The sequence below is a fragment of the Phycisphaeraceae bacterium genome (genome assembly GCA_015709595.1).
Classification (GTDB): Bacteria; Planctomycetota; Phycisphaerae; order Phycisphaerales; family SM1A02; genus CAADGA01.
In genome coordinates, this window is sequence record CP054178.1 from 460,356 (window position 1) to 518,026 (window position 57,671).

A 57,671-nucleotide genomic window follows, 5' to 3' on the forward strand; every position below is an offset into this window, starting at 1 on the left:
ACCCTGGGCATGACCAACTACCGGGTGCGGGTAGGTCTGCGCGATCCCGATTCAAGCAAGTACGTGGGCGATCCCGCCAACTGGGACAAGGCGGAGGCCGCCTGCCGCGCCGCCGCCAAGACCCTGGGCGTGCCCTTCTCCGAGGAACCGGGCGAAGCGGCCTTCTACGGTCCCAAGATCGACTTCATCGTCAAGGACTCGATCGGGCGTGACTGGCAACTGGGCACCGTGCAGGTGGACTACAACCTGCCCATCCGATTCGACCTGTCGTACGTGGGGCCGGACAACAAGCCCCACCGTCCGGTGATGATTCACCGTGCTCCCTTCGGCTCGATGGAGCGGTTCTTCGGCGTGCTGATCGAGCACTTCGAGGGGGCCTTCCCCACCTGGCTGGCCCCGGAGCAGGCGCGGGTGCTGCCCATCAGCGAGAAGTTCAACGACTACGCGGGCCGGGTGCTGGCGGCACTGTCCGAGCGGGGCATCCGGGCGACCCTCGACAGCGGCAACGACCGGCTCCAGGCCAAGATCAAGGCCGCCTCGGAGATGAAGGTGCCCTACCTGGTGGTGGTGGGCGGGCGCGATCAGGAGATGGGAACCGTCTCAATTCGGCTGCGCGGCGCGGGTGACGTGGGCGCCGTGCCGCTGGATGAGTTCATCGACCGGCTTGCCGAGGAGATCGCCGCCCGCTCGCTGACCCATCCGTGGGGGGCTTCCCAGCCGGTCGGCGGTTAGGAAAGAAAAAGTTGCTCCGTCGCGTCCGGGAAGATAGTCTAGGGACATCGGAAGCAGCCCCGGCGTGGCCCGCAGGCGGCTTCCCGATGGAGTTGGATCGTCCGATGCATCATCTCTCCTTGAAGCGGCGCGGGACGTGTTGACGCATGCGCCCCGCCCTTCGCACCGGATCCAAGTGAGTTTCCACCCGTGGGCGCGGCCCGTGCGCCGCGCTGTGTCTTCGTGCCGCCACACCTGAAAGGACATGCCCATCAGTCGCCGACCATACTACTCGAGAGACGATCGCCACTTCCGCGGTCCGCGGATGAATGAGCAGATCCGCATCAGCCCCATCCGGCTGATCGACGAAAACGAACAGAACGTGGGAGAAGTCCCCACGTATGAGGCCCTGCAGCGCGCCCGCGAACTCGGGCTGGACCTGGTCGAGGTGGCCGCCGACGTGCGCCCCCCCGTCTGCCGCATCATGGATTACGGCAAGTTCAAGTACGAACAGGCCAAGAAGGACAAGGCGAACAAGAGCAAGTCCAAGGGCGGGGAACTGAAGGAAGTCCGGCTGGGCCGGTCCATGAAGATCGACCCCCACGACGTGGCCATCCGCCTGCGCAAGGCCCGCGAGTTCCTGCTCGAGGGCCACAAGGTGCAGATCGTCCAGAACTTCCGCGGACGCGAGCTCCAGCACAAGGGACGCGGCGACCAGCGCATGCAGGAGATCATCCAGGAACTCGGCGACGTGGCCAAGGTGGAAGTGCCGCCGCGCCTCTTCGGCAAGCGCATGTCGATGATCCTGGCGCCAGACAAGACCAAGGTCGAGCAGTACAAGCGCAAGCTCCAGGCGGAGGGCAAGACCCTCCCGGCCTCCACCCCCGACCTGCCGCCCATCGACGATGATGACGATGATGATGATCTGATCGACGAGACGCAGGAGGAAACGGCGGCTTCCGACGCCTGACGTCCCGTTCGTCCCCGGCGTGATCCCAAGGCGGCCCCGTGCCGCCTTGTTTGTTGGACGATCACTGGACAAGGACCCTTCCGCGTCGGCTCATGGGCAGGATTCCACCGGCGCGCCGCATACACTTGGGCGTCGCCCGTTCAGCCACGGAACCAACGCCCCATGACCCAGCACGCCGACCCGTTCAAGGCCCGGACCACGCTCTCCACGCCGCTCGGTCCCCGGCAGATCTTCCAGTTGAATGCCCTGGGCGATCTGCCCACCATGCCCTACTCGATCCGCGTGCTCCTCGAGGCGGTGCTGCGCAACCTGGACGGCTTCATCGTCACGGAAGACGACGTACGCGCCGTGGCCCGCTACGACGCCCGCAACGTGGGCGAGATCGAGATTCCCTTCATGCCCGGCCGCGTGGTGCTTCAGGACTTCACCGGCGTGCCCTGCGTGGTGGACCTGGCCGCCATGCGCAACGCCATGCAGCGGATGGGACGCGACCCGATGAAGGTCAATCCCCTGGTGCCCTGCGACCTGGTGATCGACCACTCGGTGCAGGTGGACGCCTTCGGCACCGGGGCCGCGCTCACCATCAACAGCCGTCACGAGTTCGAGCGCAACAGCGAGCGTTACGCCCTGCTCAAGTGGGCGCAGCAGAAGTTCGAGAACTTCCGCGTGGTGCCGCCCGCCACCGGCATCGTTCACCAGGTGAACCTCGAATACCTCGCCAGGGTCGTGTGGGAACGTGAGAACACGAGCGGCCCGCCCGTGCTCTACCCCGACTCCTGCGTGGGCACCGACAGCCACACCACCATGATCAACGGGCTGGGCGTGGTGGGCTGGGGCGTGGGCGGCATCGAGGCCGAGGCCGTGATGCTCGGCCAGCCCATCTACATGCTCCTGCCCGAAGTGGTCGGCTTCCGCCTCACAGGAACACTGCGCCAGGGCGTCACCGCCACCGACCTGGTGCTCACCGTCACGCAGATGCTCCGCGCCCACGGCGTGGTCAACAAGTTCGTCGAGTTCATCGGCGATGGACTGGCCTCCATGCCCGTCGCCACCCGCGCCACCATCGCCAACATGGCGCCGGAGTACGGCGCCACCATCGGCTTCTTCCCCATCGACGGGCAGACGCTCGCGTACCTGCGCCAGACGAACCGCTCGGAGGCGCATGTCGGCGCCGTCGAGCAGTACTGCCGCCATCAGGGGCTGTGGCGCGATTCGGCGCGGGAGAACCGCTTCGTCTACTCCTCGATGCTCGAGCTGGACATGTCCACCGTCGAGCCCTCGCTGGCCGGTCCGCGCCGCCCGCAGGATCGCGTGGCCCTTTCCGACATGCGAAACGCGTGGCGCACCGAGCTGCCCGGCTTCCTGGCCACGGCGAAGAAGTCCGCCGCCGCCGCCGCGGGAACGATGACCGCCCCCACCGCGACCGCCGTCGCCGCCGCGGGAGACGAAGGCGTGCCCGTGATGATGGACGGCGAGGAGTTCGCCCTGCGCCATGGCGCGGTGGTCATCGCCGCCATCACCTCCTGCACCAACACCAGCAACCCGGATGTCATGGTCGCCGCCGGACTGGTGGCGAAGAAGGCCCGCGAGAAGGGCCTGATGCGCAAGCCGTGGGTCAAGACCTCGCTCGCGCCCGGCAGCAAGGTCGTCACCGAATACCTCAACCAGGCGGGGCTGACCGAGTACCTCGACGAACTCGGCTTCAACACCGTCGGCTACGGCTGCACCACCTGCATCGGCAACTCCGGCCCGCTGCCCGACGCCATCAGCGCCGCCATCAACGACAACAACCTCGTCGTCGCCTCCGTCCTTTCCGGCAACCGCAACTTCGAGGGCCGCATTCATGCCGACGTGAAGGCCAACTACCTCGCCAGCCCGCCGCTGGTGGTGGTGTACGCCCTGACGGGCACGGTGGACATCGACGTGACGAAAGACCCCATCGGCGTCGATCCCCTGGGCAAGCATGTCTACCTGCGCGACATCTGGCCCACGCCCGAGGAAGTCCGGGACATCGTCAGCCGCAACGTGACGCGACAGCAGTTCCAGGCGCAGTACGCCCACGTGTTCGACGGCTCGTCCGAATGGCGCGCCATCGCCGCCCCCACCGGCCACCTCTACGAGTGGGACGCCAGGTCCACCTACATCCAGGAGCCGCCCTTCTTCCGCGACATGGCGGCCGGGCCCAGGCCGGTCGCCTCGATCCGCGCCGCCCGATGCCTGCTGCTGCTGGGCGACTCCGTCACCACCGACCACATCTCCCCCGCCGGGTCGATCAAGAAGGACTCGCCCGCCGGCGCCTATCTCATCGCGCACGGCGTGCCGCCCGCGATGTTCAACTCCTACGGCTCGCGCCGCGGCAACGACCGCGTCATGGTGCGCGGCACCTTCGCCAACACCCGCATCAGGAACAAGCTCGCCGACGGACGCGAGGGCGGCTTCACGAAGTACCTCGGCAAGGATAACAACGCCGCCGCGGACGCGCCCACCGTGCCCGTCTTCGACGCCGCCGTGTCCTACGGCGCCTGCCAGACCTCCGACCCGGACATCAACCGCGCCCCCGACGGCACGCCGCTCATCATCCTCGCCGGCAAGGACTACGGCATGGGCTCCTCGCGCGACTGGGCGGCCAAGGGCACCTTCCTGCTGGGCGTGAAGGCCGTCATCGCCGAGAGCTTCGAGCGCATCCACCGCAGCAATCTCGTCGGCATGGGCGTGCTGCCGCTCACCTTCAAGCCGGGTCAGAACGCGGGCTCTCTGGGCCTGGATGGCGCCGAACTCTTCGACATCGACGTGCCCGACCCGCTGCTGCCACGGCAGGACATCACCGTCCGCGCCCGCAAGCCGGGCGGCGCCGGCGTCATCACCTTCACCACCACCTGCCGCGTTGATACGCCGGTGGAAGTGGAGTACATGCGGAACGGCGGCATCCTGCAGACCGTGCTGCGCAAGATGGCGGCCCACGCCTGACGCATCGACACCCGCGCCGCAGTCCACCCGCCTTCAGCCATGCCGAGATGGGGCGCCCGCCAGCGCCCACCACTCAGCACGCCGCGTCCACCATCGCCAGCGCGCGCTCGATTGAGATCACGTCCCCCGCAGTGATCCGCTCCGGCAGCGCCTCCAGCCCGACCGCCATGGATTCATCGAACGGCCCCACCGCCGTGCGCCGCAGCGACGCGCAGAAGCCCCCCGTCCCCAGCGCCTTCCCCAGGTCGCGCGCCAGCGAGCGCACGTAGAACCCCTTGCCGCAGTGCAGCTCCACTTCCGCAATCGGCCAGTCGTAGCGCGACAGCGCGATCGAATGCACCACCACCGCCCGCGCCGCCAGGTGCGGCGGCTGACCCTGACGCGACAGCCGGTACGCCCGCCGCCCGCCCACCTTCATCGCGCTGTAGCTCGGCGGCTGCTGCATGATCCGCCCCGCGAACCCCGCCAGCGCCCGTTCAACATCTTCCCGCGTCGGCGGCCCCCCCACACATCCCACGCCACCCACCCCCCCCGCGCGCTCCACGTCCAGCCGCTCGCCCTCGGCGTCATCCGTCGTGGTGAACGCGCTCAGGTCGATCGCCGTGCGGTAGCGCTTGCTGGTGTTCATCAGCCGCTCGATGATTTTTGTGGCCTTGCCCAGCGCGATCACCAGCACGCCCGTGGCCAGCGGGTCGAGCGTGCCCGCGTGACCCGTGCGCACGCCCCCCGCCCGGCGCTTCACGATCGCCACCGCCCGCGCGCTGGACAGACCCACCGGCTTGTCCACCACCAGCACGCCCGACACGGGTTCACGCGACTCGCTCACGGGGCAGGATACGTCGCCCGCCCCGCGGTACCATGTCGCGTCCCGCTTCCCTCACGCCCCACGTTCACCGCTCAGGAACACCACATGACCGCCATCCGCGTTCTCGTCGGCACCAAGAAGGGCGCCTTCATCATCACCTCCGACGCCGCCCGCAGAAAGTGGACCGTCAACGGCCCGCACTTCGCCGGCTGGGAGATCTACCACATGAAGGGCTCGCCTGCCGACCCCAGCCGCATCTACGTCTCCCAGTCCAGCGGCTGGTTCGGCCAGATCATCCAGCGCTCCGACGACGGCGGCCAGACCTGGCACACCCCCGGCTCCAGGCCCGAAGACCTTGTCGGCGACTACGGCATGCCCAAGGGCGAATCCAACAAGTTCCTCTACAACGAAGACCCCGCCTGCGGCGGAGCCCCCCTCACCACCCATCAGTACTACGACGGCACCCAGAAACCCTGGGTGTTCAAGCGCGTCTGGCACATCGAACCCTCCCTCGACAACCCCGACATGGCCTACGCCGGCGTCGAGGACGCCGCCCTCTTCCGCACCACCGACGGCGGACGCTCCTGGCACGAACTGGCCGGTCTCCGCGGCCACCCTTCCGGGGGGCAGTGGCAGCCCGGCGCGGGCGGCTTGGGACTCCACACCATCCTCATCGACCCCACTTCCGGCGGCAGGCGGCTCTACATCGCCATCTCCGCCGCCGGGTGCTTCCGAAGCGATGACGCCGGCCAGACCTGGAAGCCCATCAACAAGGGACTGCGATCCCAGTTCATCCCCGACCCCGACGCCGAAGTCGGCCACTGCGTCCACCGCATCGCCCTGCACCCTTCCCGCCCCGACACCGTCTTCATGCAGAAGCACTGGGACATCATGCGCTCCGACAACGCCGGCGAACACTGGACCGAAGTCTCCGGCGACCTGCCCAGCGACTTCGGCTTCCCCATCGATGTCCACGCCCACAACCCCGACACCATCTACGTCGTGCCCATCACCAGCGACTCGCTCCACTACCCGCCCGAAGGCAGACTCCGCGTCTACCGCAGCACGTGTGGGGGGGGCGACTGGGAGCCCCTCACCAACGGCCTGCCGCAGAAGGATTGCTACGTGAACGTGCTGCGCGACGCCATGGCCGTGGACACGCTCGACCCCTGCGGCATCTACTTCGGAACCACCGGCGGCCAGGTCTACTGCTCACCCAACGGCGGCGACTCCTGGCAGCCCATCGCGGAGCATCTGCCGGGGGTGCTGTCAGTCGAGGTGCAGGTGGTGACCTGACGCCCCCGTGCCACGGTTCGGTGAGCCGTGCGATCCCCGTGCCACGGCTCTGTGAGCCATGCGATCCCCGTGCCACGGCTCGGTGAGCCGTGCGATCCGCGTGCCACGGCTCGGTAAGCCGTGCGATCCCCGTGCCACGGCTGTCTCAGCCGTGCGAGCGGGCAGCGATGTTCGATCGCGCCGGTGCCTCGGTTCGGACAGTCCCCCTCACGACTCGGTCCTTCATCCCGCCGCACCGCTCTCGCGCGACCGCACGGCCGTCACGGCCGTGGCACACCAAGCCGCATCTGACCCCCACGCTCGCGTGCCACGGCTGTCTCAGCCGTGCGAGCGGCCCACGACGTTCGATCGCGCCGGTGTCCCGTTGATGGAGGATGGGATGACGCTCCGGGAATCCCACCGATCCGTGAGCGGGGGTCGCGGCGGGAACGGTGGGGTTCGAGGACTCACCCCACCCTACTATCTTCATCCCCTCCATCCGTGTTCATCCGTGGACACCACCCCACTATGCTTTCTCTTCGTGTCCCTCTGTGGCCCTCTGTGTTGATCCCTCCTCCCCGACCCTACACCGGCAGCCGGTCCAGCTCGCCCTGCACTTCCTCCATCAGCGCCTTCATCATCGCCGGGCCGAAGTCGAAAGCCAGCCCCGCCGCGTTGAAGAGGTCGGGCAGCGGTCGTGAGCCGCCGAGGGCGAGGGCCTGGGTGTAGTGTTCGATGGCGGTGCGGGGGTCGCGGCGGTACTGCGACCAGAGCTGCAGCGCGCCGAGCTGGGCGATGCCGTACTCGATGTAGTAGAACGGCGCGCCGAAGAGGTGGCCCTGCCGCTGCCAGCCCACCGCGCGGTACTGCTCCAGCCCGGACCAGTCATCCGCCGGGCCGAAGCGTTCCTGGAGGAGCAGCCACTGTTTCGTGCGGTCCTCGCGCGAGTGGCCGGGGTGGGTGTAGATCCAGTGCTGGAACGCATCGATCGTCGCGATCCACGGCAGGAGCGTGGCGAGCTGCTCCAGGTGGCGGCGGCGGGCGCGATGGGCGTCTCCCTCACTCCCGTAGAACTCTCCCAGGAACGGGTGGGCGGTGAGCTCCATGCTCATCGAGGCCACCTCGCAGAACTCCAGCGGGGCGTGGCGATACGCCAGCAGCGGCTGGTGCTGGCTGAGCAGGGCGTGGAAGGCGTGTCCCGCCTCGTGCACCATCGTTTCGACATCGCGCTGCAGCCCGGCGGCGTTCATGAAGATGAAGGGCTTGCGGGAGCGGTCGCGCTGGTACTGGTAGCCGCCGGGCGCCTTGCCCTTGCGGGATTCCAGGTCGAGCATTCCCGGCCCCCGGAGTTGATCGAACAACTCGCCCAGCCGGCCGTCCATGCGGTGGAACAGCCCGGCGGTTTTTTCGATGAGGTCCGCCGCCCCATCGAAGGGTTTGAGCGGCCCGCGGCCCTTGATGTCCACGGACAGGTCCCAGGGGCGCAGCGTGTCGATGCTCAGTTCCCTGCGGCGCTGGGCGTTGAGTTTCCGCAGCAGGGGCACGCAGCATTCCTCCGCCGCCTGGTGGAACTGCTCGCAGTGGGCGGGCGTGTAGTCGAAGCGGTGCTTGCGCTTGAAGGCGTAGTCGCGGTAGTTCTCAAAGCCGGCGTTGCGGGCCATCTGGTGGCGCAGGGTGACCAGCCGGTCGAAGATGCCGCTGATTCGTTCGTGGTCGGCGAAGCGGCGTTCGGCCACGCCGCGCCACGCCTCCTCGCGGGTGGCGCGGTCGGTTTCTTCGAGGAACCGGCCCATCTGCGGCAGGGTCTTCTCCTCGCCGCGGAAGGTGACGGTCATCGCGCCGCAGATCTGGTCGTACTGCTGGTCGAGTTTGGTCTCCTCGGTCTGGAGTGGGATGTTCTCCTCGCGGAAGAGTTCGACATCGGCCTTGAGGTCGCGCAGGAGGACGCCGTAGGCGGCGGGGTCGAGTTTCGCCACGTGGGGGGAGGAGACGATCTTGCGGTCCAGCTCGAAGGAGACCTGCTTGACCTTGGGGTCCACGTGTTCGACGAAGTGCAGGTAGGCCGCTCGGCGGTTCTCATCATCCGTGTGGCAGGTCATCTGGATGTACAGGTTGGCCTGGGCCTCGCTGACGGCGCTGTCGAGTTCGCTGCGGTCGAGCAGGAGCTGGCGGAGACAGCCGTCGCATCGCAGCGTGCGATTGAGCAGGGCTCGGTAGAGCGGCTCGATGGCCGTCCAGTCGGCGGCGTTGAGATCGGCGGGAACAAACGGCGATGCGGCTGTCGCGACAGTCATGAATCACTCCCGTGAGGGCTTGGAACCACGAAGAACTGGAACCACAGATAAGCACGGATGAGGTTGAGAAAAAGTTCCTCGACGTGGATTCACCGCAGAGGCGCGGAGTTCGCAGAGAGAGAAGTCGGGGTTCCTGATCCTGTCTTCTCTGCACACTCTGCGACTCTGCGGTGAATCTCTCTTTGGCGGTTCGGGAATCGCGTTGGTGTTCGTTGGAACCGCAGAAGCGGGGCTTGGGACATCTGGGCCACAACCGTAGCGCTCTTCTCCCTATCCGTGTTCATTCGTGTTCATCTGTGGTTGCACCCGACTCACAGCGTGCGCACGGGGACGGCGGGCAGTTCGAGCCGCTGCTCGATCGCCGCGGCGAGGGCTTCGGCGTGCAGGGCGTCGTCACAGAGCACGAAGACGGTGGAACCGCTGCCGGTGACGTGGGCCGGTCGCTCGGCGAGGGCGCCGACGGCGTCGAGCAGCGGGCGCAGTCCCGGGGCCACGCGCATCGCGGCGGCGGCCAGGTCGTTGAATGGCGCCGCGGGGTCGAGCCGGGGCGCCGTCGCCAGCGCCCGCACCGCCTGCGACCGCAGGGGCGGCGCGGGAGTCTCATCAAACGCGCCGTACACGCGGCCCGTGGGACAGGCGAAGTCGGGAAACGCCGCCACCGCGTGGAGCGGCGGGCGCGGCGGGAGCGGGTCGATCACGTCGCCCAGCCCTTCGACGATGGCGTGTCCGCCGCGCACGAAGAAAGGCACGTCGGAGCCAAGCCCGCCGCCGATCCGTGCCAGCTCGCCCGGCGGCAGGTTCAGTTCGAACAGCTGGTTGACGGCGTGGAGCATGGCGGCGGCGTTGGATGATCCTCCGCCCATCCCGCCGCCGACGGGAATCCGCTTCTCCAGGCGCATCTGCACGGGCAGACGGCGATCCAGGAGGTTCTCCAGCGCCAGGTGGGCGCGCACCGCCAGGTCGCGCGTGATGGGCCAGTTGATGTCGCTTCGCCGCCTGGCCTGCCTGTGCCACAGAATGGCGTAGCGGGAGAGCCGATCCTCCGGCAGCCGCGTGACGGTGAGTTCGTCGGCCAGATCGACGGTGGCCATCCACGAGCAGATGGGGTGCATGCCGTCCTCGTCGGGCGGACCGACGGCGAGGGCGAGGTTGAGCTTGCCGGGCGATGAAATGGTGAGCACGTCGGGCACGGGAGAGGATAGGAGGGGGCGCGTCGGTCGAACCCCCTGTGCGAGCCGCGACCGTGAGGGAGCGGACTGGTCGGTCAACTCTCAGAGAGCGCGGCGACGATCACCGCGCACTTCCTGCGCGGTGCAACCGTTCCGAAACACATGACGCCGACCCAAGTCGCCATGCCGCCGCGCCGATAACGACAGGGCGGCGGGGCGATCGGGAATGCGACCATGCACGAAGAAGTGAAGACCGTCAACATTCGCGACCGGCGGCGCCACCCGCGCGTCGATGCACGGCAGTTCGGCAAGATCTACGAACCCCGCTGCGGGCGGTACTTCCCCTGCACCACGTGCAACATCTCCGAGGGCGGCGCGTTCATCGAGATCGCGCGGCCCCTGCCTCTGGCGCCGGGGGACCGCCTGCTGGTGGGCCTGGCCGCGGGCGATCGACCCGCGATCCTGCGCTCCAAGGAGCTCTTCCCCGTCGAGGTGCTGCGCTCCGTGGTGACGACGGATCATCGTCAGGGCATCGCGGTGCGCTTCATCGAGGCGAAGGAGACGCCGGTGGACGCGGCGCTGCGACTGGCGGCGTGAGTTGAAGGGTGGCGAAGCGCTCCGCGCGGAACTCGGGCTCGATCCGACTCACCGATGCGTCGGCGGACGGGGTCGGCGCGGCCTGCTCCACGGTCGCTTCGTGATCTCGCGGTGCGGGACGCTCGTCGGCGGCGGTTCGAGCTGCCGTTTCAGCCGCAGCACCGCCTTCTCCTTCTTCTTGGCTTCCACCTCGATGGTGACATTCAACCCGCGCCAGCACGCGGGGAAGTCGGTGATGTTGATGAAGTCGTGATGTCGGCGCGGATTGCGTGAACGCCACCCGCCCACCGGACTGGAGATGTGCAGCAGCGGCTCGCGGCTCCAGGTGGCCAGCGCGGCGGCGGTGGCTTCCTCGATCGAGAGATCATCCCGCAGGCAGCGGTGGTGATGCACGTCGTACACGAGCGGAATGGACTCGACGCGGCAGAGCTCGAGCAGGTCGGCGGGCGTGTAGGTGACGTCATCGTTCTCCAGCGTCAGCAGCGAACGGGCGTGATCGCTCAGCCGGGCGGCGGCGCGTCGGAAGCGATCGAGCGCGGCGGGCTTGTCGCCGTACCCGCCTCCCGCGTGAATGTTGATCACGTCCGCGCCGATCCACGTCGCCACCATCGCCTGGTATTCGATCTCGGCGATCGAGGCGCTGACCACGCGCTCGTCCGGCGAGGAAAGCACGACGAACTGGTCGGGATGGAACGTGGTGCGGAAGCCGCGCTCGCGGGCGAACGAGCCGCAGGCGCGGAAGGCGGCGACGATGGCGTCGCATCCCGGCAGATCCTCGATTCGGTAGCCGTGCGCGGGATGGGTGATGATCGGCAGCACCTGGCTCACCACGCGGAAGCAGCCGATCCCGTGCGCGTCGCACCACTCCATCGCCTCCAGCAGGGCGGCGGCGTTGTGACGCGCGATGTCGGCCAGTTTCTCCAGCCCGCGCGGTCGGGTCAGGCGGGAAAGGACCGCCGCCGTGGTCGTACGGAAACGAATGGGCACGCCGACGAACTGGCAGCAGAGGCCGAGACGGGTCATGGCGGGGTCGCTCCCTCTCGGTTGCGGCTCGCTCTGCTTCCGCACACCGGCCCGCACGCCGGCTGGATCACGAGACAGGCGATGGGCGGCACCTTACACCCGAGTCAGCTTGCGGTACTTGAGCCGGTGGGGTCGCTCGGCCTCGATGCCCAGCCGCTTGCGCCGATCCTCCTCGTACGCCGAGTAGTTGCCGTTGAACCAGTGGACGTGGGCGTCGCCCTCGAAGGCGAGGATGTGCGTGGCGATGCGGTCGAGGAACCAGCGGTCGTGCGAGATGATGACCGCGCAGCCGGCGAAGTTCTCCAGCGCCTCCTCCAGCCCGCGCATCACGTTCACGTCCAGGTCGTTGGTGGGCTCGTCAAGCAGGATGACGTTGGCCCCGGCCCGCAGCATGCGGGCGAGGTGAACGCGGTTGCGCTCGCCGCCCGAAAGGTTGCCCACGAGTTTCTGCTGATCCGGCCCGACGAAGCCGAACCGCGAGACGAACGCGCGGCTGTTGACCTTCATCTGGCCGAGCATGATCTCATCGTCGCCGTCGCTGATGGCCTCCCACACGTTCTTGCTGTCGGGCAGGGTGTCGCGCGTCTGCTCGACGTAGGCGAGCTTGACGGTATCGCCCACGCGGAACTCGCCGGAGTCGGGCTTGTCCAGCCCGGTGATCATGCGGAAGAGCGTGGTCTTGCCCGCGCCGTTGGGACCGATGACGCCGATGATGCCGCCGGGAGGCAGCGAGAAGGAGAGGTCTTCCATCAGCAGGTTGTCGCCGAACGCCTTGGAGACGTTCCTGGCCTCGATGACGAGGTTGCCCAGCCGCGGACCGGGGGGGATGAAGATCTCGATCTCGCGGGCGCGCTTCTCGCTTTCCTCCGACACCATGCGCTCATAGGCGGCGATGCGGGCCTTGCTTTTCGCCTGCCGCCCGGCGGGGTTCTTGCGGATCCACTCCAGTTCGCGGGCCAGCGCCTTCTGGCGGATGGACTCCTGCTTCTCCTCCACCGAGAGCCGGGCCTTCTTCTGATCGAGCCACGAGGAATAGTTGCCCTTCCACGGAATGCCCTCGCCCCGGTCGAGCTCGAGGATCCACCCGGCCACGTTGTCGAGGAAGTAGCGATCGTGCGTGACCGCGATGATGGTGCCGGCATACTGCTGCAGATGATGCTCGAGCCACGCCACGCTCTCGGCGTCGAGGTGGTTGGTGGGCTCGTCCAGCAGCAGGATGTCCGGCTGCTGCAGCAGCAGGCGGCAGAGGGCGACGCGGCGTTTTTCGCCGCCGGAGATCACGTCGCAGCGCATCTCGCCGGGCGGGCATCGCAGGGCGTCCATCGCCATCTCGAGGCGCGAGTCGATGTCCCACGCGCCCAGACGCTCGAGCTGCTCCTGCAGGTCGCCCTGACGGGCGAGCAGTTTCTCCATTTCGTCGTCCGACATGGGCTCGGCGAACTTCTCGCTGATGCGGTCGAACTCCGCCAGCAGGTCGAGGGTGGGCTTGACGCCTTCGCGGACGACTTCGATGACGGTGCGCGTCTCGCCCAGCAGGGGCTCCTGCGGCAGGAAGCCGATGGAGTACCCCTTGGCCGCGTGAATCGTGCCTTCGTACTGCCTGTCCACGCCCGCCATGATGCGCAGCAGCGACGACTTGCCCGAGCCGTTGAGCCCCAGCACGCCGATCTTGGCGCCGTAGTAGTACGACAGCGAGATGTTCTTGAGCACCTGCTTCTTCTCGTACGTCTTGGAGACGCCGAGCATGGAGTAGATGATCTGCGTGGTTTCCTGGGGCGGCATGGGAAGGACTCACCAAGGGCGGGGGAAAGCAGGAATGATAGGGCGAAGGGTCCGGCAGTCCTGGCGCTGGCTGTCGGTTCCCGGTGGTCGGCGGTCGGTTGTCAGACTTGAGTGGTCGGGGCGGCGGAACGCGCATCTGATCCCGTGTCGATCCCGACGCCCCGCACTCAGGACCGCACCCCTCTTCCCTTCCCCCGCTCCACCCCCGATGCTCCACTGGCTCCTTCTCATCCACCTGATCGTCGGCGGCGTGACGCTGGTCGTCTACGCCTTCGACAAGTGGGCGTCGATGCGCCAGCGCCGCCGCGTGCCCGAAACCACGCTGCACCTGCTCGCGCTGCTCGGGGGCGTCAGCGGCGCAATCGTCGGACAGTGGGCGCTGCGTCACAAGGTGCGCAAGCGCGGATTCGTGGCGGCGACGGTCCTCATCGCCATGCTGCACGGGGCGCTTCTGCTGTGGGCGGCTCTCTCCTGAGCGATGCGTCCGTCGCCCCGGGCTGAATGACAACAACGCCCGGTCCACCATCCGGGCGTTGCTGCGTCTGGACTGTTGATTGACGGCTGACCGTCGGATCACGCCGCCTTGGCGATGCGCCGGGTCTTGCCGACCGTGCGCTGATGCTCCATGGCGGCGCGTCGGGCACGCTGGGTCACCAGCAGGTCGAGCAGTTCGCCGGGATCGCGAGCCCACAGGTCGGCGCCGATTTCCTCGGCAAGCCCCTCGGCGCGGTTGAACACGCCGCCGCCCACGACGATCTGCATGTTCGGGCACGCCCCGACGCCTCGGATGGTGTCGATGAGCTGGCGGATCATCGGCGCGTCGCTGGCCGCGGAGGCGAACATGAGAAGAATGTCAGCGCCTCGCTCGGCGACCTCGGTGAGAATCTCGTCCTGCGCGATGCCGCCCCCGCCGAAGAAGACGTCGTAGCCGTCCGCCTCGGAAAGATCGGCCACCAGCTGCCCGGCGAGCTCCTCGGTTTCGCTGGGACCGCTGAAGAGGCAGACGGTCCGGTTGCGGCGTGGCTTCTGCACGTAGCGCACCTGCGCCTGATCGGCCACGGAGCGAAGGATGCGCGTGGCGTAGTGGTGCGAAAGCGTGGACATCTGATCGGCGCGGAAGAGCCGATTCACCGCCTCGAGCGTGGGCCACACCACGCGGAGCGAGAGTTCCTCGGCGGGCATGCCGTCGTGGATGGTTTCCTGCACGATCTGACGCGCGCCGCGACGATCGCCCGAAACCGCGGTCTGGAAGAGCCGTTCGATGAGCATTTCTTCGTTCACGGGTATCACTCCCTCAGGTCGGGTTGTCCCGGGCGTCCGTGGCCGGGGACAACGTATGGGTGGGTGGTGCGGCGACCTCCGTGGCCGCGGCGGATCAACTGACGCCCGTGTTCATCGAGCGACCGTCGCGTGATCCTGCAAGCGCCGCGACGCGACACGACGCACGCACCTATCGGACAAGGCGGGATAACCCGTCACCAAACGTGACGCTGAGAGTCCAATAACCAGTCACACTGAAGCATGTCGCCTCGATCGACCCGGGGGCGACGCGAAGACACCGAAATGACCGGCTCGCATTCAATCCGACCCACGCCTCTCGGCCTTCGACACGTCCGGGAACCGCTCACCCCATTCGTGCATCGCCATCAGGATCGGCTTCAGACTCCCGCCCAGAGGGGTGAGCGAATACTCCACGCGCGGGGGAATCTCCGGGTAGACCGTGCGGGCGACGATCCCATCGCGCTCCAGATCGCGCAACTGGCTGGCCAGCGTGCGAGCCGAGATGCCGCCCAGGAGCCGCTGCAGCGCGTTGAATCGCTGCGTGCTCTCAAGCAGGAAGTGAAGGATCATCACTTTCCACCGCCCGCCGATGACGCGCAGGGTCACTTCGACAGGGCATCCGACTGACTTTCGACTTGGACGCATGACACTAACCTTATTGATAGTACATGATGTGAATGTGCATACTTGAACATTGTATCGTTTGGTTCGTAGTATGGCCAGCGAATCACCGCTGTGGAGAACGATCCATGATCCGCACCAAGACTGTGATGGAAGTGAAGCCCAGCCCGGACATGCACTGGGTGGGCGACGGATTTCCCGTTTCGTCCGTGATCTCGCCGCAGACCACGCAGTCGCGGCTCAGCCCGTTCGTGCTGATGGACTACGCCGGTCCGGCGCGGTTCGAGCCATCGAGCAAGCCGCGCGGTGTGGATTCCCACCCTCACCGCGGCTTCGAAACCGTCACCGTGGTCTACCAGGGCGAACTGGAGCACCGCGACACCGCGGGCAACCGGGGAAGCATCGGCCCCGGCGACGTGCAGTGGATGACCGCCGCCTCGGGGGTGCTGCACGAGGAGAAGCACTCTGACCGCTTCACCCGCGAGGGCGGCACGCTGGAGATGGCCCAGTTGTGGGTGAACCTGCCGGCGCGCCACAAGATGGACGCCCCGCGATACCAGGAACTGCGGCGCGAGGCGATCCCCACGATTGACCTGCCGCACGGCGCGGGCTCGATTCGCGTCATCGCGGGCGACTTCAACGGTACGTCAGGCGCCGCGAGCACCTTCACCCCCGTCATCCTGTGGGATGTACGGCTGAGCCCCGGCGCGGCCGTCACGCTGCCCATTCGACAAGGCGCCAACGCCGCGGTGTTCGTGCGGAGCGGATCCGTCCGGATCGGCCCGGATCGCCCGGTGAGCGCCCGTGAACTGGCGGTGCTGGATCGCGATGGCGCGGGCATCGACCTGCGCACCGACGACGGGGCGGACCTGCTCATCGTGGGCGGCGAGCCGATTGATGAGCCGGTCGTCGCCTATGGCCCATTCGTGATGAACTCCACGCGGGAGATTCACCAGGCGGTGGAGGACTTCCGCTCGGGACGTTTCGGACAACTGTGAACGACACGGGCGCGGGTGTGTGCGGCGTGGCGCCCCTGGCCCTCGCCGTGCATGCCTCAGCGCTGCCCGATCGAGATCGTGCAGACGCCCATCGTCAGCGGCACGGCGCGGGTGGAGGTGAACCCCGCGCGGCGGATCAGGTCGAGCAGATCGTTCCCTTCGGGAAACGTCTCCACCGAGCGCGGCAGGTATCGATAGGCCCCGCTCCGGTCCCGCGCGATGAGCGTGGCTGTGAGCGGCATGACGCGGCGCGTGTAGAAGTCGTTGCCCGCCCGAACAAGCCGGTTGCGCGGGCGGCTGAACTCCAGCACCACCAGACGCCCGCCGGGCCGAAGCACACGCCGGAACTCGGTGAGCGCCCGCGGCGGGTCGCTCACGTTGCGCAGCCCGAAGGCGATCGACACAATGTCGAAACTCGCATCGCTGTATTCGAGATTCATGGCGTCGCCGTGCTCGAAGCGGAGCCGTTCGCCCAGCGCCCCGCGCCGACGCGCCTTGTCCCGCGCCAGGTCGAGCATCTGCGGCGTGAAGTCCGCTCCGATCACCTGCCGCGCCCCCGCCCGGGTGAACGCCAGCGACAGGTCGCCGGTGCCGCAGGCCACGTCCAGCACGTCGCTCTCGGACGTGACGCCCGCTTCGCGCACGGCGCGGGCGCGCCAGCATCGGTCCAAGCCGAAGGAGTGGAGCCGGTTGTTCAGGTCGTAGCGACGCGCGATGGCGCCGAACATCCGCCGCACCCGCGCCGCCTTGTCCGCGGCGGCGTGCGGATCGCCGGCCAGATCTGACGGCGACCAGGCGCGATCGGGGGCAGACGAAACGGGATCGACGGAAGACGGCTGGGACATTCGTGCGTGATACTATGAACGTGTCGGACCAACCGCGCACACACTTCTCAGGAGCACCCCGATGCCGCGCCTCGTTGCAACCGTCCTCTTCTCGCTCGGGCTGCTGGCGACCGCGAGCGGCTGCTCCACCAATCCCGCCACGGAGCGCAGCCAGTTCCTGCTCATGTCTGACGAGCAGGAGATCGCGCTCGGTGCGGAAGCCAAGCCGCAGCTGGTCACCGAATACGGCGGCGAGGTGAAGTCCGCCGACCTGCGCGCCTACGTCGATGGCATCGGCAAGCGGATGGCCGCTCTCACCGAGGCCGACTACCCCAACCTGCCGTGGGAGTTCACGGTGCTGGATTCGGACGTGATCAACGCCTTCGCCCTGCCGGGCGGGAAGGTGTTCATCAGCCGGGCGCTCATGTCGTACATGAGCAACGAGGCCCAGCTCGCCGCCGTGCTGGGGCACGAGATCGGCCACGTGACGGCGAAGCATGGCAACGAGCGCATCAGCCAGGCGATGGTCATCCAGGGCATCGCCGAGGCGTTTACGGGAGACAGCGCGGTTGGGCAGATCGTCCCGCTCGTGGTCGGCGCGGGCGGACAGGGGTACCTGCTCAAGTTCGGGCGAGACCAGGAGCGCGAATCCGACCGGCTGGGCATGCGTTACATGACGGCGGCGGGCTATGACCCCATGGGCATGGTGGAGCTGCTGGGGATTCTGGTCAGCGTCTCGACCGGCGAGCGCCCGCCGGAGTTTCTGTCCACTCACCCCAACCCGGAAAGCCGCCAGCGCGACGCCCGCCAGCTGGTGGAGACAACCTACGCTCACACACAAGGCAACCCATCGTTCGGGCTGTTCGCCGATCGGTTCGCGCGGCGGGCGAAACCCTACTTGCCTCCGCCACCTGGCGCTTCGTTGCGGCAGGAAGGTCTTCCGACTCTCGCCGCAGACACAAGCTCCGCTGAATCAGTGGGTTCCGTGTCAGTTGGGTCGCTGGATGATGCACCTGCGACGCGCCATCGTCTGCTGGCGCGGGTAGGCGGGTGGTGCGCCCACTGCCGGTTTGGCGGTCCGGTCGATTGATGTCACACTGGGTAACCTGACCCGCGCAACTTCTGCCGTCAGCCCGTGCGGGGCTGGCGCGATCCGTTATAATCCAACCTGTGCATTCGACCCACGGCTTTGGTCGATGGGCACCGTAGGACGCTTCGGAATCGACGCATGATCATCGACCTTCGGACACGGATCTGGTCCAAACTTGACCTGCTGGGCACGGAGATCGCCAACCAGTTGCGACGCCGCTACGCCGACCGCTGGAACATGCTCGACGGCTCGGCCGCCGGCCATGATCGGGCGTCCGGGTGCGTCACGGCCTCGTGCGTGCTGGGCTTCCGTTCCGACCTGCTCGGGGCGACGCTTCCGAACGAGGTGATCGCCGAGTTTGTGGCGGGCGACCCGCGGCGCCGGGTGGGCATCGCGGGCATTGATCCCATGTCCCCCAACGCCATGACGGAGCTGGAGAAGGCCGTTCACCTGGGTCTGTGCGGCGTCTGCCTCAGCCCCGGCATGCAGGGCTACCACCCCGCCCACTCGCTGGCGATGCGCGTCTATGAGCGGTGCGCCGAACTGCACCTGCCCGTCTTCGTGACCAATGACATTCCCCACTCGGCCTCCACGGTGCTGGAGTTCGCCCGTCCCTACCTGTTCGATGAGGTGGCCCGCAGCGTTCCCACGCTGAAACTGGTCATCGGCGAGATGGGCTGGCCGTGGGTGAGCGAGACCATCGCCCTGATCGCCAAGCACCCCAACATCTATGCCGACGTCGCCTGCCTGGGCGGCAAGCCGTGGGAACTGTACAACGCCCTCGTGGCGGCGGATGGCGCGGAGGTGATGGACAAGATCCTCTTCGGCTCCGGTGGGCCATTCGTAACCCCGTCGCAGGCCATCGAGGCGATGTACTCGCTCAACGCCTTCGCCCAGGGAACACACCTGCCCACCATCCAGCGGTCGCTGATCCGGTCGATCATCGAACGCGACTCGCTCCAGGCGCTGGGCATCGAGAGTGAAATCTCCAACCAGCGGATGGAATCGCGGACGACGGACGAATCGGACCCCTTCTCCGAGATGGCCCACGCCGCCGCGGAAGCGGATGAGGACGATGATGCGGAATAGCGGCGGTCAGAACAGCGGCGTGGGCGTCCCGCCCGCCCCTACCACCAGTGGCGTGGGCGTCCCGCCCGCGATCAATCGATCACCCTCAACCGCCCATCCATCGATGCGATCCCGGCGCAATCTCCCGATCCTCGCCGCCCTTCTTCTCACGGGGGCCGCTCTCGCCGGCTGCTCAGGCAAGGCCGTCTCCGGTACGCTCCGGGTTGAGTCCTACGGGGCCGACGCGGTCACGCTGCCCGGACGCTTCACCACCTCGGTGTACCGCCCGTCGGAAGAGAACGTCGCGTCGTTCTTCCTGCTCGACGCTCCGACGAAGGACATGCTCGAAGGCCGCATCGACCGGGGCCAGTTCGTCCACATCGAGCTGCTCTGGCTGCCCCGTGCCGGCAAGACGCCGCTCGACTCCGCCGCCACCAACTGCTCGGTGCGGCACGTGATCTTCGTGGGCGAGGAGTTCGGCATCTACGCCGGGGCGGGGTTTGCGAAGCCGTCAGGAAAGGTCGGATCAGGCAGGATGACCATTTCCGTGCCCGAGGCGTCCCTGACGCTGGTGGAATCCTCCGCCGGCTGGGTGGACCGGCTTGGACCATCCTCTCTGACCGGCAGTTTCACCGCCACGCTGGACGACCGACTGGCGAGACGGCTCTCTTTCGCCGCCAGCCAGATCGTGACCAATCGACTGGGACGCCCGCGTTACGTGATGGGCGAGAATCGGGTCATTGATCGGGCGCAAAAAGAGAAGCGCCCCGGTTGACGGGGCGCGGGTCGTTCACATCCGAGTATCGATCCGGGACGGACGTATTCAGCCCTTCACGTCGCCGATCTTCACGCGCAGGTAGCGCTGGCGGTGGCCCTGCTTCTTCTTGTAGCCGTGCCGCCGCTTGAACTTGATCACATCGATCTTCTCGCCCTTGAACTCCTCGAGCACCTCGGCGGACACCGAGGCCCCCTTCAGATAGGGCGTACCAACCTTGGCGGCGGACTTACCGTCGCCGACCAGCAGCACGCGGTCGAAGGTGATGGTGGATCCCGCCGTCGCCCCGTCCCGGAGATCGATCTCCAGCACGTCGCCCGGCGTCACTTTGATCTGCGTCCCGCTGTCTTCGATGATGGCGTACACGGTTCGACTCCCTGCATGGCCCTCCGCGATGCGAAGGGTCGATATCTTAGCCGTCTGAATCGGCAAGCCAAGCGACCCGGACAGGTGGTCGGCTCGTGAGGCGGCCGCCAGGCCGGGCGGCTCGACACCCTTCCCGTCCTCCCACCACGTCCCTGCCCCGATCAACCCGCCGCCGCGTGAATCCGCCCTTCTCCATCCTGATCGCCACCGCCGCCACGGTGTCGGCCCCCGCGACCACTTCCGGAAGCGACCCTGGAACCATCCCCGGAGTAACCCCCGGTGTGATCCCCGGTCTGGCCCGCTTCACCGCCCTCGACTGGGCGGTGCTGCTGGGGTACATGGTGATCGTGGTCATCATCGGCGTTGCGGTGAGCATGAAGCGTCGCGGCGCGGATGATTTCTTTCTCGCCGGTCGCCGCATCCCGATGTGGGCCGCGGCGGTGTCGGTGCTGGCGACGTCCATGTCCGCCGCCACGTTTCTGGGAGGTCCGCAGCAGGCCTACGCGGGCAACCTGACGTACTTCGCCGTCAACCTCGCCGCGCTGCTGGCGGTGGTTCTTTCCGCGCTGTTCTTCATCCCCACGTACTACCGGCTCAACGTCACCAGCATCTACGAGGTGCTGGGTCGGGGGCTGGGCGTCGGCGCGCAGCGGGCGGCCACCGTGATGTTCATGATCGGGCGCGTCTTCGCCAGCGGGGCGCGGCTGTTCATGGTGGGCATCCCCTTCTCCACGATCGTGTTCGGCGACACCGACCCGCAGCATCTGGCCCTCTCGATCGTGCTCATCTCCGTGGGCGCCACCGCGTACACGATGGTGGGCGGCATCCGGGCGGTCATCTGGACCGACGTGCTTCAGGCGATGGTCTTCATCTCCTGCGTGGTGATCGCACTTGTCTGGATCATGGTCCGCGTGCCCGTGCCCGCGGGCGATGTCTACGACGCTCTGGCGGCCACCCGGCACGCCGGTGGGACGAAACTGCTGGTGCTTGATACGCAGTGGTCGCTGACAAACCAGTACACGCTGCCCGCAATCCTGATCGGGTGGACGCTGTTCTTCCTGGCCGCGTTCGGGGCGGACCACGACCTGGTGCAGCGGATGCTCACCTGCCGCAGCGCGAAACGCGGCGCATGGTCGGTCATCGTGTCCAACCTGCTGACATGGCCCGTGGTCGCCCTGTTCCTGCTGATCGGGCTGCTGCTGTACGTGTTCTACGAGCGGTCCGACCTGATGGGCGATGCCGCGCCGGGCTACACGGTGATGGATCAGCGGCAGGTGTTCCTCGAGTTCATCCTGCACGAGATGGGCGCGGGCATGCGCGGGCTGATGGTGGCGGGTCTTTTCGCCGCAGCGATGAGCACGCTGGACTCGACGCTCAACGCGCTGGCCTCGACCACGGTGACGGATTTCTACCGGCCCTACGCGAGGCGGCGGAGCGCCCGCGCCGCAGAGCGAGCCGGCGCGGGCCACGGCGACAGCATGCCCCGGACATCCGCCGCCACGCCGGACCGCGCCGAGCGGTGGGTGTCGCGCCTGGCCGTGATGGGCTGGGCCATCGTGCTGGCGGGCTTCGCGTTCATCTGCATCACATGGCAGACGGCGAGCGGCAAGACGCTGATCGACTTCGCCCTGGGCGTGATGCTCTACGCCTACACGGGGCTGCTGGCGGTGTTCATGGTGACGCTGTGGACGCGGCGGGGCAACAGCGTGTCCGCCATCACCGCCCTGCTGACGGGGTTTGTCACGATCCTGACCATTCAGATGGGCTGGCTGGACGGCGTGCTTCGTCCCCTGCTGGACGATGCAGGGCTGACCAGCACGGCCCGGCTGGCCATGCCCTGGCAGATGGTGATCGGAACGGGGTTGAGTGCGGGGGTGTGTCTGATCGGAAGACGAACCGCCGAGTGACGGCTGATCTCATGATTCGCCCGCCTGATCGCACGTTGGATCACCCCACCAGCCGCGCCATCCGCCCGATGGCTTCCCGCAGCGTTGCATCATCCTTGCAGAACGCGAAGCGCACCAGAGTGCGGCCTTCCTCGCGGTTCACGTAGAACACGCTGGGCGGAATCGCCGCCACGCCGATGTGCTCGATCAGGTGGCGGCAGAAGGACACATCGTCCGCGAAGCCGAAGGGCGTGTGGTCAACGTACGCGAAGTACGTGCCGCGCGGCTTGTGGACTCGGAAGCCCACGCGGGCCAGCCCGTCGCACAGCAGGTCTCGCTTGGCGCGGTACATGGCCAGCAGGGCGTCGTAGTACGACTGCGGCGCGTTCAGCGCGGCGACCGCCCCGTGTTGCAGCGGCGTGGCGGTGGCGAAAGTGAGGAACTGGTGGGCCGCGCGCACGCCTTTCGTCAGCGCGGGCGGTGCGATGGCCCAGCCGATCTTCCAGCCCGTCAGCGAGAACGTCTTGCCCAGCGACGACAGCGTCACGGTGCGCTCGCGCATGCCATCCAGCGCCGCCATTCGCACGTGTTCGCCCTCGAAGATGATCCGCTCGTAGACCTCATCGGTGATGGCGATGGCGTCGTGCTTCATGCACAGCTGAGCGATCAACTCCATTTCCCCGCGTGAAAACACCTTGCCCGTGGGGTTGTGGGGCGTGTTGACCACGATCGCCCGCGTGCGGTCGGTAAACGCCCTGCGAAGTTCGCGCTCGTCGAACCCGAAGTCCGGCGGGCGCAGCGTCACCACCCGCACGGTCGCCCCCGCGAACGCGGCGCAGGCGGGGTACGAGTCGTAGAACGGCTCGAACAGGATGACTTCATCGCCGGGATTGACCAGCCCGAGCAGGGTCGCGGGCAGGGCCTCGGTGCAGCCGGAGGTGATGGTCACCTCGGTTTCGCCGTCCACAGTCAGTCCGCTGTCGAGACGGAATCGCTCGGCGACGGCGCGGTTCAGGTCCGGCACGCCGTACATGCGGGCGTACTGGTTGTGCCCGGCGCGGATGGCGTCGATGGCGGCATCCTTCACGAATGCAGGTCCATCAAAGTTGGGGAAGCCCTGCCCCAGGTTGACCGCCTGGTGCTTCACCGCCATGCGGGTGATCTCTGTGAAGATGGTTTCGCCGAACGGGGCGAGTCGCTGCGCGATGGTCATGGGGGGAGGGTAGCCGAAGGGCTCGGGGGTTGTCGATGGTGACTCCCTGCCGCTGAGCACGCCGATCGGGTCGGTGGCGGACGCGAGGATTCTCTCTCACCCCGGCCCGCCCCAGGGGGAGAGGGAGTGACATCTCCTTCGTACCACGCGGTCGGAGGAATGTGATGGACCGCGCGTGGTGTCCTTGAGAAAGTGACAGGGATCAAACCGGGAGTCATCCGGTAGAATCAGGCGGGGAAGGGTGAATCTCCGCCCACAGACAGGGAGCCGCTCCGTGGTGAAGCGCCTGGGAAGTGCCGTCGTCGCTGCATCGCTGTTGACCGTCGCCGGTTTCGTGCGGGTGGCGGAAGGTGACAGCCCGCCGATCAACGCGCTTCGGCGCTACGAACCGCGGCTGTACGACGTGTCGTACACGGTCACGATCCAGACGCAGGCGGCCACCGGCGACGCCGCCCGATACGGGCTGTTCCAGTTCGACGAGGCGCCGATCGTCATGCCCGTCATCTTCATGGGGCAGTACAGCAAGGTGTTCGTGAACACGGATCAGGGATTCGTCTTCGTCAACGAGCACCGCGTGCCGCCCGAGAAGCTCGCCATGTCGCGCGAGAAGGACAAGCCCTACAACACGCACCTGCTGCGCATGGTGGTGCCCCAGGTGACCCCCCAGATGATGGCGCGATCGGTGCGCTGGGGCGTGAGTTTCCGCACGCAGACGTGGTCGGCGGACATCGACGAGAACCTGGCCCAGCGCACGGCGTGGCCGCGCGACCGCGCGTGGCCCGATCACGTCAAGGACGGGCTGGCGGCCCAGTGGGGCATCGAGTCGGACAATCCCATTTTTCGCACGATGGTGCAGGCGGCCTACGGCGATCACCTGCTGACGGAGACGCCCTATCGGCTCGCCAAGAAGATCGTGGCGGACACGATCAACAACTTCCAGATCAACGGCGAGGGTGTGAATCGGGGACTGTACGGGCTGCATGGGCTGAACATGCGCGGGGCGCTGGCGGTGGTGACGACCCCCGACCGGGTCAAGCGATGGATCGGCACCGAACATGACCTGGTGTGCGTGTGCATCGCCCTGCTGCGCGCCGCGGGCATTCCCGCCAGGCCGGTGATCGGGCTGGAGGAGATTCTCACCGGCACGGGTGACAAAACCACCTTCGTCTCCTGGGGCGAGTTCTACCTGCCCAACTCCGGATGGGTCGCCTTCGACCCCAACGCCATCCGCGGCAAGGGCGGCAGCCAGTACAGCAACCTGGCCAACAAGTGGGAGTTCTTCGGTCGCCTGGACGACCTGAACAGGCGCGTGGTGCTGGCCTACCACTTCATCCCGCCGGCCACGGTGGAGACGCCGCGAAATCCCGCCCTGTGGGGGTGGGATCCCCGGCCCCAGAAACAGCCCAGCTACGACCAGACGATCACATTCACCATCACGAAGCGGGGACGAGGCGAGGACGACCCGGGCTGACGCGACAGAACCGGCGCGGCCTGCTCACGGACCGCTGAACCAGTCCGGCGTCGGCAGGAAGGTGTAATCGGGCGTCGTGTTCACCACGCCCTCGGGAATGCGCGCCCCCAGCAGCACGTGCCCGTCGAGGAACCACATGCTGGCGCGAACATCGCCGTTGTACCACGCCTGTCGACGGTTGCCGCCCTGCTGGTAGTTGTAGATGGGGTGCTCCGCCACCACCCAGGTCTTGGTGGTATCGGCGATGCGGGGCATCCGCCCGCCTGGTCTGCCGTCCGGCCCGATGGCTGGCACCAGCGTCGAAAACTCCTCCCCATCCAGCGAGTGATCGTTGAGCGTGTAGCTCGATCCGAGGTAGTCGTACAGCGAGCTGGCGGCTCCGAAGCCGGTATCGGGCTGGCCGATGTCCAGCGGGGACTGGAACACCGTCATCTCCTGATCGCGCCCGTTGTCAAGCGGCCCGAGATTCCCGGAGATGAACCGATTGAGCGGTCGCTCATCCGAACCCACCTGGTTGATGCCGAAAAACGGCAGCGTGCCCCGCTTGCCGCCGAACAGAGCGCCGACAATGACGCGCGTGCCGCCCCCGATGTCCCACGCCTTCTGGGGCAGGTGGTTCTCATACGTGTTCAGGTAGGCGTGAATCGCCGCCCCGATCTGCTTGAGGTTGCTGCCCGTGGTGGCCATCTTGGAGGACATCGAGGCGCTGCGCAGCGCGGGAATCAGGATCGCCATGAGGATGGCGATGATCCCGATGACCACCAGCACCTCGATCAGCGTGAAGGCGCGGCGGATTGGCAGGGCTCGGATCAGGTGCATGTGACAAGTATGATACATGCCACGGACGCCGCCGCCAGAAAAAATAACCCATAACTCGCCGGAAGCGCCGTTCCCAAACCCCCGGGAAGCACCCTGTCCCCGTCAACGGGTCAGGACAATCACCAGCACGACAAACGCCACGGCCCCCACCAGAACCGCCGTCTTTCGCCATGCCCGCTTCATGTCACGAACGACGGGAGGTTCGGGAGAGGCCATCTCGAAGTAGGCCCCACAGTCGGAGCAGTGCTGGGCATCGTCCCACACCTCCGCACCGCACGTGGGGCAGTAGGCGCTCTGATGGCCGAACCGCTCCAGATCCTCGATGGAGGGTTCTTCGTGGTCCTCATCATCCACGGGCCGCCGGTGGGTCATGGTGGATGGAAGACGCTGCGCTGGTTGAGGTCAATCGACGAGCAAAGACCATCCCCCGGCAAGCCATCGCGTTTCAAGGTCGAGTTCCGTCCCCTCACCCTCCATATCGTTGCCCGCATGTCGCCCCCAATGCTCAACGCGTCACGCTCGCTCCCGCTGAACGGCGAGTGGCTACTGCGCTCCGATCATGGCAACGTCGGGCTGGCGGAGGGGTGGCACAAATCGCCCGATGAGTTCCTTTCGCCGGCTCAGTGCCACGCCGCGACGGTTCCGGGGGCGTGGCAGCACGTCCTCGGCGAACACTACCACTACCTCGGGTGGTACCTCAAGCGGGTCACATTGCCCGACGACTGGTCGCACCCGCGAACGCGCATCCGCTTCGAGTCCGTCGCCACCGCCATCGACGTGTGGGTGAACGGACACCATCTCGGACGTCACGAAGGCGACTGGATTCCCATCGAGTTCGACCTCTCAACCCATGCCGGACCGGGGCGGACGATCGACGTGGTCGCCCGCGTCGATGAGATGCTCGGCCACATCACCAAGGGCTTCCACGACATGCTCTCGATCCACCACGGCGGGATCTGGGGTGACGTGTCGATCATCGGCTCCGGCGCGTGCTTCGCCCGGCCCAATGGAGTGAGCGTGCGCGCCGACGCACGCACCGGGCGGGTGTCGGTCACGGCTGAACTGGCGGATGGCGCGGCCGATGGACGACTGGTCGCTGAAATCCGTGACCCGCGCGGCGAGGTCGTGGCACGCTTTGCGAGCGGAGAACACGCGACTCGGAGCGTCGCGCCGTCCGACGGTGGCGTCCTCCCACCCAGGAGGATCGAAGCAACGACGATCATCGGACCCGTCGAGCACTGGTCGCCGGACACCCCCTCGCTCTACACCGCGACCGTGTCGCTGGAGGACGAATCCGGCGCTGCCGACACGCACATCGTCCGTTTCGGCTTCCGCACCGTCGAAGTGCGCGGCACGCGCGTGCTGCTCAACGATACGCCGCTCCACATCCGCGGCATCCTGCACTGGGGGCACGAGCCGAAGCATCTCGCCCCCGCCCCCACGCCGCAGCAGGTGCGTGATGAGTTCATCCACCTCAAGAAGCTGGGATTCAATGCGGTGTGTCTGTGCATGTGGTATCCGCCGCGCCATTTTTACGAGATCGCGGATGAGACGGGCATGCTGCTCTGGCAGGAGCACCCCAACTGGCACGCGCCGATGACGGATGACAACGTGGCGGAGTACCAGCGCCTGTACGGCGAGTTCCTCCGACGCGACCGCAACCACCCGTCGATCGTGCTCGTCAGCGCGACCTGCGAACACCCCACGTTTCACCCCGACGTCGCCTCGTGGTGGTGGCGGACGGCGCGGGCCATGCTGCCGGACACCCTGCTTCAGGTGCAGACCGCCAGCTTCGCCTGGTCGGACCCGGACCAGACCGACCTGTACGATGAGCACACCTACGACAACAACAACCGCTGGGTGACGTACCTGCGCGACCTGCAGGAGAAGCTCGCCGAACTGCCCGCCAAGCCCTTCATCATGGGTGAGACGGTGCTGTTCCATTCGTGGCCCGACTTCGAGGCCATTCACGCCGCGGTGGATCAGTCGCTGCGCTGGTCGCTGCCGTCGATGGCCGAAAGCGGCATGGACTTCGAGCAGCAGGTCATCGAACGCTGGGGGCGCGACACGCTGGAGCGTTTTCGCCGCCAGGCCGATCGCCACCACCTGCTGGGGCGCAAGTTCCAGATCGAGCTCTTCCGCCGCTACCCGAATCACGCCGGTCTGGTGACAAACCACCTGATCGATGTGCCACCCTGCTCGTGCGGCTTTCTGGACGCGGTTGGCCGCTGGCGCTTCACGCCCCAGCAGACGCGCGGCTGGCTGTGCGATGCCCCGCTGCTGCTCGCCACACCGGACGAGCGGCGGTCGTTCATGTCCGGCGAGCGTGTGGACGTGCGGGTGATGATCGCCAACTTCTCGCCGCGGGACATTGACACGACAGTGGGGGTGATGCTGAAACCAGCATCGGAAGCGATCGACATCGCCTCCAAAGTGAGCTGCGACCCCTCTGAAGTGAGCCGTGACCGTCAGGGAGCGGTGGACCAACCACTCCCTCACGGTCGTGGCTCGCTTGGTGAGAACGACTCGATGCGGGCGAACACGAACGTCGGTCGCCTCACCGCGCGCCGGGGCGAGGTCGGCGCGGTGATGGTCATGCTCACGATGCCCATCGTTGATCGCCCCACACGTGTCACGCTGGTCGTCTCAACCCCCGAAGGCCGCCGCAACGACTGGGACCTGTGGGTGTTCCCCCCACCGCCGCCGCTTCCCCCAGCCACGTACCGCCTCGACGGGCTGCCCTTCGAGCCGCGGGACGCGGAACCGGACCCGCTGGAGAAGGGCTACTCGCGCGGCTTCGGCCTGCCCGTGAAGACCTGGATCAACCGCCTGCCCGACTCCGCGGTCCTTGTGCCCGACGCCTTGCCCTGGCGGCCGGATGAGTCGATCCCCACCGACGCGCGGATGATCGTGACGCATCGTCTCACCCACGCACTCCTCCACTTCCTCGAGCGCGGCGGCCGCGTCCTGCTCCTCGCCTCCAAGGCCCCCGGCGGGCTGGGCACGGAGTACCAATGGCTCTTCGGCCAGTGCCCCCTGGTGATCGACTCCGAACCCAGTGGCATTGGCGTCAGTGGTGCGGACATCAGTGGCACAGGCGTCAGTGGCATTGGCGTCAGTGGGGCAGGCGTCTCGCCTGCCATCCTCTCCAAACCCTCTCCCGAGAGGAAAGGGCTGGGTGAGGGTTCCTCCTCCCCCCTCCAACCCGGCGACTCCGACTGGATCATCGACCTGCTCGGCATGGACCTGACACGCACCTACGCCCGCGTCATTCCGGTCGGGAAACTCGGACTGCTCAAGCACGTCGATCCCATCGTCCGGCTGGTCTACACCCACGACGCCAAGGAACTCACGTTCTTCGACATGCTCTTCACGACGCGCGTGGGCGATGGCGTGTTGGCTGTGAGTTCGCTCGACCATCACGACCCTGCGGGGCAGTGGCTGCTGCACCAAGTGGTCGAGTGGCTGGCAAGCGATGGCAGTTCGCCGAACGCCGCACTCCCGATCGACGTGACGCGCCCATACACGATCACCGCGTGATCGCCGCCAGCCCCTTCGCCCGCCGATCGCGGTCGATCGTGTCGTGCACGGACCGGGCCGCATCGCGCACGGCGTCTGTCGGGGCTTTCTCGCCGCGCACCACCTGCACCATGGCGCGGGCGATCTGGCTCTCCAGTTCCTGCTGATAGGGGCCGACGGGCACGAAGCCGGGAATGTCGCCGCTGCTTCCTGGGCCGCTGCCCTCAGGCGTGATCGTCGCCAGCAGCCATGCCGCCTTGCGGTCGAAGTCCTCGGGCTTGAGCGGGGGCACCCACACGCGCCCGTCATCATCGGTCAGCCCGCTGGTTGCGCGAAAGGCCGGGTCGGTCAGCACGCTCACGCGCGCGGGCGGGGCTACGCGCAGGGCGTCCCAGTAAAGCAGCGAGCCCTCGCGGCTGGTCATCCATTTGATCATTGCCCACGCCTGCTCCTTGTGCTCGCTGTGCGCGTTGATGGCCCACAGCACTGCGCCGCTCACCACCGCCCGCTGACGGTGGCGCGGCAGGGGCGCCACGGCGTAATTCAGACCCGGCATCTCCTTGTCGATGCTCGGCACGCGCCAGCAGCCGTCCAGCAGGATCGCCGCCCGGCCCTGCATGAACAACTGCACGGGGCCGACCGCCGGCTCGGCAGTCTCCAGCGAGCGGATCGGCGCCGTGGAGGATGCCAGTTCCTTCACCAGTTCCATCGCCTCGACGCCTTCTGGCGAGTCGATCAGGCACGTCGTGCCCGTTTCATCCCAGATCGCCCCGCCCGCCTGCCGCAGGAACGCCAGGTACGGCCACGCCCACAGGTCGAAGACCACCCCATGCCGCACCACGCGGCCATCTCCACTTCGTTCAGTCATCAACCGGGCGACGCGGCGGAGGTCATCCCACGTCCATGATGAATCGGGGTAGGAAATGGGCTCGTTCGGGTGGGCGGCGTTGTAGGCATCGAACACATCGCGGTGATAGAACAGCCCCATCTGGGCGTTGTCCGAGGGCAGCGCGTGCACCGAGCCGTCCACGTCCAGCAGCGAATACACGTGGGGGAAGAAATCAGCCCGCTCCTCAGACGAAAGCCCGACCTCGGGGTCGTTGATGAAGCGGTCAAGCGGCTCGATCAAGCCCAGTTCCACCATCGCGTGGTAGTTGGTGATCGGCAGCCGCAGCACATCCGCCCCGCGCCGCGCGAAGTGCCACGACTGGTACTTGGGGATCAGCCCGGCGGAGACGAACCGCTGGTAGCGCACCCGCCAGCCGGGGTGCAGTTCCTCGAACCCGCGCGCGTAACGGTCGCGGAAGAGCAGGTCTTCGAACGGCATGCCCCACACCGCCATCGTGAGTTCCCGCGAAGCAAGCGGAACCACGCGGCGGGGCGTCGCCACGATGAGCGTGACCGCGGCGATCAACAGGATGGTGAGATGGCTGGACCGCATGGGGGATTCACCGCAGAGGCGCGGAAGACGCAGAGGGGGAGAGGGCAGAGGTCAGAAGACAAAAGTCAGAAAACAGGAGACAGGACTCGGAACTCGGAACTCGCAACTCAGAACTCAACTCACGCCTCACCCTTTCACCCCCGTCAGCGTGACACCTTCGACGAACGCCCGCTGGAACACCAGGAACACCACCAGCACCGGCAGCGTGATGATGGTCGCCGCGGCCATCTGGATCGGCCACGACTCCGTGTACAGCCGGCTCGACAGGGCGCTCACCGCCAGCGGCAGCGTGAAGAGGTCGTTCGAGTCGATCACGACGAGGGGCCAGAAGAACGAGTTCCACGACCCCATGAAGGTGAAGATCGCCAGCGCCGCCACCGCGGGGCGGATCGACGGCAACACCAGGTGACGGAAGAGCTCGAAGTCGGTGAAGCCGTCAAGGCGCCCCGCATCCAGCAGATCATCCGGCACGCTCATCACCGCCTGACGCATATAGAAAATTCCGAACGCGCTCGCCAGAAACGGCACGATCAATGCCTGCAGGTTGTCGATGAACCCCAGCCACGCGCAGAGCAGGTACGCGAAGATGAACGACACCTGAAAGGGCAGCATCATGGTGATGAGCAGCCCCAGGAACATCACCTTCCGACCCCGGAACCGCAGCTTGGCGAAGGCGAAGCCCGCCAGCGCGTTATGGATGCCGGCCAGCACCGTGGTCACCGCCGCCACGATGAGCGAGTTGAGGTAGTAGTCTCCCAGGTGCGCGATGCGCCACGCCTCGGCGAAGTTGCCCCACTGCCAGACCTCGGGCAGGAGCGTGATCCCGCCGCCTCCCGCATCCTCTGCCCCCCCCACGGCTTCCTCGTTGGTCTTGAGCGCCGTCAGCACCATCCACACAAAGGGCAGGATCATCGTGAGAGCAGCAAGCCACACCATGCAGCAGGCGAGCAGTCGAAGCAGCAGGTTAGGGCGGTGCAGCGCGCTCATCCGAACACGCCCCCCCTCTCACCCCGCCCCCGCCACATCTGCGCCAGCGTCACCGCCAGCGTCAGCAGCAGAATGCACACGCCGATCGCCGCGGCGAAGCCCAGGCGGCTCTGCGTGAACTCGCGATAGAGATACACGTTCAGCACATCCGTCCACGGCTGCTCAATGGTGCCGATCATCACCATCGGCAGGTCGAAGATCTGCATCGCGCCGATCATGCCGGTGATGAGCAGGAACGCCGTCATCGGTCTTACGCCCGGCCACGCGATGTGCCAGGTGGTCTGCCAGGGCCCCGCCCCGTCCACGGCCGCCGCCTCGTACAGTGAGCGCGGCACGTTCGACAGGGCGGCGAGATACAGCACGATCGAAAAACCCAGCCCGCGCCAGATCGAAATCGCGATGATGACTCCCATCGCCCGCGGCGAGTTGCCCAGCCAGTCGATCGGCTCATCCATCACGCCCAGCCACGCCAGCAGCGCGTTGAGCAGCCCGGACTGACCCGGGTCCAGCACCCAGCGCCAGATGAAGCCGATCGCCACGATCGAGATGATCGTGGGCAGAAACAGCAGTGTGCGGGCCAGCGTGCGCCCGCGAAACCACGAGGCGTTGAGCACCACCGCGAAGCCGAACGCCACCAGCACCGTGATGGGCACCGACAGCACCGCGAAGAGCAGCGTGTTGCGCAGCGCGGGACCGAAGGTCTCCCCCGAGAAGAGCGCCCGGTAGTTCTCCAGCCCCACGAAGCGCGGCGAGCCGCCCCCCGCCCACTCGAAGAACGACAGAACCACGCCCGCCGCCGTGGGCATGGCCGTGAAGAGAAAGACCACCGCCAGCGGAAACGCGATGAACCCCCACGCGCTGCGGCTGGGCCGGTCGAGCATGGTGGCAGGATACCGGAAACATCGACATTGGACAGACCGCTGGTGGGCGGGGAGCCCTCCATGCTCACCTGTCACCCCGCCCCCGGCGCCCCCGCCGCGCCCGGCACCGGCGGCAAGGCCGGCTCGGGCCTTCCGAACACGCGCGGCCAGAGCAGGGCCGCCTCCACGATCATCCACGCCTCGATCGCCAGCGTGGCGAGGCCCATCGCCACCAGCGCCCAGTTGGGGCTGGCCGCGTTGATCCATCCCGGCTGATCGCCCGGGTTGGAGATGAACAACTGCCACACCATCGCCCACCCCGGCATGATGAGCATGAAGATCATGGGCGGGATGATGAACCAGACGGGTAAGCGGCGGCGGCGAAGCCAGAAGGCGATCACCAGGAACGCCAGCCCGCCGAGCAGTTGATTGGTCGCCCCGAACATGGGCCAGAGCAGCAGCCCGCCCTGGCCCGCGTTGGCCCATGACCACGACTGCCCCGCGGGCGGAATGGCGGCCAGCACGGCGGCCAGCACCACGGCGAGCATCGTGGCGGCATGCTTGTTGGTGAGCCACACGAGGGGGTTTCCAGCGAGGGGCGAGCGTGCGTGAACGACATGGCCTCGCTCAGTGAAACGCAAGCCATCGCGCGACGTGAACCGCGCCCGTGAGGGAGCGGTTTCTCCCGCGTCGATCGGACCGCTCCCTGACGGTCGCGGCTCATTGTCCGGTTGCGGCTCACTCGGAATCGCCTCACTGTGGACCGTTTGCCCGCACTCCGGGCACGCGCCGCTCACGTTGAACGACAGGTCGTAGCCGCACGCGGCGCAGGCCGTGGGCGAAATGCGCGGAGCGAACGTGGCCGCCAGTTCCTGGATGACGTACCGCTGCAGGCGGCAGGCGGTGTCGAGGGTGGTGCCCGCGAACGAGGCCACCAGCACGCCCATCAGGGCGATGGCCACGCCGCGCGGAATGCCCATCGCGGTGAGGAAGTTGGCGCTGCCATCGACGAAGGCGCCGACCATGGCGCGAAGCCCCCCCGCGGCGGTCCATGACGCATACCGCGCGTCAAACGCCTCCGTCCCGGTCAGCGACGGCGTCCCATCTGCTGCGAAAACGCCCAACCCCAGCCCCGCGGCGCACGCCAGGATCACCAGCACCGCCAGGTACCCTTCCGTCAGCATCGACCCGTAACCGACGAACTGGGCGTCCGTCTCGCATGCGATCTGCTTGCTCGACGTGCCGGAACTCACAAGGCAGTGGAAGCCGCTGATTGCCCCGCACGCGATGGTTATGAAGAGGAACGGAAAGAGCATGGGCGCGCCTGCGGGATCGACGTTCCACACCGGCGCAACCAGTTCCAGGGGCGGGCGAACCGCCCCTTCCACCGGCGGCGCGCCCCCCGCGAACGCCGCCACGCACAGACCCACCACCAGCAGCCCCAGCGCGCTGAGGAGCTGCAGCGAGTTGATGTAGTCGCGCGGCTGCAGCAGCACCCACACCGGCAGCACCGAGGCGATGTACGAATACACCAGCAGCGCGATCACCCACGCCATCACCGGCCAGCCCGCCAGCGCGGTGTTGAAGGCGTGCAAGGCGCCGCCGATGGTTTCATCGAAGAAGGCCACGCCGACCAGCGTGTTCTGATCGCCGAAGATGACGGTCAGGTACATGACGATGAGCGCGAGGATCGACGGGATGAGCAGGTTCGCGCCCTTGCGGTGCAGGTACACGCCGATCGCCACGGCGATGGGAATCTGCACCACGCAGGGGAAGATCGCCGCCGGGTACGCCCGGAAGACCGCCGAGATCACCAGCCCGAAGATCGCCAGCACGATCGTCAGCCCGAGGAACAGGATGGTCAGGAACAGCAGCCGCGCCCGCGGGTTGAGCACGCGGCCCGCGATATCGCCCACCGTCTGCCCCCGGCTGCGCATCGACACGACCAGCGAGCCGAGGTCGTGCACCGCGCCGATGAGGATCGACCCGAAGAACACCCACAGCAGCGCAGGCAGCCAGCCCCAGATGACGGCGATGGCCGGACCGACGATCGGCCCCGTCCCCGCGATCGACGTGAAGTGATGGCCGAAGACGATCGACTTTTTCGTGGGCACGTAGTCCCGGTCGTCGTTGAGCGCCACGCTGGGCACCGGGGCGTCGGCCCGAAGCCCGAAGATGCGGCGGCTGAGCCACCGGCCGTACGTGTGATAGGCGATCAGGTAGCCGACGAAGGCGCCGATGGCGATGAGAAGCGTGCCCATGCCGGGGGAACTCTCCGGTCGGCGCCGGCGGCCGGGTCATCCGTCGACCGGCCGCACAGGACATGCCCGCATGCGTCGACGCGGAGGTCACCCTACGGGATTCCGGTCCGCTCTTCAAGCCCCCTTGGCGGTCGCCTGGTGCTGCAACTTCCTCAGCACATCGAACGCCTGCATGGGCGTCAGGGAGGTCAAGTCGAGCGCCCTGAGGTCGCGCACCACGGGGTGATCGACATACTCGGTGAAGAGGGAGAGCTGCGCCCCGGCAGGGGTGGTGCGGGGCGCGGCGGCCTCGGGCACGGGGGCATGCTCGGTCTGCACCGCCAGCGTGTCCAGCACCGCCTGGGCGCGCTCCACCGTGGCGCTGGGCAACCCCGCGATGCGGGCCACGTGGATGCCGTACGACCGGTCCGTCCGCCCCGGCAGGATGCGGTGCAGGAAGACAATCTCTTCGTGCCCCGGCGCCCCCCACTCGCGCACCGCCACGTGCAGGTTGCACACCGCGGGCAGACGCTCGGCCAGTGCGGTGAGTTCGTGGTAGTGCGTGGCGAAGAGCGTGCGGCAGCCCACGCCCGCCAGCGTCTCGGCGATGGCCCACGCCAGCGACAGCCCGTCGAGGGTGGAGGTGCCCCGCCCGATCTCGTCGAGGATGACCATGCTGCGTGGCGTGGCGTGATGCAGGATGTTGGCCGTCTCCGTCATCTCCACCATGAACGTGGACTGCCCGGCGTGCAGTTCGTCCTGCGCCCCGATGCGGGTGAAGATGCGGTCGGCCAGCCCGATGGTCGCCGCCTCGGCGGGCACGAAAGACCCCGTGTGCGCCAACAGCACGATGAGCGCCACCTGGCGGATGTACGTGGACTTGCCCGCCATGTTGGGGCCGGTGATGAGGGCGAGTGAGGCCGTTGGCAGGTGGCTTGCGGCTCCCGGCTCCTGGATCGAATCCCCCTCCGGCTGCGGGCTGACGGATGACGGATGACGAATCTCCCCCAACTCGCAGTCGTTGGGCACGAAGCGGTCGGCCAGAATCCGGTCCAGCACGGGGTGGCGTCCCTGCGTGATCGAAAGGACCGGCGCCTCGACCAGTTCCGGCTTCACGTAGCGATAGCGCGTCGCCACCTCGGCGAAGCACAGCAGCACGTCCAGCCGCGCGATCAGGTCGGCGTAACCCGTCAGGTCATTCACGCGATCCAGCGCCTCGCGGCACAACTGGTCGAAGAGCTGCTGCTCGCGCTCGATGGCGCGGGCTTCGGCGGTGGTGATCTTCTCCTCGAACTCCTTGAGCTGCGGCGTGATGTAGCGCTCGGCGTTCTTGAGCGTCTGCTTGCGCGAGAACGTGTCAGGCACGCGGCGGGTATTGGCGTGACTGACCTCGATGTAGTAGCCGAACACCTTGTTGAAGCCGACCTTCAGCGAGGCGATGCCCGTCTGGTCGATCAGCTCCTTCTGATAGCGGGCGAGGAACGTATGCCCGTCGCGCTGCAGCAGGCGGCACTCGTCGAGCTCCGCGTCCACGCCGTCACGGAAGAGCCCGCCTTCGCGCAGATGGCCGGGCGGCGCGTCCACGCACATCGAGCCGATGCGGTCGGCCAGCGGCACAAGACGGGCGGCGAGGTCGCTGAGCCGCTTCGATTCGTAGTCGAACGCGGGATGCCCGGCCAGCGACTCGTTGACCGAGGCGATCACGGCCACGGAGCGGCCCAGCGCGGTCAGGTCGCGGGGCGTGGCGCGTCCCGTCGAGAGCCGCCCGGCGATGCGGGCCACATCCTGCACGTTCGAGAGCCGCTGCGAGAGCTGCTCCGCGAGGTCACGATCCTGAACGAACGCCCCCACGGCCCGCTGTCGGCGGCGCAGACGCGCCAGGTCGCGGATGGGGAAGCACAGCCATTGCCGCAGCAGCCGCTTGCCCATGGGGCTGCGGCAGTGCTGCAGGGTGGCGAGCAGCGAGCCATCCACGCCGCCCGTGCGCAGGGTGCGCTCGATCTCCAGGGCGCGCAGCGACGTGGCGTCGATGATCACGAAGTCGTCCGCCCGTTCGCGCCGGGGCGGGCGCAGGTGGGCCAGCGCGGGGGTGGAGACCGCATCGCCTCCCGCGCGTGTCGGGCGGCGAATGCTGGCGGTGTCGGCGTCGGAGGAGCGGGCCTCTCCCGAGAGGTGTCCCACCTGCGTCTCGCGCAGGTAGCGGAGCAGCGCGCCGGCGGGGCCGATCGCCGCGTCGTCGTCGCTGAGCCCGAAGCCCGTCAGCGTGGCCACGCCGAAGTGCCCGAAGAGCGTCTCCCGCGCTTCCGCGGGACGGAACGTCCACGCGGGCCGGGGGGTCAGCGCGCAGGGGGCCGCCTCGCGCAGCCGCGCCACGCGCGGGGGCGGCTGACCCGTCGCCGTCTCGACGTACAGCACCTCGCTGGGCGCCAGCCGCGCGACCTCGTCGGCGACGCGGTCGGCGGGCAGGTCGTGCAGCGTGAACGAGCCGGTGGAGAGTTCCGCCATCGCCAGCACGGCGGGGGCGTCGTCGCCGGCGCCGGTGAAGAGGATGGCCGCGACCTGGTTGGGACGGGACTCGTCCAGCAGCGTCTCATCGACAAGCGTGCCGGGCGTGAGCACGCGCGTCACAGCCCGCTCGACCACGCCTTTGGCAAGTTTCGGATCCTCGATCTGCTCGCACACCGCGACCCGGTGGCCCTGCTCGATCATGCGCCGCAGGTAGCCCTCCACGCTGTGGAAAGGCACGCCCGCCATGGGCACGCCCTTGGTGCGCTCGGTGAGCGTGATCCCCAGCACGCGATGGCAAAGGATCGCATCGTCGAAGAACATCTCGTAGAAGTCGCCCATGCGGAAGAAGAGCACGCACTCGGGGTGCTGCTTCTTGAAGCGCTCGTACTGGCGCATGGCGGGGGTCAGCCGCGCCTCGGGCGACAACGGCCCAGCGGCGAAGTCGCCCGCGCCCGCGGACGAGCGGGCCTTGGACAGAGGGGGTCGCATGCTGGCGGGTGCCATCGTCACGCGGGCATTCTACCGCCTCCGGCGGGACGTTCGGCGATCCGCGCCACCCGACCGCGCCGTCTCACACCGCCGCCGCTGCGTGCTGCTCCACGAAGGCCACGATGGTGCCCGCCACGTGATCGACCTGCGCGTCGGTGAGTTCGGGATAGATGGGCAGGGCGATCACCTCCCTCGCAGCGGCCTCGGCCTGGGGCAGGTCGCCCGGCTTTCCGCCCAGCGGCGCGAAGCACTCCTGCAGGTGGAGCGGCAGTGGGTAGAACACCTCGTTGCCGATCGCGCGCTCGGTGAGGTGCTTCCGAAGCGCGTCGCGCAGGGACGCAGGCACGCGAATCACGTACTGGTGATAGGCGTGATGCGCCCGCGTCTGGCGGACGTGCGGGAAACGCAGGGGCAGGCCGCCCGCGGACCAGCCCTCGGCGCTGCTCCTGGCTCCGGCGGCGGCGAAGGCGGCGTCATACCGCGCGGCGTGCCGGCGGCGACGTTCGTTCCATGACTCCAGGTGCCGCAGCTTCACGCTCAGCACCGCGGCCTGCAGGGCGTCCAGTCGCGAGTTCATGCCGATCAGGTCGTGGTAGTATCGGTCCTTGCCGCCGTGAACCCGCAGGCGGCGGATCACGTCGGCCAGTCCATCGTCGTTGGTGGTCACGAATCCCGCGTCGCCGAATGCGCCCAGGTTCTTCGTCGGGTAGCACGACCAGCCGTGAAGGCGCGAGGAGGCGCCGATCCGCCGCCCCTGCTGGTCGAGCGTGCCGATGGCCTGGGCCGCGTCCTCGATGACCGGCACGCCCAGTTCATCCGCGACCTGCTGGATCGCGACCATGTCCGCGCTCTGCCCGTACAGATGCACGGGCATGATGGCCTTGAGGTTGCGGCATCGCGAGGCCTTCTCCCGAAGCGACCGGGGGCAGAGGTTGTACGTGGCGAGGTCGATGTCGGCGAACACCGGCGTCGCCCCGGTTCGTGCGATTGTTCCCGCCGTGGCGAAGAACGTGAACGTGGGGCAGATGACCTCGTCGCCGTGCCCGATGCCCAGGGCCATCAGCGGCAGCAGCAGCGCGTCACCGCCGGACGCACACCCGATGGCGTGTTTCGCCCCCAGCCACGACGCCACCTCCTGCTCGAAGCGCTGCACCGTGGGACCGAGCACGAAGTATTGCGACTCCAGGATCGAGGCGATCGCCGGCTCGATCTCGTGCCTGATTGCGGCGTACTGGGCCTTGAGATCCAGGAGAGGGACGTTCACGGGTGTGGTCACAAGCGGAATCCGGGAGCGGCGTGAGATCACGGCCGCTCGAGTTGACAATGGCGCCAATGGTATTCCGGGCTGGGGGTTGGTCCGAACGCATCGGTCGGTCAAGGCGACGCCGCCGCCTCCAGCACCCATTGCCCCTTCCGATCGGGGTGGGCCGCCACCCGCACCACCGGGTGCGGCCCCGGCTCGTGGTCCAGGGCCAGGCGCCAACCCTCGCGGCACGCTCGATCCAGCAGGGCCCGCTTGGTCTGCATGTTCGTCCAGGGTTCCATGTCGTAGCCGATCGAGAACGCGAGACCGACGTGGTTGATGGTCGGAATCACGTCGCCCACGAATGCCACGACGCCCCCCGCGTCATGGAAGCGGATGCCCTGTTGCCCCCACGTATGGCCCGGCAGGGGCCAGACGGTGATGCCGCCCACGCCCCTGGGAATGCCGGGGATTCGATCGTCGATCTCAGTTTCACCATCCACGAGAATGACCCGGTCAGCGATGGGGTCGAGATGGTCGCGCAGGTAGGTCTTCGTCATCGTGGAGCGGTTGTCGAGGGCGTCTTCCCATTCCCGTCGCTGGACGACGATGCGGGCGTTGGGGAAGGTGGGAACGATGGCAGACGAGACGCCTGCCCCACTGACACCTGTGCCACTGGCGCCCGACTTCCCATTTCCCAGTGCCTGATGCCCAGTGCCTTCCCCCACCTGCGTCAACCCCGCCGCGTGATCGAAGTGCAGGTGCGAGACGATGACGAGGTCGATCTGTTCGGGCGTCACGCCGACCTCGGCGAGGGCATCGACCACGGTTCGCCGCTCGATGGCGAAGATGTCGCGGTCCTTGTCCGACCACTTGTCGCCGAAGCCGGTTTCGATGAGGACGCGGATGGGTTGTCGGTGGACGGTTGTCGGTTGTCGGTCCGGTGCGGCGGGACTCCCCTCCGCTGGTCGCTGGTGGCTCCTGGCTGTTGGCTGTTGGCTGCTGGCTGACGGCTGACGGCTCTCCCCCCTCACCGGCCCCTCCAGCAACAGACAGTTCGTCTGCAGCGGGATGCGGTTGCGATCGTCCGGATCGACCATCTTCGACCAGAGGACTTTGGGGACGACGCCGAACATGCCGCCGCCATCGAGGCGAAACGAACCCGCGCGGAGCAGTCGCCATGACCAGGTGATGGACATGGGGCGATGGTATCCGTTGGCGGGCGTGGGACTGTGCCGCGCACTCTCACGAACCGCGATGGAACACTGCTTCCCACCCCGCCGCCCCCCGTCCTACACTCGTGGGCCCATGCCAGAGTTCATCACCCCGCAGCTTGTCACGTCGGTCATCGTCATCCTCACGGTAATTCACCTGATGCTGGGCGCGTGCGCCTACCTGATCATGCTGGAGCGCAAGCTCAGCGCGTGGATTCAGGACCGCGTGGGGCCCAACCGCGTGGGGCCGATGGGGCTGCTGCAGCCGCTCGCCGACGGGCTGAAGTTCATCCTGAAGGAGGAGTTCTTCCCCCGCGGGGCCGACCGCGTGCTGTTTCTGCTGGCCCCCTGCCTCGTCATCATCCCGGCGCTGATCGGCTTCGCGGTCATTCCGTGGGGCGGCACGCTGGACCTTTCTTCGCTCCCCTTCGGGCTGGCCGACACGCTGGGCGTGGCGGGTGAAAAGGTGTCGATCGTCGCCGCGGATGTCAACATCGGACTGATCTACCTGATCGCGGTGGCCTCGCTGGGGGTGTACGGCGTGGTGCTGGGCGGGTGGGCGAGCAACAGCAAGTACTCCTTCCTCGGCGCGCTGCGGGCCAGCGCGCAGATGGTGTCGTACGAGATTCCCATGGGGCTGGCCATCCTGTGCATCGTGCTGCTGGCGGGCACGGTGATGCCGGGCGAGATCGTCCGCCAGCAGGTGGATGGCATGTGGTTCCTGCTGCACCAGCCCATCGCGGCGGTGCTGTTCTACACCTGCATGCTGGCGGAGAACAACCGCGCCCCCTTCGACCTGGCCGAGGCGGAGAGCGAACTGGTGGGCGGCTACCACACCGAGTACTCGTCGATGAAGTTCGCCATGTTCTTCCTCGCCGAGTACGCCCACATGATCACAGGCAGCGCGTTCTTCGTGATCCTGTTCCTGGGCGGCTGGTCGCTCAACCCGCTGGGAATCGGCCCGGACCTGCCCAATGACGGCGGCATCCTGCTGATCCTGGCGCAGTTCGGCATCATCGCGTTCAAGATCTTCCTGGTGATCTCGTTCACGATGGCGCTGCGGTGGACGCTGCCGCGATTCCGCTTCGATCAGCTCATGCGGCTGGCGTGGGAGGGCATGATTCCCACGGGCCTGCTGATCCTGCTGGTGACCTCGTTCATGGTATACGCCGGCGCCACGCCGTGGATGTGGCTGGCGTCGCTGGCGACGATCGTGTTCATCTGGCTGATCCACCCGATGATGCCCAGGCAGCCGGAGCCCAACCGCCGCATCCCCATGATCGGCAGCCGCTTCAGCCCGCTGCGCGATGCGGATGTGGACACGCGGCCGACGCACCCCATCGCACTGACCGACAGCCCGACGCCCGGACGGTCGTCGGGGACGGTGTCGATGCATTGAGCCGGTGGGCGATCGCGCGGAGTTTTCATGCCCATCTACCAGTTCGAAGGCGTCCGCCCCGTCATCGACCCCACCGCGTTCGTGCACCCCACGGCGTCGGTGATCGGCGATGTCATCATCGGTCCCGGCTGCCTCGTCGGGCCGGGGGCGTCGCTGCGGGGCGACATCGGCCGCATCGTCATGCATGCGGGCAGCAACGTGCAGGACAACTGCACGGTACACGTCTTCCCCGGCAAATCGGTGACCATTCACGAGCAGGGGCACGTGGGGCACGGGGCGGTGCTGCACGGCTGCACCGTGGGGCGCAACGCGCTCGTCGGCATGAACGCCGTCATCATGGATGACGCGGTGATCGGCGAGGAGTCGTTCATCGGCGCCATGGCGTTCGTCAAGGCGGAAACGATCATTCCGCCGCGCTCGCTCGCGGCGGGCGTTCCGGCCAAGGTGATTCGCGAGCTTTCCGCCGACGAGATCGCGTGGAAGACCGAGGGCACGAAGGTCTACCAGGAACTCGCCCGTCGATACCTGGCGACGATGCGCGAGTGCGAGCCGCTTCGCTCGATGACAACGGATCGCCCCGTCCTGCCGCCCATCGGATACAAGCCCAAGCACCAGCAGTGAGGCGGCCGCGCGGACGACCACGCTGCTCAGTTATTCTTCTTGTCGCCTCCGAGCAGGCCGCCCAGGCCGTCGCCCACGCCCTTCAGCCCCTCTCCCAACCCTTCGCCGACGCCCTTGAGGCCTTCGCCGACCTTATTCAGTTCGCCGGCCGCGCCCTTGAAGAGCGAGTCCACCTGCTTCATGGCCTCGCCCCCGACGGATACCGCGACGTTGCCAAGTCCTTCCAGCCCCTTGAGCCCCTCGCCCAGGCCGTTGAGGACGTCGCCGGGAATCAGGTTCCTGCCATTCTGAATCGCCGCGGCGAACACGGTTTTCACAATGAGGCCAGCGAGTTCGCCCAGCGTGAGGCCACTCTTGCCCACGCCGCTCTCGCCCACGTTCTTCATCGAGATTTCCTTGATGGGCACCGTCACCGTGGAGAGGGCGCCTCCAAGCGGCAGCACCTCGACGTTGATGGCGACATCACGGATCAGCACTTCGCGGATGACGAACCGCTTGCCCTCCTCCGCCGGTTCGGTGGACTCGAACCGCTTGAGATTGTCCATGATGGTCTGGTAATTGGCCTTGCCGTCCTTGTTCTCCAGGTTGACCGTCAGCGTACTGAGCGTGAGCGTGGGCAGTTCGACCACCTCCTGCCGCAGCGAGCCGAAGGAGACGCTCACGCCGCCCTCGCCCAGGGACATGAAGGCGTCGGACTTGAAGCCGGCGGGGTTGGCGACCTTCAGCCCGCTCATGGCGAAGGTGCCGTCGAAGACGCCCACATCCGCGCTGTCAAGCGTGGTTTGAACGCCCAGGGCGTACGTGCCCCCCTTCTCAATGCCGTGCTTGGCGATGGAGTCGATGTACAGAAAACCGACGCCCACTGCGGCGATGAGCAGAATGACCAGCACCAGCACGAGCCGAAGGATCTTCTTCATGGCGGTTCTCCCACGCGAAAAGGGCGCGACAACGCAACCCCGTGACGCTTGGCATGATAGGAGCGTCGCCGCCGGTCACGATGCCAGCACGTCGGCGACGCCCAGTCCGCCCACCACGCATGAGACAAATCCGTTGAGCGCGAAGAACGCCAGCGCCAGGCGAGTCGTCCCCCAGCGGGCCACCGTGGCATGTTCGTAGATCAGCAGCGCCAGGACCAGCGCCACACCCGCCGCAAACACCACGCCGAGCCGGTCATCCACCGCCAGCAACCCGCCGAGGCAGAGCACGGACGCCGCATGCAGCCCGCGGCTGACCCACATCGCGCGGCCGATGCCCAGCCGGCTGGGGATGGAGTGCAGCCCCTGCGCCCGATCGACCGCCACATCCTGCAGCGCGTAGATGATGTCAAACCCGGCCACCCAGCAGAGCACCATGCCGCAGAGCAGGAACAGGCCCGGCTGCACTCCCCCTCCCCCCGATGCTCCCGCCAGCACCCCTCCCAGCCCCACCGCCGTGGGATCAACCGCTATGGCCGCCGCCAGGGGTGAAATGGCCAGCGACGATCCCAGGTAGAGGTGGCACAGTGACGTGAATCGCTTGAGCCATCCGTAGGCGCTGATCCACGCCAGCACGGGCAACCCCAGCACGAGCGGCCACCAGTTGCCGAACCACGCGCCGAAGCCCGAGCAGACCAGCAAGAAGGCCGCCCCGAAGGCGATGATCGCCGCCTGCACGCTGCCTGCCGAAAGTCGCCCGGCGGGGATCGCCCGCCCCTGTGTGCGCGGATTGCGCGCGTCGATCTCCCGGTCGAGGTAGCGGTTGGCCAGCATCGCCACGGTTCGAGCGCAGACCATCGCCCCGATCACCAGCGCCGCCTGGCCGGCGAAGCGCCGCCACTCGATGCCGCCTCCCGCCGGCGCCGCGGCCATGACGGCTCCCAGCAGCGCGAAGGGCAGTGCGAAGATACTGTGCGCGATCTTGATGTCCGCCGCGATCTCTCGCAGCACCCCCCCAAGCGAACGGGCCGGCATCGAGAGCGACGACTCACCCATGACCGGCGTACTCCGCGCCTGATTGCACCCGCCCTGACGAAGTCCGGTCACACTCCAGCCCGCGCCGAATCGCGCGCGTCGCCGCTTCCGCGTCATCCGCGCCGCAGATCGCGCTGCTGACCGCGACGCCCCACGACGTGCATCCCGCCTTGTCCACGCTCGCCGCGACATCCACAAGCGTGGCGACATGGCTCGGCGTGATCCCACCGATCGCCAGGCCCGGCAACCTGTCCCACGCCAGGTACTCGCGCAGGTAGGCCGGGCCTGCGAGGTGCTCCTTGTGCTTGGTGGTCGTGGGGAACATCGGGCCCACGCCGCAGTAGTCCGCACCATCCTCAAGAGCCCGCCGCGCTTCCTCGATCCGCGAAGTGCTCACGCCGATCAGCAATCGCCGGCCGACCAGTTTCCGCGCCTCGCGGCACGGCAGGTCGTTCTGGCCCAGGTGGACCCCATCCGCGCCCGCCAGCAGGGCGATGTCGGGTCGATCGTTCACGATCACCGTTGCACCGTGCCGGCCCTCTGCGCCAAGGGTGAATCCCCGGCAAATCGCGACGACCTCCCGCACCCTCGCCAGCAGCGCGGCGTCCGCCATGTCCTTCTCCCGCACCTGCACGCAATCCGCCCCGCCGCGCAGGGCGGCCTCCAGCGTCGCGCGCCAGCCGTTGACGCAGAGCGCTTCCGTCAGCAGCAGGCATAGCCGCCAACCCCGCGCCCGCCCGCCGCTCAACCGGGCGTTGAGTCGCTGGTCCAGCTCGTACCCGCGGTACCGCAGCCGCTCGACGCCCGCGGCGAAGGCGGGATCGACCACCTTGCCGTACTCCTCCATGACGCGAAGGGCCTCGCTGAGCCGCGCCCCCGCCGCGGACGCCACGTCGGCCACGCCCTCGCGTGCCGCCTCGCGCGGCGTGGTCAGGTCGGTTCCCACGTCACCCTTCACGTCGCGCCAGAAGGGAAGCGTGTCGAATCGCAGCAGGAGCGTGACCAGGTCGTGCCGCAGGTGCTTGAGCGACTCCGTCAGGTCGGCGTCGTTCAGCACGAAGCGAGCCGCCTCCTCCATCACGCGCAGCGCCTCGCGGGCCCGGTTGGCGTTGGCATCGAGGATTCGCAGCACGTCGAACATGCGTGATCCTACGCGGCGACCCACCGCCGACTTGGCCCCGGAGAGGTTCTACACTCCCGCCCCGCCTGTCCAGGAGCCGCCGCGTGTTCGCATCGATCCGCCTCGCCTCAAAGCCCCTCCGTCACGCCCACCTCGTCCTCGGCATCCTTGCCGATGGGCTGGGTGCGAATGGTTCGACGCCCGCCGTCCGCCTCGCGCTGCCCTCGTCGCTGAGTCGGGCGGATCGAGACGCCGCGGCCCAGGCGCTTCGCGCGCCCGGCTTCAAGGCCGATCCCGGCGAGACCATCGCCGCAGGCGAGCATGTGCTGCTCGTGGGGCTGGGCAAGCGGGAATCGCTGACGGACGCGACCTTCCGCCGCATCGGCGCTGGGCTGGTGCGGGCGCTTGATCGCATGGATATCCGCGAGATCACGATGGCCATCGACCCCGTCAGCGGTCGTGATGCCGACCCTCAGCAGACCGCCCGCTGCATCGCCGAGGGCATGGCGCTGGCCAACTTCCGCGTGGATCAGTTCGACGGCAAGGCGACGAACCGCACCCCGGCCCGCGGTCCGCTTTCCATCGCCGGCATCGACGCCGCACGCACGCGCGGCATCGCCCGCGGTCTGCAACTGGCCCAGTCCACCAACTACGCCCGCCGCCTGGCCGCCGCTCCGCCCAACATTTGCACGCCTGCATTCGTCGCCGGAGAGGCCCGCAAACTGGCCCGCTCCACGGGTTTGAAGTGCAAGGTCATCGGCTACGCCGAGGCCCGGAAACTGGGCATGGGCGGGCTGGTCAACGTGGGCAAGGGCAGCGACGCCAAGCCCTGCCTCATCATCCTGGAACACGCGCCCAAGCGCATCAGCCCCAGGGCCAAGGGCGTCACGCTCGCCCTCGTCGGCAAGACCATGACCTACGACACGGGCGGCTACTCCCTCAAGATCAACAACGGCATGAAGGGCATGAAGTACGACAAGAACGGCGGCATGGCGGTGCTCGGCGCCATGCACGCCATCGCGTCGATGAATCTGCCCGTGCGCGTGGTGGCCCTGCTCCCCTGTGCTGAGAACATGGTCAGCGCGGATTCCTACCGCCCGGATGACATCATCACCATGCACAACGGCGTGACGGTGGAGGTGACCAACACCGACGCGGAAGGTCGGCTGATCCTGGCCGACGCCCTGTCATACTGCTGCCGCACATACAAGCCCGCCGCCATCGTGGACCTGGCCACGCTGACGGGCGGTGTGGTGGTGGCGCTTGGCTCATGGTGCGCCGGGCTGTTCTGCAACGACGCCGCCCTGCGCAGCGCGCTGGAGCAGGCCGCCGACCGATCGGGCGAACGCGTCTGGTCCCTGCCCCTGTGGAGCGAGCACCGCGACTTCATGCGTGCCAAGCACGCCGACCTCTGGAACAGCGGTCCCAAGCGCGACGGCCACCCCATCCAGGGCGCGGCGTTCCTGTCTTTCTTCGTGGATGAGAAGACCCCCTGGGCCCACATTGACATCGCGGGAACCAGCGCGGTGGAGTCGGACACGGACCTGTTCGTGACGGGACCAACAGGGTACGGCGTGCGGCTGGTGACGGAGTGGGTGGCGGGGTGGGGGTGACGTTGGTTCGACGGCAACTCGGAACCTGACCGGTCTTGGTTCTGCGCCACTGGTGCACACCGGTCAGTCCATCGACCTCATCGACGTATCTCACACCAATGCCCCACCAGCAACCGGGCTCACCCGTGGGCGAACGCTGTTGATCGACGAAAACTGGTCGAGCCATCCCTCTCATACGGGCATTTACCAATTTCAAGGACGATCGGCCTCGCGCCGCTTCTGGAAGCCGATCTCATCTCTTGATTCTGACCTCGGGCAGCCCGTTCACACTGGGCGATGATTCTGTGAATCTGGGCTGTTCGGGCACATCGGAAAACCGGTTGGGCGTCGCAAGTCGGCCGCGACCTGACCTGCCGCCAGTGTCAGGTGGAAACCCGATGGAATCCGGCATTGGGATGATCCACGACAACCCGCAACATCGCGGAACATCACTGATGGGGCCTCGCTGGCCCTGAAGGGTGCAACCACGGAGAACAGGAGAATCAGTGATGCGTCGTCTCACCCGGATCGGACGCTTCTTCTTATCGGTGCGGCCGCCGCAACACCGGCTTCCGCCGGCACCGTCTTCGCCAACCAGCCCGGCGACGACGGCGGGGCCTTCACCACCGACGCCTTCCGCACCAACTGGCAGTACTTCGACGGCGCCGAGTCGACCAACAACATGGCCTTCGTTCTGGAAGGCCACATCGTCCCTGTTCCGCCCGCCGCCTTGCTTGGCGCAGCCGGTCTTCTGGGTCTGATCGTGCGCCGAAGACAACTCGTGCGGCGATGAGCACGCATGATTCCGCAAGAACTGGTCAGGGCGTCCCCGGGCGGAACTGCCTCACCGTGAGCGGATCGGGCAGCACGGGGAGACCGAGCGACTCGCGCAACTGGTTCTGACGCGACAGACGCTCCGTCATCTCGCTGCGGGGAACGGCGATCACGCGGCCGTCAGCCAGTCCGATGGCGACGGGATCCAGCGCGGGCAGACTGGTGACCAGGTCCGGGTCGTCGCACATCACCAGCAGCCACAACTCCGGGTCGGGCGACGGAATCGACAGCCCGCCCGTGGTGAAGACAAAGTCGCCGACGCGATGGGCCGGCGTGCCGGGCGGAAGGATGGTGCGCACCGCGATGCTGATGTTGGCCCGGTCAATGGGCGGAAGCGTGAAGTACTCGTCGAGCGTCGTGGAGGCGCCCGTGGCGGGATCGGGCATCCAGATGTCGATCAGGTCCGTGGCGGTGGCCTGCGCGATGAAGTCGCTCGGCCACACGGGCACGGGGGTCGTGGCGGAATCCAGCAGCATCAGGCCGTGCGCCGGCGCGGCGCCGCCGTTGCGCCCCGCGTGGGCGATCAGTCGCGTCGTCATGCTCTGGGCCTGGGCGACGGGCGTGGCGTAGGTGACGACGGGCCCGGCGGTCACCACCATCTGCCGCGAGAACGTCATGGCCGAAAAGACCAGGGCCATGTAAGCGGCGAAGAAGAGGCCCAGGATCACGACGGGCGGGGTGACGACTGCGAAGGTCGCCTTGCCGCCCGAGGTCCGCTGTGCTTCCTTGAGCGCCAGCACCGCGCTGACGATCCACCAGATGACGCCCAGCCCGTTGCTCCCCAGGCAGGGCACGGCGGTGAGCAGGTTGGCGCCCGAGGCGTAGCCGATGGCGGCGTACGTGTGCCCGATGGGGCGCGTGACGCCCTTGACCAGGGAGAGCAGCCAGTGCGACAGCACGCCCCAGAGCCCGAGGAACACGAGCGTGCCACCGAAGGCGATCGCCATGAAGAGAAGCATTCCGACCATCATCGGGCCGGCGAATGCCGCCCCCCCCCCACCACCACCACCAGCGGCAAAAAGTCCTAGTCCGCCGAAGAACAGGCAGATCGGGCCGATCGAAAGGACGCTGGTGACGAGCGACGTGATCGCGGCGAACCACCACGCCTGACCGGCGGGCCGTTCGGGCGGTATGGCCCGCCCCAGGCGACCCGGCATGACAAGCGCTCGACCGATGGTGGCCATCCATCGCCCGACGAACCCGCGCTGCCCTGGCGCCAGCCAGGGCAGGATGTCGCGCATGGCGCCATCGTCCTTCACGCCCGCCGCGGGGCGCAGCACCATCTGGTCCATGTCCACCGGGGCATTGCATTTCACGCACTGGAACGCGCGAGGGACGAGGTGACCCTTCTCATCCGTGCCGTAGTAGGGCTGATTGCAGTGCGGACAGCAGAACTGCACCGCGTTGGGCGCGAACTCGTAGTCGCTGGGCAGAAAGCCGCCGCCGCACTCCGGACAGTTCCGGGTGGGCAGGTTCCAGAGTGTGTACTCGCACTGCCGGCAGCGCATGGGGGCTCAGCGGGCCGCCGCGGCGTGCTCGCGGGTGCGCTCGCGGAAGTGCTCGATCAGGTGCCTCGTGATCGGTCCCACGCCTCCCTCGCCGATGACGTGGTCATCCACCTGGCTGACGCCGATGATCTCCGCGGCGGTGCCGGTGAGAAACACTTCATCCGCGGCCAGCAGTTCATCGAGCCGGAAGAGCCGCTCGCGCACGGGGTAGCCCAGCGACGGGGCGAGGGTCTTCACCACGAACTGGCGCGTGATGCCGTGCAGGATGCCCGCCTTGGTGTCGGGCGTGGAGATGACGCCGTTCTTGATGATGAAGATGTTGTCGCCGGTGCACTCGCTCACGTAACCCTCGAGGTTGAGCATGATGGCCTCGAGTACGCCCGCGTCGATGGCCTCGATCTTGGCGAGGACGTTGTTGAGGTAGTTGAGCGACTTGATGGCCGGGTCAAGACAGGCGATGGGGATGCGCGGCCTCCTCGCCACGATCACCTTCATGCCCTTCTCGTAGAGCTCCTCCGGGTAGAGCTGAATGTGATCGGTGATGATGATGGTGCCGGGCCTGGGGCAGCGGAAGGGGTGCAGCCCCAGCGTGCCCACGCCGCGCGTGTAGATCAGGCGGATGTAGGCGTCGCGCAGGTTGTTGGCTTCGAGCGTCTGGTAGATGGCCCTGGCGATCTCATCGCGCGTGTAGGCGGGCTTGAGACGGATCTTCTCCGCCGAGGCCTCCATGCGGCGCAGGTGCTCTTCGAGCAGGAAGACCTTGCCGCTGTAGGCGCGGATGCCCTCGAAGCAGCCGTCGCCGTACAGCAGCCCGTGGTCGTAGACCGAAACCCTGGCCTGGTCCTTGTCAACGAGTTGCCCGTCCATCCAGATCTTGAGCATGATCGTCCTCGTGCGGTGTCGTGGAAGTGTACCACCCGCACAGGGCCCGGGACGATGCGCGTCGCTGCGAGGTGTTCACCGCGTGGGACGAGTCACGTCGCCGGTTCACGCCGCGGCGGCGAGTCGACCGACAATCGCCCGCGGCGCGAACCGCTTGACGCGGCCGGGGCGCATCAGGCGCAGGATGCGCGTGGCCTCGGGGGTCAGCCCGTGGGTCACGGCGCGCAGACCGTGCTCGCGGGCGCAGGCCTCGATTTCGAGAATCATCGCCAGCGCGGCGCTGGAAACGGTCTGGACGCGGGAGCAGTCGAGCACGATGGCCTCCGCCGCGCCCCCCACCGCCTTCACCGCGCCGCGCACTTCGCTGGCGATCACCTGGGCCCGACGCGCGTCGATGCCCGGCTCATGCACCACCGCGCTGATGACGCGCGACCTGATCTCGATGCTGACGAACGGAGCGACCGCGGCCCCGCCCGACCGCTGGGCCATCGAGCGCGCCTCGGACGCCAGCCGCGCCAACAGGCGGCGGGCGCTCTCGCGGGCCTCGCGGGCGATCTGTCCTGCGCGGTGCAGCCGCTCCACGATGGTCGCCACGGGCAGGAGCACATCGCGCAGAAAGCCATCCACCGGCTCGCCGCCGCGGAGTGCATCTTCGGTGAGCAGCATCGCGCCGCCCGCATCCCCGGAGATCAGCAGCGTGAAGAGCCGTTCGATCGTCAGTTCTCGACTCATGATCCCACGATTCCTCGCCAGGTGACCGGCCCCGACGCCGCACGCGCGGCCTCCGGGTGCAGGTTGATCGGCGAGATGGGGGTCGATCTGAAGCGGCTGGCGAAAGAATCGGGCTTATCGGCTTGGTTCTGATAACCGCCCGTGCAGCCGTGCCTGGTTCGACTTTGACATGGATCAGATCGGGGCCAGAACGTATCGATGGATCGCCTTGGCGACGCCCTGATCGTCGTTGCTGGGCACCACCACGTCGGCCAGGTCGCGCACCAGCGGGCAGGCATTCTCCACCGCCACGCTGAAGCCGGCCCATTCGATCATCCCCGCGTCGTTGGGTCCGTCGCCGATCGTCATCACCTCATCCCGCGAGACGCCCAGCCGGTGCGCGAGGCGCTGCAGCGCGATGGACTTGTCCACCATCGGGCTGACAATCTGAATCAGGTGCGGGTCGGTCAGGAACATGGCGATGCGGCGCTGCCGCCAATACCGATCGCGAATCATCTCCAGGACGGGCGAGAGCCGCCCGGGGTCTTCCAGCAGCATCAGCTTGGTGATGGGTTGATCAAGGAACGAGTCGATGGGACCGACGTAGTCGGGGTCGAAGACGCGGCTGGTTTCAGTGTGGAACCTCGCATCCACGCGATCGGTGAACCAGCGGTCGAGAATCTCCACGCTCACGATGGTGTCGGGCAGAATCGCGCGTGCCTCGGCGATGATGCTCGACGCCAGCGCCGCATCCATCGACTCGTGATGCTGCGGCTTCTGTTCAACGGGATTCCAGACCACGGCGCCGTTGTAGTTGATCGTCGGACCGGAAAGCCCCAGGGTCTGCAGGATCGTCCGCATGGCTCGAGGCGGACGCGCCGTGGCGGGAATGACCACGCACCCGGCCCGGACGGCGGCGCGGCAGGCGTCGATCACGCCCTGGGACAGCCCGCCGTCGCTCCGCAGCAGCGTGCCATCCACGTCGATGGCGAGCAGCCGAACCCGGGCGGGCGGGCGATCCCGCCGAGGTCGATCCGGCGCTCGTGCGGACGGCGTCACCGCGGCGGCCGCCGCGCCGTCTCCCGCGGGACGGCCGGTGCCTGTTCCGCCCGTCGCCGGGGGTTCGGACGGCGTGATCGAATTGACGGTCTCGTTGATCTGGGCGATGACCCGCGTTGTCTCGCCGCTCCCATGCCGTTTGCGCCAGGCGGCGGCCAGGTCCGCCGCGGCGGACTCGATGTCGGGAAACAGGAACCCGTAGCCCTGCGACATCGCCACGCCCGGAATGATGTGCTGGCTCATCATCGCGTATCGCCCCAGTTCGCCCAGAACCAGCCGCAGCGCGAAGGGCGGCGTCGGCAGCCATGACGGACGATGATGCGATCGTGCAATCGCCGCCATCAGGTCACGGTTCCGGGCCGGATTGGGCGACGCCAGGTTGATCGGACCCGCCACGCCCGGCCGCGACAGCGCCATCTCCACCAGACCGGTCACATCCCGATGATGCACCCACGGCATGAACGCGCGTCCCAGTCCGATGGGACCTCCGACGAAGAGACGGATCGGTCGCAGCAACTGGGAATAGGCGCCGCCGCGCTCGTCCAGCACGAGGCCGGTACGGAGCGCCACCACGCGCACCCCCAGATCGACGGCTCGGCTGGCCTCCCCCTCCCACCGCTCACAGAGGTCGGCGAGAAAATCGCCGGGGTCGGCCGCCCGAGGCGCGGATTCGTCCGTTTCGCGCTCGCCCGTCTCACCGTAGTACCCGACCGCGGAGCCGCTCAGCAGCACGCGCGGCCGCTTCGTGGCTCGTTGAATGGCCTGCACCAGGAGTCGGGTGGACTCGATCCGGCTGTTCACGAGTTCCTGCTTGTAGGGCCCGGTCCAGCGCCGGTCGGCGATTCCCGCGCCCGCCAGGTGAATCACGCCGTCGCAGCCATTGATCGCCTCCTGCCAAGGACCGGGCCGCGTCGGATCACCCTCGACGACCTCCACGTTGGGGTTGGCGTCGGCGGCGAAAAGCCGCGCGGCACGGACGGCGTCGCGTGACAGCACGACCACCCGGTCGCCTCGCTCCAGACGATCCACCACCAGCCGACGACCGATGAGACCCGTGGCCCCTGTCAGGAAAAGCCGCATGGGCGATCATATGAGGACAGGGGCCAAAGCGCCCGGGAAGACGGAGGGTCACCCAGCACTCCTTCCCCTGACGCCTTGATGCCCTGATACCGCGCCTACGAGAACAGCTCCACCTGGTTGGGCAGGTTGCGCGGCCGCTGCTGCAGTTCGTTGAGTTCGCGTTCGACCTCTTCGAGCGTCTTGTAACCGTAGTACTCGATGGCGTAGCGGATGTAGGCGATCGGGTCGAGCTCACGAAGCCGCGCCGCGACGCGAAGCCCGATCTCGGAGCTGGGCACCTCGTGATCAAACTCGCGGTGAACCTCGTCTTCGACGGCGCGGGCCAGATTCATCTTGGCCTCTTCGGAGATGGGGCGCTTCCCGCATGCCGCCTGGATGCCTCGCAGGATGTTCTCGAGATCAAAAGCGACGCGTGATCCATCCTTCTTGACCACCATGAGCCGGGCGGTGCGCTCCACGCGCTCGTAGGTGGTGAACCGTTTCTCGCACGCGAGGCATTCGCGGCGACGGCGCACCGCCGCCCCGTTCTCGCTGGCTCGGCTGTCGATGACCTTGTCATTGTCGGCGCCACAGTACGGACAAATCACGGCCAGCACCCCTGCCCAATATATGGGCGTAAAAACCCCCGCGACACCGACCCATTGTAGCGGGAAGCGGCGACGCGGGGGCTCTGAGAGTAGGAGCCGGGTTGGTCAATCAGGGCGTCGAACCCTTCTCCCATCGGGCGCCCTGATTGGCCGCGTGATTCAGAACGCCCGCGAAGGCGTCCGCGGTCAGGACTTCCACATGGCCGTCAGCGAAGAGGGCGGCGGTGTGCCGACGCGCACGAAGCATGGAGGCGTCGTACGCCAGGACGCGCTTCGACAAGTCAACGTTCGCGTTCAGATCAGTCGCCGCAGGATCGAACAGGATGTCCGCTTCACCCTCGGGCGCGGGACCGAACGGCGACGCGACACGGTCCGAAGTCAGGTAGCCGCGCTCGACCAGCGCCTCGAGCGACGTCAGCGGCTCATCCGGCGTGGCCTGCTCGAACATCTGCACCGCCATGAAGAGATCGCGCAGGCGCGTCGTGGCGAGGCGAACGCGCGCCGCCTCGGCGCGGGCGGCGTCGTCGGGCATGGTGTTGGGCACGGGTCGCCAGCGCGGGTCAGTCGGTTCAGGATTGGTCCTTCCCCCGTGCAATGCATCGAGGATGGGCGTTTCCTGTCCCCCGGGGGCGCCAGTCCCAAGGCGCGCTGCGACCCCATCACCCTTCAGCAACTCGGCGAGGATCCACTGACACTTCTCGTGCATGCGCGCCGGAGCGTCGATGAACAGCCGTCCGTTGACCACCTTGGCCTGCGCCAGCGAGCCGCCGTTGTCCACCCACATCTCCGGCTCGACGAAGCCGGTCAGCAGCCCGATCACCTCGGCCACCGCCTCGTCATAAGGCGTCTCGAAACGGCCCCACATCGAGTCGATGATCGGCGTCAGGTCGTACGCCGCCAGCACCTTGCTGCGTCCGTCGAAGATCTCCTTCGGCCCGAACTCGATGAGATTCTCGCCATACCACCACGCCATGGGCGCGGTTCGGCTGAGCGAGCGTTCGAGCGAGTCCATCACGACCTTCAGTGACACGTTTCGCAGATCAAGCGTGATGGCCTGATCCGGGTGGATGCCGTAGTCCTCGAGCGCATCCCAGTGCACCAGCACCGTCGAGTCGATGCGGTCATCCAGCGCCTCGAACACGACGCTGAGCGGCTCACCGCGATAGACGATGGCGTCGACGCGCTGATCGAGCGCCCTGGGCGGCGCGACGGCGCCGGTCGCCTGGTGAAACACCGATGGCTGCATGACGCCGCCCGGCTGCGCCATGTAGAAGGCCCCCGCCGCCGCCACGAGCACGCCGCAACCGATCGTCAGTCCATGCATGATTCGTCTCCTGATGGGAAGGCGACCCGCCTCGTGAAAGCGACGGGCGAGGTCGGCCAGTGATCCAAGTTCATCGAGAGCGGTGCGCACCGCCTCGTCATCATTCATGCCGCGCAGCGTCAGGTCGCGCGATCGTTCCAGCAGGTGCTCACGCAGCTCGCAGGCGATCGACTCGCGCTGGACGAGCGGCAGGCGCAGCATCCGATCGAGCATGGCGAGCCAGGCGTCGATCGACGCAGCGGATGGAGCCGCCGTACTGCCCGCCGGGCCGGTCTGACCCGTCGAACGGGTCGCTGACGACGTGATGTCAAGATTTCGCACCATGGTCACGCGCCCTCCCCTTCCGGCGCGGGCTGGGGCAGGAAGCGCTCAATGAGCGACACGCCCGCCCGGTGCGATTCGATCCGCTGCGCCAGCCGCCGCCGACCCGCCGGGCTCAACTGGTACCACTTGCGGCGGCGCCCCTCGCTCCCGCTGTCGTCATCCGCACGATCCGAGCGAACCGCCTCCCAGGAAGCAGTAATCAACTTCTCCTTCTCCAACTGGTGCAGCAGCGGGTAGAGCACACCCGGCGTGAGGCGCATGGCGCCCTCCGACTGGGCGGCGACCCGCTTGATGATCGCGTAGCCGTACAGCGGCTCATCCGCCAGCACGGCGAGCACGATCAACTCCAGGGAATCCGTCTGCTTGGTTCGACCGAGAGGCATGCGGTGCTCCTTCCATCGCCAATATATCCGTATTCGATATATCGGTCAACAGAGTTCCGTCAAAGTTCCGAAAAAACGGCAGATTGGCCCGCACCGGGCGCGATCGGGAGACATCCGGGGAACTGTCTCGCGGATCGGGCGGATGGTCAGGGCATTCATCGCGTTTTCACTGGGGCGTCAACCCCCTCCTGAAGGGCGTCGATATCCACACGGGCCTACCCATGCAGACGGAAGACACGCTCATTCTGTCCGACCTGCACCTCGGACGCCCCGGGTTCGGCATTGCCTCGGCGGAAGGGCTGCGCCCGCTGTGGCGGGATGTGCGCCGCGTGATCTTCAACGGCGACACCGCCGAGGTGCATCATCCGCGGCACCGGGCCGTCGCCGCCCGAGAGACGATTCGGCTGCTCGACCTGTGCGAGCAGGACGGCGTCGAGCCGGTGCTGCTCTCGGGCAACCACGACCCCTACGTCAGCGATGTGCGCCATCTCGAACTGGCGAACCGTCAGGTGTTCATCACGCACGGCGACGTGTTCCACCCGGCCATCGCCCCGTGGAGTCCGCGGGCCGGTCGGATGCGGGCCGCACATCGCGCCGCCATGCAGGCCATGCGTCACGATGGCGGCGTCAACGGACGGCCTCGGCTGGGAGTCGAAGAGCAGCTTCGCGTCGCGCAGCACGCCTCGCACGCGGAATGGGACGAACTGGCCAGCGAGGCGCTGCATTCCACCGTGCGGGCCATGCTGACCCGTCCCTGGGCGGTGATGCAGGTGCTGTGGTACTGGAACGCCTTTCCCAACCTCGCCGCGCGGTTCGCGGTCGAGCACGAACTGCCCGCCCGGTTTCTGATCACCGGGCACACGCACCATCCTGGCGCATGGGAGACCGCCGGTCGCACCATCATCAACACGGGCAGTTTCGGCTTCCCCGGTCGTCCGCTCGCGGTGCGCATCGGTCGCCAGGCACTCACGGTGCATCGCGTGATCCGCCACGGGGCGCGATTCGTCCTGGAAGAGTCGCCCCGGCGGCTCTACTCGCTCCGGCCCACGTCGGAGGATCGACCGCGCCCCATGGCCGCTGACACGCGTGAGGTGAGGTCGCGCCTGAGCGCCGAGGCGATGCGCGTCCCCGCCTCGAGCAGAGCATCCAGACGCACGCCGGTGGTCACGCCCATCCGGTCGCAGTAATAGACGAGATCCTCGGTGGCCAGGTTCCCCGCCGCGCCGGGAGCGTACGGGCAGCCGCCCAGTCCGCCGCAGGAGGCGTCGAAACTCCGCACGCCCAGCCGCAGCGCCCGATCGGCGCACACCAGCGCGGTGCCCCGCGTGTCGTGCAGGTGCAGCGTGGTCGCCTCGGGCGCGAGGAGACCCGCCAACCCCTCGTAGAGCCGGTCGATGTCATTCGGCACGGCGACGCCGATCGTCTCACCCAGGTCGATCTCATCGACGCCCATGTCCAGCAACTGCGCGGCGACCTCCCGCACCATGGCCGGGGCGATCGGCCCCTCAAACGGACACGCCACCACGCAGGAGATGTACCCCCGCACCGTCAGCCCCGACGCCTTCGCCCGGCGGACCACGGGCCGGAACCGCTCGATCGTCTCGGCGATGGAGGCGTTGGTGTTCCTTCGAGCGAAGGTTTCGCTGGCCGCGGTGAACACGGCGACCTTGTCCAACTTCGTCTCCATCGCGCGGTCCAGGCCCGCCTCGTTGGGCACCAGCGCCGAGTACGTCACGCCCGGTCGTCGCGTGACGCCGGCCAGCACCTGAGCCGCGTCCGCCAGTTGCGGCAC

The 57,671-nt window shown here is 67.5% G+C and carries 45 protein-coding genes and 1 pseudogene (2 of these 46 cut by a window edge); 16 read left to right on the plus strand and 30 right to left on the minus strand.

Features of this window, described 5'->3' with window-relative positions:
* The 3 genes from thrS to acnA all read left to right on the plus strand — a co-directional run.
* On the plus strand, positions 1–732 hold the 3' portion of the coding sequence (thrS, locus tag HRU76_02065) for a threonine--tRNA ligase (protein QOJ16448.1). Its footprint begins 1,380 nt before the window's first position; the window shows 732 of its 2,112 coding nt (coding positions 1,381–2,112); its start codon lies off the left edge, out of view; the stop codon is at positions 730–732.
* Positions 733–1,036: 304 nt separating this feature from the next.
* On the plus strand, positions 1,037–1,681 hold the full coding sequence (locus HRU76_02070) for a translation initiation factor IF-3 (GenBank protein ID QOJ19061.1): 645 nt from the start codon (positions 1,037–1,039) through the stop codon (positions 1,679–1,681).
* A gap of 162 nt (positions 1,682–1,843) precedes the next feature.
* A complete protein-coding gene (gene acnA / locus HRU76_02075) occupies positions 1,844–4,648 on the plus strand; it encodes an aconitate hydratase AcnA (protein ID QOJ16449.1) in 2,805 nt (934 codons plus the stop codon).
* 73 nt (positions 4,649–4,721) lie between these two features.
* Here acnA and truB read toward each other — a convergent pair whose 3' ends face one another.
* The gene (gene truB / locus HRU76_02080; GenBank protein QOJ16450.1) at positions 4,722–5,474 is read right to left on the minus strand and encodes a tRNA pseudouridine(55) synthase TruB; all 753 of its coding nucleotides are present in this window, start codon (positions 5,472–5,474) and stop codon (positions 4,722–4,724) included.
* Positions 5,475–5,558: 84 nt separating this feature from the next.
* On the opposite strand from truB, the gene HRU76_02085 reads away from it, so the two are divergent.
* Positions 5,559–6,749, plus strand: coding sequence for an exo-alpha-sialidase (locus HRU76_02085; GenBank protein QOJ16451.1), 1,191 nt, complete (start codon positions 5,559–5,561; stop codon positions 6,747–6,749).
* Between the two features lie 563 nt (positions 6,750–7,312).
* Here HRU76_02085 and HRU76_02090 read toward each other — a convergent pair.
* The gene (locus tag HRU76_02090) at positions 7,313–9,022 is read right to left on the minus strand and encodes a M3 family oligoendopeptidase (protein ID QOJ16452.1); all 1,710 of its coding nucleotides are present in this window, start codon (positions 9,020–9,022) and stop codon (positions 7,313–7,315) included.
* 311 nt (positions 9,023–9,333) lie between these two features.
* Positions 9,334–10,212, minus strand: coding sequence for a 4-(cytidine 5'-diphospho)-2-C-methyl-D-erythritol kinase (gene ispE, locus HRU76_02095; protein ID QOJ16453.1), 879 nt, complete (start codon positions 10,210–10,212; stop codon positions 9,334–9,336).
* 213 nt (positions 10,213–10,425) lie between these two features.
* Here ispE and HRU76_02100 point away from each other — a divergent pair, with 213 nt between their 5' ends.
* Complete coding sequence (locus HRU76_02100; GenBank protein ID QOJ16454.1) at positions 10,426–10,788, plus strand: PilZ domain-containing protein; 363 nt, start codon at positions 10,426–10,428, stop codon at positions 10,786–10,788.
* Positions 10,789–10,836: 48 nt separating this feature from the next.
* Here the strand turns inward: HRU76_02100 and uvsE are convergent, their stop codons facing one another.
* Both uvsE and ettA read right to left on the minus strand, forming a co-directional pair.
* A complete protein-coding gene (gene uvsE / locus HRU76_02105; protein QOJ16455.1) occupies positions 10,837–11,811 on the minus strand; it encodes a UV DNA damage repair endonuclease UvsE in 975 nt (324 codons plus the stop codon).
* Positions 11,812–11,904: 93 nt separating this feature from the next.
* Positions 11,905–13,593: an energy-dependent translational throttle protein EttA gene (gene ettA, locus HRU76_02110; protein ID QOJ16456.1), complete on the minus strand. Its 1,689-nt coding sequence runs from the start codon at positions 13,591–13,593 to the stop codon at positions 11,905–11,907.
* Between ettA and HRU76_02115 the strand changes: the two genes are divergently transcribed.
* On the plus strand, positions 13,565–14,068 hold the full coding sequence (locus HRU76_02115; GenBank protein ID QOJ16457.1) for a DUF1294 domain-containing protein: 504 nt from the start codon (positions 13,565–13,567) through the stop codon (positions 14,066–14,068). The genes ettA and HRU76_02115 overlap by 29 nt on opposite strands.
* A 98-nt stretch (positions 14,069–14,166) precedes the next feature.
* On the opposite strand, the gene HRU76_02120 is transcribed toward HRU76_02115, so the two are convergent.
* Together HRU76_02120 and HRU76_02125 are read right to left on the minus strand one after the other, a co-directional pair.
* Positions 14,167–14,874 (minus strand): B12-binding domain-containing protein, encoded by a 708-nt coding sequence (locus HRU76_02120; GenBank protein QOJ16458.1) that lies wholly within the window; start codon positions 14,872–14,874, stop codon positions 14,167–14,169.
* Positions 14,875–15,171: 297 nt separating this feature from the next.
* Positions 15,172–15,519, minus strand: coding sequence for a helix-turn-helix transcriptional regulator (locus tag HRU76_02125; GenBank protein QOJ16459.1), 348 nt, complete (start codon positions 15,517–15,519; stop codon positions 15,172–15,174).
* A 104-nt stretch (positions 15,520–15,623) separates the two neighbouring features.
* Between HRU76_02125 and HRU76_02130 the strand changes: the two genes are divergently transcribed.
* On the plus strand, positions 15,624–16,493 hold the full coding sequence (locus tag HRU76_02130; protein ID QOJ16460.1) for a pirin family protein: 870 nt from the start codon (positions 15,624–15,626) through the stop codon (positions 16,491–16,493).
* A gap of 56 nt (positions 16,494–16,549) precedes the next feature.
* Here the strand turns inward: HRU76_02130 and ubiE are convergent, their stop codons facing one another.
* Complete coding sequence (gene ubiE / locus HRU76_02135; GenBank protein ID QOJ16461.1) at positions 16,550–17,338, minus strand: bifunctional demethylmenaquinone methyltransferase/2-methoxy-6-polyprenyl-1,4-benzoquinol methylase UbiE; 789 nt, start codon at positions 17,336–17,338, stop codon at positions 16,550–16,552.
* A gap of 61 nt (positions 17,339–17,399) precedes the next feature.
* Here ubiE and HRU76_02140 point away from each other — a divergent pair, with 61 nt between their 5' ends.
* From HRU76_02140 to HRU76_02150, 3 genes are all read left to right on the plus strand, one after another.
* A complete protein-coding gene (locus HRU76_02140) occupies positions 17,400–18,407 on the plus strand; it encodes a M48 family metalloprotease (GenBank protein QOJ16462.1) in 1,008 nt (335 codons plus the stop codon).
* A gap of 138 nt (positions 18,408–18,545) precedes the next feature.
* Complete coding sequence (locus HRU76_02145; protein ID QOJ16463.1) at positions 18,546–19,496, plus strand: amidohydrolase family protein; 951 nt, start codon at positions 18,546–18,548, stop codon at positions 19,494–19,496.
* A complete protein-coding gene (locus tag HRU76_02150; GenBank protein QOJ16464.1) occupies positions 19,483–20,250 on the plus strand; it encodes a hypothetical protein in 768 nt (255 codons plus the stop codon). Before HRU76_02145 ends, HRU76_02150 begins: the two co-directional genes overlap by 14 nt.
* 48 nt (positions 20,251–20,298) lie before the next feature.
* On the opposite strand, the gene rplU is transcribed toward HRU76_02150, so the two are convergent.
* Entirely contained in the window at positions 20,299–20,616 is a 318-nt protein-coding gene (gene rplU, locus HRU76_02155) for a 50S ribosomal protein L21 (protein ID QOJ16465.1), read from the minus strand.
* A gap of 176 nt (positions 20,617–20,792) precedes the next feature.
* Between rplU and HRU76_02160 the strand changes: the two genes are divergently transcribed.
* Positions 20,793–22,523, plus strand: a complete 1,731-nt coding sequence (locus HRU76_02160; protein QOJ16466.1) for a hypothetical protein — start codon at positions 20,793–20,795, stop codon at positions 22,521–22,523.
* A 40-nt stretch (positions 22,524–22,563) separates the two neighbouring features.
* Here the strand turns inward: HRU76_02160 and HRU76_02165 are convergent, their stop codons facing one another.
* Positions 22,564–23,715, minus strand: coding sequence for an aminotransferase class I/II-fold pyridoxal phosphate-dependent enzyme (locus HRU76_02165; protein ID QOJ16467.1), 1,152 nt, complete (start codon positions 23,713–23,715; stop codon positions 22,564–22,566).
* Positions 23,716–23,989: 274 nt separating this feature from the next.
* Here HRU76_02165 and HRU76_02170 point away from each other — a divergent pair, with 274 nt between their 5' ends.
* Positions 23,990–25,186 carry a transglutaminase domain-containing protein gene (locus tag HRU76_02170; protein QOJ16468.1) on the plus strand — a complete coding sequence of 399 codons (1,197 nt, stop codon included), beginning with the start codon at positions 23,990–23,992 and terminating at the stop codon, positions 25,184–25,186.
* Between the two features lie 24 nt (positions 25,187–25,210).
* Here HRU76_02170 and HRU76_02175 read toward each other — a convergent pair whose 3' ends face one another.
* Together HRU76_02175 and HRU76_02180 are read right to left on the minus strand one after the other, a co-directional pair.
* The gene (locus HRU76_02175; protein QOJ16469.1) at positions 25,211–26,005 is read right to left on the minus strand and encodes a prepilin-type N-terminal cleavage/methylation domain-containing protein; all 795 of its coding nucleotides are present in this window, start codon (positions 26,003–26,005) and stop codon (positions 25,211–25,213) included.
* Positions 26,006–26,107: 102 nt separating this feature from the next.
* A complete protein-coding gene (locus tag HRU76_02180) occupies positions 26,108–26,377 on the minus strand; it encodes a zinc ribbon domain-containing protein (protein ID QOJ16470.1) in 270 nt (89 codons plus the stop codon).
* A gap of 117 nt (positions 26,378–26,494) precedes the next feature.
* On the opposite strand from HRU76_02180, the gene HRU76_02185 reads away from it, so the two are divergent.
* On the plus strand, positions 26,495–29,545 hold the full coding sequence (locus tag HRU76_02185; GenBank protein QOJ16471.1) for a hypothetical protein: 3,051 nt from the start codon (positions 26,495–26,497) through the stop codon (positions 29,543–29,545).
* Here the strand turns inward: HRU76_02185 and HRU76_02190 are convergent.
* The 7 genes and pseudogenes from HRU76_02190 to HRU76_02220 all read right to left on the minus strand — a co-directional run bounded on the left by HRU76_02190 (position 29,535) and on the right by HRU76_02220 (position 40,491).
* Positions 29,535–30,965, minus strand: coding sequence for a sugar ABC transporter substrate-binding protein (locus HRU76_02190; protein ID QOJ16472.1), 1,431 nt, complete (start codon positions 30,963–30,965; stop codon positions 29,535–29,537). The two genes, HRU76_02185 and HRU76_02190, sit on opposite strands and share 11 nt — an antisense overlap.
* A gap of 126 nt (positions 30,966–31,091) precedes the next feature.
* Positions 31,092–31,952, minus strand: coding sequence for a carbohydrate ABC transporter permease (locus HRU76_02195; protein QOJ16473.1), 861 nt, complete (start codon positions 31,950–31,952; stop codon positions 31,092–31,094).
* Positions 31,949–32,833: a sugar ABC transporter permease gene (locus tag HRU76_02200; protein QOJ16474.1), complete on the minus strand. Its 885-nt coding sequence runs from the start codon at positions 32,831–32,833 to the stop codon at positions 31,949–31,951. The genes HRU76_02195 and HRU76_02200 overlap by 4 nt, the downstream gene beginning before the upstream one ends.
* 824 nt (positions 32,834–33,657) lie before the next feature.
* Positions 33,658–35,073 (minus strand): annotated as a pseudogene (locus HRU76_02205) (carbon starvation protein A).
* Between the two features lie 114 nt (positions 35,074–35,187).
* Positions 35,188–37,968, minus strand: a complete 2,781-nt coding sequence (gene mutS, locus HRU76_02210; GenBank protein QOJ19062.1) for a DNA mismatch repair protein MutS — start codon at positions 37,966–37,968, stop codon at positions 35,188–35,190.
* Between the two features lie 163 nt (positions 37,969–38,131).
* Positions 38,132–39,313 (minus strand): DegT/DnrJ/EryC1/StrS family aminotransferase, encoded by a 1,182-nt coding sequence (locus HRU76_02215; protein ID QOJ16475.1) that lies wholly within the window; start codon positions 39,311–39,313, stop codon positions 38,132–38,134.
* 110 nt (positions 39,314–39,423) lie between these two features.
* Positions 39,424–40,491 (minus strand): MBL fold metallo-hydrolase, encoded by a 1,068-nt coding sequence (locus HRU76_02220; GenBank protein ID QOJ16476.1) that lies wholly within the window; start codon positions 40,489–40,491, stop codon positions 39,424–39,426.
* A 109-nt stretch (positions 40,492–40,600) separates the two neighbouring features.
* Here HRU76_02220 and nuoH point away from each other — a divergent pair, with 109 nt between their 5' ends.
* Positions 40,601–41,905, plus strand: a complete 1,305-nt coding sequence (nuoH, locus tag HRU76_02225; protein ID QOJ16477.1) for an NADH-quinone oxidoreductase subunit NuoH — start codon at positions 40,601–40,603, stop codon at positions 41,903–41,905.
* A 27-nt stretch (positions 41,906–41,932) separates the two neighbouring features.
* On the plus strand, positions 41,933–42,526 hold the full coding sequence (locus tag HRU76_02230; GenBank protein ID QOJ16478.1) for a transferase hexapeptide repeat family protein: 594 nt from the start codon (positions 41,933–41,935) through the stop codon (positions 42,524–42,526).
* Between the two features lie 26 nt (positions 42,527–42,552).
* On the opposite strand, the gene HRU76_02235 is transcribed toward HRU76_02230, so the two are convergent.
* The 3 genes from HRU76_02235 to thiE form a co-directional block, all read right to left on the minus strand.
* A complete protein-coding gene (locus tag HRU76_02235; protein QOJ16479.1) occupies positions 42,553–43,443 on the minus strand; it encodes a hypothetical protein in 891 nt (296 codons plus the stop codon).
* 75 nt (positions 43,444–43,518) lie between these two features.
* Positions 43,519–44,496, minus strand: a complete 978-nt coding sequence (locus HRU76_02240; protein QOJ16480.1) for a UbiA family prenyltransferase — start codon at positions 44,494–44,496, stop codon at positions 43,519–43,521.
* Positions 44,489–45,616, minus strand: coding sequence for a thiamine phosphate synthase (gene thiE, locus HRU76_02245; GenBank protein QOJ16481.1), 1,128 nt, complete (start codon positions 45,614–45,616; stop codon positions 44,489–44,491). The genes HRU76_02240 and thiE overlap by 8 nt, the downstream gene beginning before the upstream one ends.
* A gap of 83 nt (positions 45,617–45,699) precedes the next feature.
* Between thiE and HRU76_02250 the strand changes: the two genes are divergently transcribed.
* The gene (locus HRU76_02250; protein ID QOJ16482.1) at positions 45,700–47,208 is read left to right on the plus strand and encodes a leucyl aminopeptidase family protein; all 1,509 of its coding nucleotides are present in this window, start codon (positions 45,700–45,702) and stop codon (positions 47,206–47,208) included.
* A 797-nt stretch (positions 47,209–48,005) separates the two neighbouring features.
* On the opposite strand, the gene HRU76_02255 is transcribed toward HRU76_02250, so the two are convergent.
* From HRU76_02255 to HRU76_02290, 8 genes are all read right to left on the minus strand, one after another.
* Positions 48,006–49,529: a YIP1 family protein gene (locus HRU76_02255; protein QOJ16483.1), complete on the minus strand. Its 1,524-nt coding sequence runs from the start codon at positions 49,527–49,529 to the stop codon at positions 48,006–48,008.
* A gap of 6 nt (positions 49,530–49,535) precedes the next feature.
* Positions 49,536–50,411: a branched-chain-amino-acid transaminase gene (ilvE, locus tag HRU76_02260; protein ID QOJ16484.1), complete on the minus strand. Its 876-nt coding sequence runs from the start codon at positions 50,409–50,411 to the stop codon at positions 49,536–49,538.
* Positions 50,412–50,516: 105 nt separating this feature from the next.
* Complete coding sequence (locus tag HRU76_02265; protein QOJ16485.1) at positions 50,517–51,143, minus strand: STAS domain-containing protein; 627 nt, start codon at positions 51,141–51,143, stop codon at positions 50,517–50,519.
* 174 nt (positions 51,144–51,317) lie between these two features.
* Positions 51,318–53,261: a TIGR01777 family protein gene (locus HRU76_02270; protein ID QOJ16486.1), complete on the minus strand. Its 1,944-nt coding sequence runs from the start codon at positions 53,259–53,261 to the stop codon at positions 51,318–51,320.
* A gap of 95 nt (positions 53,262–53,356) precedes the next feature.
* Positions 53,357–53,848, minus strand: coding sequence for a transcriptional repressor NrdR (nrdR, locus tag HRU76_02275; protein ID QOJ19063.1), 492 nt, complete (start codon positions 53,846–53,848; stop codon positions 53,357–53,359).
* 109 nt (positions 53,849–53,957) lie between these two features.
* A complete protein-coding gene (locus tag HRU76_02280) occupies positions 53,958–55,502 on the minus strand; it encodes a hypothetical protein (GenBank protein QOJ16487.1) in 1,545 nt (514 codons plus the stop codon).
* Complete coding sequence (locus HRU76_02285) at positions 55,499–55,879, minus strand: helix-turn-helix transcriptional regulator (GenBank protein QOJ16488.1); 381 nt, start codon at positions 55,877–55,879, stop codon at positions 55,499–55,501. Before HRU76_02285 ends, HRU76_02280 begins: the two co-directional genes overlap by 4 nt.
* A 1,030-nt stretch (positions 55,880–56,909) precedes the next feature.
* On the minus strand, positions 56,910–57,671 hold the 3' portion of the coding sequence (locus HRU76_02290) for a hydroxymethylglutaryl-CoA lyase (protein QOJ16489.1). It continues 168 nt past the right edge of the window; only the last 762 of its 930 coding nucleotides appear in the window; its start codon lies beyond the right edge, outside the window; the stop codon is at positions 56,910–56,912.

Excerpts from the sequence above, each read along its gene's own strand:
- HRU76_02090 (QOJ16452.1), bottom strand. The coding sequence starts at position 9,022 with ATGACTGTCGCGACAGCCGCATCGCCGTTTGTTCCCGCCGATCTCAAC.
- HRU76_02130 (QOJ16460.1), top strand. The coding sequence starts at position 15,624 with ATGATCCGCACCAAGACTGTGATGGAAGTGAAGCCCAGCCCGGACATG.
- HRU76_02190 (QOJ16472.1), bottom strand. The coding sequence starts at position 30,965 with ATGCGGTCCAGCCATCTCACCATCCTGTTGATCGCCGCGGTCACGCTC.
- HRU76_02150 (QOJ16464.1), top strand. The coding sequence starts at position 19,483 with ATGATGCGGAATAGCGGCGGTCAGAACAGCGGCGTGGGCGTCCCGCCC.
- HRU76_02185 (QOJ16471.1), top strand. The coding sequence starts at position 26,495 with ATGTCGCCCCCAATGCTCAACGCGTCACGCTCGCTCCCGCTGAACGGC.
- HRU76_02115 (QOJ16457.1), top strand. The coding sequence starts at position 13,565 with ATGATCTGCGTGGTTTCCTGGGGCGGCATGGGAAGGACTCACCAAGGG.
- HRU76_02270 (QOJ16486.1), bottom strand. The coding sequence starts at position 53,261 with ATGCGGCTTTTCCTGACAGGGGCCACGGGTCTCATCGGTCGTCGGCTG.
- HRU76_02125 (QOJ16459.1), bottom strand. The coding sequence starts at position 15,519 with ATGCGTCCAAGTCGAAAGTCAGTCGGATGCCCTGTCGAAGTGACCCTG.
- nuoH (QOJ16477.1), top strand. The coding sequence starts at position 40,601 with ATGCCAGAGTTCATCACCCCGCAGCTTGTCACGTCGGTCATCGTCATC.
- HRU76_02285 (QOJ16488.1), bottom strand. The coding sequence starts at position 55,879 with ATGCCTCTCGGTCGAACCAAGCAGACGGATTCCCTGGAGTTGATCGTG.
- HRU76_02235 (QOJ16479.1), bottom strand. The coding sequence starts at position 43,443 with ATGAAGAAGATCCTTCGGCTCGTGCTGGTGCTGGTCATTCTGCTCATC.
- ilvE (QOJ16484.1), bottom strand. The coding sequence starts at position 50,411 with ATGCTCAAGATCTGGATGGACGGGCAACTCGTTGACAAGGACCAGGCC.
- HRU76_02180 (QOJ16470.1), bottom strand. The coding sequence starts at position 26,377 with ATGACCCACCGGCGGCCCGTGGATGATGAGGACCACGAAGAACCCTCC.
- thiE (QOJ16481.1), bottom strand. The coding sequence starts at position 45,616 with ATGTTCGACGTGCTGCGAATCCTCGATGCCAACGCCAACCGGGCCCGC.
- ubiE (QOJ16461.1), bottom strand. The coding sequence starts at position 17,338 with ATGTCCCAGCCGTCTTCCGTCGATCCCGTTTCGTCTGCCCCCGATCGC.
- HRU76_02265 (QOJ16485.1), bottom strand. The coding sequence starts at position 51,143 with ATGAGTCGAGAACTGACGATCGAACGGCTCTTCACGCTGCTGATCTCC.
- acnA (QOJ16449.1), top strand. The coding sequence starts at position 1,844 with ATGACCCAGCACGCCGACCCGTTCAAGGCCCGGACCACGCTCTCCACG.
- HRU76_02230 (QOJ16478.1), top strand. The coding sequence starts at position 41,933 with ATGCCCATCTACCAGTTCGAAGGCGTCCGCCCCGTCATCGACCCCACC.
- uvsE (QOJ16455.1), bottom strand. The coding sequence starts at position 11,811 with ATGACCCGTCTCGGCCTCTGCTGCCAGTTCGTCGGCGTGCCCATTCGT.
- HRU76_02085 (QOJ16451.1), top strand. The coding sequence starts at position 5,559 with ATGACCGCCATCCGCGTTCTCGTCGGCACCAAGAAGGGCGCCTTCATC.
- HRU76_02165 (QOJ16467.1), bottom strand. The coding sequence starts at position 23,715 with ATGACCATCGCGCAGCGACTCGCCCCGTTCGGCGAAACCATCTTCACA.
- ettA (QOJ16456.1), bottom strand. The coding sequence starts at position 13,593 with ATGCCGCCCCAGGAAACCACGCAGATCATCTACTCCATGCTCGGCGTC.
- HRU76_02255 (QOJ16483.1), bottom strand. The coding sequence starts at position 49,529 with ATGCGCTGCCGGCAGTGCGAGTACACACTCTGGAACCTGCCCACCCGG.
- HRU76_02175 (QOJ16469.1), bottom strand. The coding sequence starts at position 26,005 with ATGCACCTGATCCGAGCCCTGCCAATCCGCCGCGCCTTCACGCTGATC.
- HRU76_02195 (QOJ16473.1), bottom strand. The coding sequence starts at position 31,952 with ATGAGCGCGCTGCACCGCCCTAACCTGCTGCTTCGACTGCTCGCCTGC.
- HRU76_02100 (QOJ16454.1), top strand. The coding sequence starts at position 10,426 with ATGCACGAAGAAGTGAAGACCGTCAACATTCGCGACCGGCGGCGCCAC.
- HRU76_02145 (QOJ16463.1), top strand. The coding sequence starts at position 18,546 with ATGATCATCGACCTTCGGACACGGATCTGGTCCAAACTTGACCTGCTG.
- HRU76_02070 (QOJ19061.1), top strand. The coding sequence starts at position 1,037 with ATGAATGAGCAGATCCGCATCAGCCCCATCCGGCTGATCGACGAAAAC.
- HRU76_02220 (QOJ16476.1), bottom strand. The coding sequence starts at position 40,491 with ATGTCCATCACCTGGTCATGGCGACTGCTCCGCGCGGGTTCGTTTCGC.
- HRU76_02240 (QOJ16480.1), bottom strand. The coding sequence starts at position 44,496 with ATGGGTGAGTCGTCGCTCTCGATGCCGGCCCGTTCGCTTGGGGGGGTG.
- HRU76_02200 (QOJ16474.1), bottom strand. The coding sequence starts at position 32,833 with ATGCTCGACCGGCCCAGCCGCAGCGCGTGGGGGTTCATCGCGTTTCCG.
- HRU76_02140 (QOJ16462.1), top strand. The coding sequence starts at position 17,400 with ATGCCGCGCCTCGTTGCAACCGTCCTCTTCTCGCTCGGGCTGCTGGCG.